The following is a 54259-nucleotide window of genomic DNA, read 5'->3' as shown; positions in this document are numbered from 1 at the left end:
TTTTCCATAACCCGTTAACTGACAGTATTCTTTGTCAAGGCAGCCTGTTAAAGCATTCAACAGGATCCAATGTGGTAAAAATCGGGCATATTTACGTATCAATAAATGACCAACATGGAGATTTTGAGAGAAAGATATTAACCGTGAGGGAATTATGAACATATTTTGAGTGATAAATCGGCGGATTTGCATGATTTACTTTCGTAGATCATATGACTTTCTACCTTTCAAATTCTTAAGAAGATAAGCGATATTACACTCCATGCATTCATGCTCCACTCTTTACTTTTGTGCTCTTCCTGTGAAGAGTTTTACAAAAACTTTTTTCTTCCTCAATTACTTGCAATATCTGGCTTTTCTGTTTCTCCTTTCATCAATACTGGCACTGTCTGGATCTGTGATTTTTGCATAAGATTTATGCGAAATTTTTAAGAGCCAAATCGGGCAAGCAGGTACGGTGTAATGATTGCTTTTGTTATTGTTCATTCCATCATGGATTCTATGCATTTTTTTATAAAATTAGCCTTTGAGGTAATTTAGCTTAAATGCTAACATTCATCTCAGGAGGAAAAAGAGTGTTTAAAGTTATTTATCATGATGAAGCAGCCAAGGAAGCCGATAGCTTACCGAAACTCACAAAAGTGAAGTATGACCGGCTGGTTAAAAAACTGGAGGAAAACCCACGTATCCTACGGGAGCCGGATACAAAACCCCTTGGTGATGGGCTTTACGAGATCCGCACAATGGGTAACGACATCGCTCGCGGCATTTGGGTTTATGAGGTGGGTAGCAAGATCTATATGCTCCGTATCTTCATTAAGAAAACCCAAAAGACACCAAAAAACGAAATCGAGCTAGCTAAGCGAAGACTGGAGGAGATCAAACGTGAAATTGAAAACGCATGACGAATTACATGCTGAATGGATGAAAGACCCGGAGTACCAGGCAGCATACGAAGCAGAAGAGCGAAAAGAAAAATTACAGGCGCTGCTAGCTGAATGGCGTCGCAATGCCGGCATCACACGCGCCCAAGTAGCAGAACGCATGGGGGTTAAGCCGCCGACTGTCTCTCGCATGGAAAGCAATATCAATAAGGCCAGCATAGATACCCTTGCACGCTATGCCCGAGCTTGTGGTGTCGAAAAACTCCAAATAACACTTTAATTTTAGCCATATCCCCCGGTATCTTTATCGTGAATTTTGATTAAGATACCGGGCATTAGGATTAACGTATTACGCGATACTAATTTTTAGGCTTACGCCACAGGCTGTTGCATAGTGCTTAAGTGTCGCAATACTGGCTTTCGTTGTTTTTTCAACCTATTCCTTCCGAACAATCACGCCCTGAATTCTAGGTGTAGACCTGCCGTAATGTCATATTTTTCAACATCATGTACTGGCAAATCTCTTAGCCATTATTTTGACATCGTTTACTTGAGATAAATAAATTCACTTTATGTGTATATGTGTGTATATTAATCTCAGGTTGGGAGGATATATGAAATCAACTGACCTGATAAAAGAGCTGACTGCCGTTGGGTGTGAACTTAAAAGGCATAACGGAGGGAGTCACCAAATTTGGTGGTCACCTATAACCGGAAAGACGTTCCCGGTCCCGCATCCTAAAAAAGATCTGCCTATCGGCACCGTCAAATCGATAAAGAAAATGGCGGGGATTTAATCCCCGCCAACTTTGGAGGTCATCATGTTTTTCTCAGTAGGTGTTGAGTTGCCTAAAGACGAAAATACAGCGTATGGTCTGGTTATTCCTGCGCTGTGTACCGAAGATTATGGCTGTTTCTCTGCTGCTGATAATAAAGAAGATATTGCGATAATGGCGCGTGAGGCTATCTTGTTAACAGTAGAAGACAGGGTCGCAAACAGCAGAGCCGTTGAACACATTCAGGATGCCGGCTATTTGGTTTATGCAAAAAACACAGAATATCAATACGTTGATAGCTGGTTTGTTATCGATGTTGATTTATCTGAGTTTTCTGGAAAACAGCAGCGTATTAATATCTCACTACCTGATACACTCATTCAGCGTATTGATAATCGCGTCAAAGAAAGTCCGGCACAATATCGAGACAGAAGTCACTTTTTGGCAGAAGCGGCAAGACATGAACTTAGTTAACACTCTGGTGCATGGATGCATCAGAGTGTTAAAACGTGTTCAATAGATCCCCTGCAATAATAAAGCTCGAATCATAAATGCCACGCCATCTTCGTGGATCAGTAAATAAGAGTTGGCAATAAAGACATTACCCGGACCATTCTTGCTTATGCCACTGGCCGACGAATTTACATACTCCGTACATTTATCAAGAAAACACTAAAAACCCCAGCGTCAGAAATAAAACTGGCATTGCAAAGATTAGAGGAGATGACAAATGAAAGTTAAAGGCATTCCTTGGTCAGAGGTCAGGGCGCAAGCCCTTTCATCCCCCGGAGCTCAGGCTGCTTATGAAGCAGCCAAGCAGGAAGAGGAACTCTACGAGCTGATACAGAGTATGAAAAACAGGGCGGGTATTAACAGTTCACAGTTAGCCGAAAGATTGGGAATTACCCCACCGGCAGTAGCTAAGGTTGAAAAAAACCCGATGAAAGCCAGTGTTGCAACACTTGAACGCTATGCGGCGGCGTGTGGCGTCAACCTCAAAATTAGTATAGTTTAACTGCTGCCCGTCTCTTGGATATTAACTAAGAGTTCGGGCATTTTACTAATCAATGAACACCCTCGTATTTCTTATTCACAGTGCGTGTTTTTCCGGCTATTGCGTTTAAATTTTCTGAATTAAAGGTGCGCCGATATTGCTGTGTGTGGCTTGCCGTCGCTTTTGCTAATTCGTCAGCCACATTAAGAATATCGATCACACATTAATGCTGTTGCTACCCAACCGAACCGACTATTCGCTGAGCTTAATACTCGGTAATGCCTGTTCGGTTTGCAATGTTTGCTTGATCATCGGTTTGTTGGGCCGGCCATTCGCGAAACCAATTTCAACCAGCGTACCTGCGTGGGATACTAATAATCAATAATCCACCCTTCGCGGCGGTGGATGATAACGGTAAAGGTACCGCTTTATATTCATGTGCCTTGATTGGCGCACAAAAAATCAACCTCGTTTGAAAGAACGAGGTTTGTCAGCAGTTTGGGGCTATGCATAGCCTCCTTTTTATAATTTCAGTAGTTTTTTCTTAAAGCTAAGTCTCACGTTTGGATCGATAAGGAAGGAGAATTTACTTATATTTTTGATTAGAGCTTTAAGAGCTGATTTCTTCTCAGAAGATAATATATCTCCGTTCTTTAAAAGATGTTCAATAGCATGAGTTGCAACAATGTTTTGATATTTATCACCAAATTTATTATTCATATATGAAATTACATCAGCCATAATATCAGCTTTCTGATTAGTAATATCATTTGATAAGCTGTCGTTACGCTTTATATAATTATAAAATACAGAATTTGTTATATAGATATTGCTGCTTTTTTGCAATAAATCAGGAAATATAAATGCATCTTCATAACATGAAATTTCAGGGATTTCTAGATTATTAAATAATTTTTTGCTGAAAAATTTACTACATAAATGCGCTTGGAACTTTTTATGAATTAAGAACTCTTGTATAGCTTTGTGCTGTGTCAACTTTGTTGATGGTGAAAAAATTGATTTTTCTATGTAGTCGGAATCTTTTTTTACATCATTAATCCTAGATATTAGAATGTCAACTTCATTTGACACTAAAAAGCCTATCACTTGGTTTATGTCAAATGTAGGCAAAGCATCATCTCCATCAATAAATGTTATATATTGACTATTGCAATTTTTTATGGCGTAGTTTCTTACCTTTCCTATATTTCCAAATTCAGTTCTAAGATACTTAGAATATTTTACTGAATTGGAAAAGTCCATCATGATATTAGATGTGTTATCGATTGACTTGTCATCTATCAATATGATTTCTATATCGTTAGGATATGTCTCAATACATTTCTGAATGCTAGTTAAACATTTAGAAATAAATGGCTCAAAGTTGTGTGCAGTAACAATAATAGATAATATAGATTTCATAGTAGTTCTCCATCGTACTTTACAATATTACAGCACTGACTTTATTTTCTTTCTATTTGCTAAATATAAAAATCTAGAATATATTTTCAGAAAAATACCTAATAAGTCATTAGTCTTAGTTCGGGAATATAGTTTGAATTTTTTTGCTATGTAAATTTTTTGAATGTGCTTTTTACACTTGACAGGTAAAAAAATGTTTATTTTATTTATCATGATTTTTAATATGTTATTTAAATAAATAACTTCATTTGATGATAGTTTTTCTGAAGAGTTTATTTTTATAATATTTTCAATGTCAATATCAATGCCTAATGCATGTGTTAATTTAAGTTGGGATTTTGCAGCATAAGACTCTTGTTCACTAAAGTATTCATTTCTGTTTCTATTTGGGTGTGTTCTATATTTCAATAATATATCAGGTAAATTAATAAACTTGTAATTATTATTAATTGAAGTTAAAAATAATTCCGTCCATAACCCATAATCTTGTGCTTTTTCATAACTTTCAGGATAGATTATACCTGACTTTAGTAAAATATCTTTTCGAATCATCACAGTAGGATGATAAAATGGGCAATCGAATACAATACTTGAAATTATCTCTTCATGGCTCAGAGGAGGAACTTTATTTCTAAGTTCTTCATATGTTCTCATTGATGTTCCACAAACAATAGTATCAGAGTGTTTACTCATATATCGATATTGTGTTAATAGCCTATCTGGATATGAATAATCATCAGCATCCATCCTGGCAATAAAGTTACCTTTTGCTTCTGATATCGCAATGTTTAGTGAGCGAGCCAGCCCCATATTTTTGACATTATTAATTATCTTTATTCTTTTGTCTTTAATAGAAAACTCTGAAAGTATATTGGAAGTTTTATCAATTGAAGCATCATTAACTATGATGAATTCATAATCTATAAATGTTTGTTCTAAAATGGAACTTATAGCTTCAAACAGGAATTCTTGTCCGTTAAAAACAGACATTATTACTGATATAGCAGGCTCTCTATGTGACATATTTTATCTTACTATGCTATGAAAAAATTAATTAAATTGGTTGTTTATCATTTAAATCAAGCTTGATAAGCTCACCAATTATTTCATCTATGTTGTCATGCTTTTCATTATTAAGTTCTTTATCCATTCCAGCTGAATGAATAAAAGTAAGTTCGCCAAAATTTATAATTCCATCATTCAAATATAAATCAACTCTTACAAATGGAAATGGGCTGGATAATATTTCAGCGTAATAAAACAATTTCTCATAATTTTGAGGTTTTTCTAGATCTATATTATTAATATTTAAATAATCTATCCCATAAGGTAAAAGCTCCCAGTTTTTATCAACGAAATAGAATTTAGGTTTATTTGACTCTCTTTCAGTACAGATCATAACAAACTCTGGTTTTCCATTAAAACAAAATACCTTGTAGTCATAAGGCAATGAACCAGTTGATGTTTCAATGAATTTTTCAATTATTATTTTCTTAGGTATATATTTATACACTAATTCTACAGCTTTTCTCCAATAATCCTCTTTTATCCATAAACTCAGTTTTTTAATTGCATCTTCGATGTTTAACTGATCTTTATTTTTACAGATTATGTTATAACCCGCACCATGATTACATTTCATTACAAATTTTTTAGGCAATTCGCTCCAATTTATTTCATAAGGACTATCCCAAATACCATAAATTGGTGTTAATATTTCTCGACAGTTTCTTTCTATGATGTAATTTCTTACAGCAAATTTATCAGCACAAATAGTAACAAGTTTACTATCTTTGTATTTATTCAGTTTCAACCATTGTAATTTCTCATTAAATGTAGTTGGGTTTTTCAAATCAAGTTTCTTCTGTAACCTGTCTTTGTAAATTGATTTGGTTACATATTTGGGGAGAATACTACATCCATGATAAAATAATTTGTTTCTCAAAATTTTTAGGTATTTATTCATATAAAAACATAGTCCTATACTATAATGATTCTTCCAGAAAAACGATATTTTGCTCCTTCATGAAATTCAAAGGTAGATAATTTAGTCGTTTTCCCACATAAGCTCCTGTATCTTAGATGCTTTCCAAGCTCTCCTTCTTATTTTTAAAATACATGAGATAAGGTGATAGGAGCTGATATGTATACAAATTCTAGTTCATTCACTACTTTGATGTCCTTTGCGTCGTCACTATGAGATTGATGGGCAAGTCGAACTGATACAGCTATCTTAAATCAAAATTGCTTTTACTCCTAATAATTAATGAATAATATCTGTTCTAACGATACTACTTCTCTACGACTTTTTATTTTACTCTAACACATTGTTATAAAATAAATTTTCCCTAAGTCAGAAATCTTACATATAAGCGTATTAAATGTTCGTTGAACATTCCCTGTAGTACCAATGATAAGTGGAATGGTAAAGTTTAACCACCTCGGGTGGGGTAATTCCCAGTCATTCAGCTAACTGAGAACTATTATACCTGCTTTCTGTTTCATTTTTGGAATTAGCTCGTAAAGCACCTCTTCTTGTTTATCCGCTTCATAAGTGGCTTAAGCTTCTGAGAGATGAGAAGGCCTCCCCCTTACTTCCGAAAATGGAATACCTTTGATTTTCATCTGTCAGTTATTCTAATCAATGTCGATAACAAACCAGCTATCAACGTATTGATATTCTGTGTTTTTTACATAAGCCAGATAGCCAACATCCTTAATGTAGCACCAATATAGCAATGTCTTCTTTATTGTCAGTGACAGAAAAACAACCATAATTTTCGGTACACAGCTCAGGAATAATCAGACCATACACGGTGTTTTCATCTTTCGGCAACTCAACACCTACTGAGAAAAACATAATGACCTCCAAAGTATTACAGATTTAGCAGTGTCGATAGGTAGATCTTTTTTAGGATACAAAACCGGGAGTATCTTTCCGGTTATGGATGACTATCTCCCCTACGCTTTCTAAGGTCACCCCCAAAGGCAGTCAGCCTTTTTATCAATTCAATCATCCTTTTAACTTAACATCAAGATACACACGCACACGCAAAGCAAATTTATTTATCTCAAGTGAACTACGTCAAACCAATGGTTAATCTATTGGCTAATGAGTGATATTGTAAAATATGGCATCTACCCTCAATTCAGAGCGTTATTGCTTGGGGGTGCATTGTGATGGAATTTCTGTGCAAATAAAGCAGGTGATGCTAATTTTTCTGCCTATTTATCACTCAGGCTGTGCTTATAATTCATTCATAGTTAGTGTATTTCTCTCTCATCATTTTGGTTATTTATTGATACACAGATCCACTCGATTTTTACCATATTGCGTCCCGTTGAATGTCCTTAAAAGCTGCTTTAACAAAGATTGCTGTCAGTTAACGGATTACAGAAAACCTTCCCTTGATGAATTCTTAATTCTGACATTCAACTCCCAACAGGTTTTGCATCTCCGAAATTACCTTCTTTCATTCTATCAATTCTTATAATGATTTTTGCTTTTGTGGTTTTGTCTTTCAAAGATTTTAACCATCTCTCTACTTCGGGCGTTCGATTTACTTTAATCATTTTACCCCTCATTTATTTCTATAATACAACCTTTTGTGTTGTCAACCACAGTTAACAGTTTTAACGGCTTTCTGGGTGTTTCATTTAAAAATTCTTCTCAAAACGTCAATAGCCCCTATAGAATATCGTCATGAGATTTGTAGCCAGAGCGCGAGACAACGGATCTGAACAGCGGCGAGGAAAGACTGATTATTTTTCGCATATCGTGTTGCTATACCACGCCAGCGTTTAAGATATTGACGAAGATAAAACCACGATAGCTGCACCAGTTAAAATTTTCGATATTGTCATGTTATAGGCTCCTTTAATGAAATTATTTGAAACCTCATCAAGTGATTTTTGTGAGCTAACTATCATCCATAAGATCGTCTTCATAGGATATACCCGTTATCTTTCAAGTTGCCTCTTTGTTGGCTGCACTCGCTCACCCCGGTCACAGAGTTAGCTATGCTCCCGGGGATTCGCTCCCTTGCCGTCGCGATGCATCTTGAAATCTATAGGGTATATTAAGTTAATAATTTCTTCTGCAAATCGTTATTTTGGTTATTACTTGACTCATGGATATGCTGATTTCTATCACATCTAATACGTATAGAGGATATTTTTATAGATATTAACAGGTGTTGCTTGATTACATAAAATATTTATTTTCTCCATTAATTAGTTGTTATCTTGAATCCTTAGTGTCGTAAGTATAATTCGTATTTTATATTTATCAGTAGAGATAAAAAAGGCCAGCAAACACTGGCCAATTTTAAAGACTTATTTCTTAACACTAAAATCACTATGATTTATTGGGCCTTTATTACCCGCCTGATCCAATCCATATACACAAAAACGTACTGGGGAGTCTTTCTTCATAAGAGAAATCGGTATTCTTCTATAGATAGAATATCCTGTGTAATCGTCACACTTCGTAGATTCCAGAGGACCTGATTTTATACGTAAGTCAACAATTTCCCATTGATTAAATATGGGATTAACAACCCATCTGTCATCCGCTTCAAAGACTAATCTTATTGCTGGCTTTATTGACGGAGGGGTGTTATCAATCTCACGTAATTTTACTGATGCGTTAGACGTATCCTGCCAGCGTTTATTTTCAGCATGTCGTCCAATGACACACATCGTGTAAACTCCTTCTTTAGAAGGTGTCAGGAGTTTATCCAGCGGTTGCTCAGTGACTGAGAAGGGTTTGCTGTAGCCTTTAGGGTTTGAACAATCAGTATGACTTGCAAGTCCTTTCTTATAGCGAATTTTGTCAAAACCATCCTCACCCAGTTGTAAATTCCATGTGGCAGCGCTGCCGTTAACGGTACTCTGAGTAATAAGAGGGCCACTGGCGCTAATGGTGATCCCTTTGCCATCGTCAAGTTTATTTAAATCCAGTTTTCCATCACTGGTAAGTGCATGTGCAATTTTATTAACAGGCATATAGTAACTGGCACCTTCACGTGAGTAACCTTTATCATCAACTAATTCACAAGGCCGGCCAAGCCCACAACCAGTGTAACCCGGTGTGACGGTGGTATTTAATACGCCAATTATCTTAGATTGATTTTTTAATATAACCGGCGAACCAGAGGTTCCCCCAGAAACACCAGCACAATCAACAGAAACACTTGGCGTCCAATTCCACACATGTTCATACAAAAGCGGTGTCTCTCCAAGTATGTGGCAGTCGGAATATCGCAGATAACGTTTATCACTCTCTACACCATTGACAGGTATATGAGCGAGTTCAACGGCCTGATCTGATGGCTTAAGTTCTTTTTGTAATGTCACCGGCAGTATTCCGCGCTTTGCCAGTTCTCCATAAGTTGCTTTCAGTCTGAAAACCGCCAAGTCACCCCCTTTCATGGTTGCGTATAAAACTTTATCAATATCAATAGGTTGATGTTTATCAATCAAGTCAATAAAGTAATTTGGTGTAAACGTCCAACCAAGACCGGCGGGTTGATCAATAATTACTTCGTTGGTGTCTAAGGTATCGTCAAGACAATGGCCTGCGGAGAGAATCAGAGCCTGTTGATTGGCATCCGGTTTTTCTGAGCCGGCAATGAGTGTGGCGGTACAGAGGCCATTCGTTCTTAACTTTCCAACATGCTTGAATCGATCTGCACCTGGATCGGTCGATTTTAATAGTGGAGCTTCGTTGTTGGTGTTGTCTTGCTGATGAGCAATATGCTCATTTTTGCCTTCAGGGAGTGTTTGTGCGAAGCAATTTGTTGATACAATCCCTGTAATAAGAGTAGCTAAAAAGATTTTTTTCATATTTTGACCTTAGGTTGTTTACATTTTTAATATTTCCATGTAAGGAAAACAGCTGATCAATAAAATAATGTCTATGGCTAAACTTTTTTTAGGATTTTAATAAATCCTCTTTTGGGGTATTTAATGATTACTAATTTATGAATTAATAAACATTTTTTTAGCGCATAAAGTCATTCTATTGGGTGCCTGTGTTCCGTACCCGATAATAAATAACATAAAAATCATCTGAACAGTTTTATATACGGCAATAGGGCTATAACGTTCAATGGAACGAAAGCTGACGATAAGCGTTTTTCTGGTATAAGTTCGTCGTGATAAATGATGAATTGATTAAATAGGGTTTAAGCTCCGGGGGAATATGAGTTTGTTAGTTTTTACTTAATTTCTCACCCGGAGCATTAATTGAGGAATGATAAAAATGTTAGCGAAATAATTCTGGTTTTGCTGGAATTAATTCCAATTCAGTTTGTAGTGTTTGCAAATAGTCAATAGTAATAGTGGCTAAAATGGGATAGAAATCATTTTCCAGTTTGGCCTCTTTAGTCAGTTCCAGATAACGATATGCCCACGGTAGCAAGTGTTGTTCCAGCAGTGTACGCGCAGCAGGTTTATGTCCTTGTTCCAAAATATAAACCAGAGCCAGCAGCATCAAGCCGAATTGATCTTCCGGTTCCCGTTGTTGACTGGACATGATCATATTTTGTTTCGCCAGAAATTCCCGGTAAGCTAATGTGCTTTCACCTAATAACAGGTTTTCTCTGTCCAGATAAACGGATCCCCAAGGCGGTGCTGGCATGGCTCCTTGTCCTTCGAACAGGATAGAATAGTCATATTGCAGGGATTCCGCCGGCGAGGCAGCGATTTTTTTCGTCAAATTTTCTATTTTTCCGTTATCTGACCAGGGAAATAATTTATCAATGTCTGTAAGCAATGGAATTAGCGGGCGGACTTGTTCTGACAGCGGTGAGTAATAAAAACAGGCGCCAAGAATGCGGGGAACAGTGGTATCTAATAACATCGGCAGTTCTCATTGTGATTCGGTTATACAGAGGGTGTAAGAAGCTATTTTATGACAAACTGCATCATAAACTTATGTGATATGAATAGATAGTTGATTATGATCAACGATTAATCTGTTGTGGTGTTGTTACTATCGCTGTTACCAGATTAGCGGTGGTTTTTGTTATAAGTCGTATAAATTTATCGCCGAAAATAATAAATCCTGCCGTCTTCTTGATATGAAGAATATATATTTAATTTGCATCTTAATTCAATGGAGTTAATAAGGTTATTATAATGTAAATGGATATATATCATTAGCGATCTAATAACTTAATAAATAGTCACGTTAAAAATAAATAAACCGCTGTCGGGTTAATACTGCACCTCAACGGTGTGGTTGGGAAGGGGGTGAAAATCCTCCGCAGCCCCCGCTGCTGTGATGCTGACAACTCCGCTGATGCCACTGGTCGGAACGACTGGGAAGGTGGCGGGGAAGGATGACGCTAAGCCAGAAGACCGACCTGACAGGTATGAGACATTCAACTCCTTCGGAGGGAAGCGGGTTGTCATCCAATGGATGTGCGCAGTGCTGATGCTGCGTCAGGCACGTCTTGTTGACACCTATTCTCGGTCGATATATCGGGAATTTTTTATGCAACAGTCAGGCAAGAAGGCGTTTGTTATTGCAGGTACGGGGAGTGGTTGCGGTAAGACCACGGTTACCCTTGGCATTTTGCGGGCGTTGATGCTGCGCGGGTTGGCTGTCCAGCCGTTTAAAGTGGGTCCGGATTATTTGGACAGCGGCTGGCACAGTTCGGTGTGTGGTGTGGCATCCCGCAATCTTGATGCGTTTATGTTGCCAACAGCAACTTTAAACGGTCTTTATAATCAGCATATGCGCCATGCTGATGTGGCGGTCATTGAAGGTGTGATGGGGTTGTATGATGGTTATGGTACGAACCCGAATTATTGCAGTAGCGCTGCAATGGCTAAGCAGTTGGGATGTCCGGTGATTTTGCTGGTAGATGGTAAGGCAGTATCCACTTCTGTTGCAGCGACTGTTCTGGGTTTTTGTCGTTTTGATCCCTCTCTGACAATTGCGGGCGTCATTGTTAACCGCGTCAATTCTGAAAATCATTTCGAACTCATCCGTCGTGCCATTGAACATTATTGTGGTGTTCCGGTGCTGGGGCGTTTGCCCGTTATGCAAGATGTGTCGTTGCCGTCCCGCCATCTTGGGCTTATTCCTGCTCAGGAGCAGGTTGCCGATGATGCTCGCTGGCAGCGGTTGGCTCAACAGGTTGAAACGTATATCAACCTTGATCGTCTGTTGGCGCTCTGTGATTGTCCTGTTTCACCGGAAGGTGAGGCACCATCATTGCCTGATCCCGCACTGGCTGACGGCCTAACGCTGGCACTGGCGGATGATGAGGCTTTTAACTTTTATTATCCGGATAATCTGGACATGCTGGAGCAGGCAGGGGTGCGTATTCACCGTTTTAGCCCACTGCATGATCGCCGTCTGCCTGATTGTCAGATGATTTATCTGGGCGGTGGCTACCCTGAAATCTATGCCGCTCAATTGGCCGCCAATAGTGCTATGCGGGAAGCGTTACAGGATGCGCATTATCGTCAGGTTCCCCTTTATGCTGAATGCGGTGGCCTGATGTACCTTGGCGAGTCATTGACCGATGGAGAAGGAGCGCGTCACCAGATGGCCGGCATTTTGCCGGGAGAAAGCCGTATGGGAACTCGGTTGATGCGTTTTGGTTACTGTCAGGCACAAGCCCGTTGTGACACTTTGCTGGCCGCAGAGGGTGAGGTTTTACGGGGTCACGAGTTCCACTATTCCGATTTTATCAGTTCGGTACCTTCGGTCTTTGACTGCACGAAATGGCGTGATGGTATGGCAATCCAGCAATGGGCGGGGGGCTATCAGGTACAGCAAACGCTGGCCAGTTATCTTCATATCCATTTTGCCCAGCGTCCTGGCCTGCTTGATCGCTGGCTGATGTATGCGAGGAGGCTATTGTGACACTTGCCGCCTGGTTTGCTGCTTTCTTGCTCGATAGTTGGTTGGGTGATCCGCCGCGTTGGCCTCATCCGGTACGTTGGATTGGTCATCTGATTTCATGGGTGCAACGGGCTGTCCGGCGCTGTTGCCACAATGAACGAGCATTGAAAGTCGGTGGAGCAGTGTTGTGGATAGTCGTTGTTGGCTTGACCTGGCTGGTGAGCTGGGGATGTTTATGGTTGATGAACTGCATTCATCCCTGGATCGGCTGGTTGGCCGAAGTATGGATGATTTATACCCTGTTGGCTGGCCGTTGTCTGAGTGATGCCGCTCTGGCGGTACATGGTGTGTTACAGCAGGGTTCTTTGGATGAAAGTCGCCGGCAATTGTCATGGATTGTCGGGCGCGATACTTCGCAACTGGATGAGCCGCAAATCACGCGTGCAGTGGTGGAGACGGTGGCGGAAAACAGCGTTGATGGCGTTATTGCGCCACTCTTTTTCCTGATGATTGGCGGTGTGCCGTTGGCAATGGCTTACAAAGCGGTCAATACCCTTGATTCAATGGTGGGATACAAAACGCCGCAATATCGCGCGATTGGCTATGTCTCCGCCCGTATGGATGATTTGGCAAATTGGTTACCGGCACGGCTGAGTTGGCTGTTGCTGAGTGCGGCGGCTTGGTTCATCCGGGTTGATTTTCGTCAGGCCCTGCGTATTGGCTGGCGCGATCGTTATCAACATGCCAGCCCTAACTGTGGCTGGCCTGAAGCGACGGTTGCCGGAGCCTTGGGTATTCGCCTTGGCGGTCCGAATTACTATTTTGGTGAACGGGTAGATAAACCTTGGATTGGTGATGAACGCCGTGAAATCGTGCTGACGGATATCCCGCTCAGTATCCACTTGATGATGATAGCTTCGCAACTGGCCTTACTGTTGTTTGCGTTGCTGCGCTTACTGTTGGTCGGAATGTCTTAGAAAAGGGCAACGAATATGAACTATCTCCAGAAACCTCAGCAAATTGAACAGAATAGCTTTGCAATCATTGGCGATATTATTGCCTGTGAACGCCCCGATTATTGTTTTGTTGATGAGATGCAGGAAGCGGTGATTAAACGGGTGATCCACACTACCGCAGATTTTGATTGGCTGGATATTTTGTGGTTTTCACCGGATGTGCTGACTCGTATTACTGAGGCATTGCGCCGGGGGTGCATTCTGTATACCGATACCACGATGGCTCAGTCCGGTATCAATAAAGCGTTGTTACAGCAAATGGGTTGTGAATGCCGTTGTTATATCAGTGATCCGCGGGTGGTAACGATGGCGAAAGCACAGGGTATTACCCGTTCTATGGCCGCGGTGGATATCGCATTGGCTGAGGAAGGCGACAAGATATTCGTGTTCGGTAATGCTCCGACAGCGCTGTTCCGCTTGCTGGAAAGGCGGGCTTCACCATTGGCGGTGATCGGGGTACCGGTTGGATTTGTCGGCGCGGCAGAATCGAAAGCGGCGTTGATGCAAAGCGAATTGCCTTATATCGCGGCCGCAGGCCGTAAAGGTGGGAGCAATATCGCTGCGGCGATTATCAATGCCATTCTGTACCGGTTGCAGGAGGCACAATGAGCGATACGATGCAATTAGACAGCATCTGGCACAACGGTAAGCAGTATCGCAAAGGTTATACCACCGGTTCTTGCGCCACTGCCGCCGCCAAGGTTGCCGCGTTGATGGTGTTGCGTCAGCAAGTTATTGACCATGTTTCTATTGTTACCCCTTCTGGTGTGACATTACGCCTTAACGTTGAACAGCCACTGATTGAAGGCCAACAGGCGACCGCCGCTATCCGTAAAGATGGTGGCGACGATGTAGATGCGACTCATGGCATGTTGATTTTTGCCCGTGTCACGCTGTGCGATCACGGTGAAATCCATCTGAGCGGCGGGGAAGGTGTTGGTACGGTTACCCGCAAAGGTGTCGGGCTGCCGGTAGGCAGTGCCGCCATTAACCGTACTCCACGCCAGACTATTGAGGCGGCGGTACGGGAGGCTATTGGCCCCATGCGGGGAGCGGAGGTGGAGATCTTTGCACCGGAAGGTGAAGAGCGGGCAAAGAAAACCTACAACGGGAAGTTGGGAATACTTGGCGGTATTTCCATTATTGGGACCACCGGGATTGTCACGCCGATGTCGGAGGAGAGTTGGAAACGTTCACTGGCGATAGAGCTGGAAATGAAACGTGCAGCGGGAGCCGAAAAGGTCATTCTGGTTCCCGGCAATCACGGCGAGCGTTTTGTGCGTGAACAATTGGGGCTTGATGGTCAACTGGTGGTGACGATGAGCAACTTTGTTGGCTACATGTTGCAGGAAGCGGTTCGGCTCGGGTTCCGCCATATCATGCTGGTAGGGCATCCCGGCAAATTAGTGAAGGTGGCTGCGGGGATTTTTCATACTCACAGTCACATTGCTGATGGCCGCATAGAAACATTGATTGCTTATCTGGCCCTGATGGGGGCGCCGCAGGCTCTTCTGTTGGAGGTTAATCGCTGCGATACCACAGAAGCGGCGATGGAACTGATTGCAGAGTATGGCTTGCAAGCGGTTTATGACCGTATCGCCGAACGTATTTGTGAACGAATGAGTGAGATGCTGCGTTTTGCCGTTAACCCACCGCGCTGTGACGCCATTATGTTCTCCTTTGATAATCAGATCCTCGGCACCAGCCGTCCGTTGAATGACATTTTGGAGGAGATGCGATGATCACTGTTGTCGGTATTGGTCCCGGTGATACGGCGTATCTGACGCCACAGGCGCAGCATTATATTACTGCTGCAGAGGTACTGGTCGGTGGCAGGCGTCATCTGGAGATATTTAGTGGCATCACCCATGAAACCCGCATATTGGATGCCGATCTTGCCAGTTTGCTTGTCTGGTTACAGAACAACAGTACACGTCATATTGTGGTGTTGGCGTCCGGCGATCCGTTGTTGTATGGCATCGGCAAATTGTTGTCTGAATATTTTACCGCAGATGATCTGCGCATCATTCCCGGTATCAGTTCAATTCAGTATCTGTGTGCTAAAGCGGCACTGGATATGAACGATATCTATCTGACCAGCAGTCACGGGCGTACCCCGGATTTCGACTGGATTTTACAACACGACAAAGTAGCGATGGTAACTGATGGGCGCGTCGGCCCGCGGGCAATTGCGGAGGCCATTATTGCGCGTGGCCTGAGCCGTACATTGATTATTGGTGAAAACCTCTCTTTGCCTAATGAGCGTATTCACCGTCTGCGGCCAGAAGCGGTGGCGACTGACTATGACATGAACGTGGTGGTGATCTTATGAGAGATGACGAATTTTTACGCGGACAGAAAGTGCCGATGACGAAAGAGCCGGTTCGTGCGCTGGCATTGGAGCGGCTGGAATTGAATCATGCCAGCCAGTTGATTGATGTGGGAGCAGGGACCGGCAGTGTGGCGTTGGAGGCAGCGCTGCGATTCCCGGCGCTGACGGTCACCGCCATTGAGCGTAACCCTGCGGCACTGGCTTTGATCGGGGAGAATCGTCAGCGGCTGGGTTGCCATAATGTGGAAATCATCGCTGGGGAGGCCCCGTTAGCATTGGATGTAATGGCAGATGCGGTATTTATTGGCGGCAGTGGGGGCCAATTGACGGCACTGATCGACTGGGCGTTGGATCACATGTACCCCGGTGGCCGTCTGGTGCTGACGTTCATTTTGCTGAATAACCTGAATGATGCGCTGGCGCATTTGCGGACGTGTCAGGTAAGTGATTTAGAGTGCATACAGCTACAGGCGTCTACTTTGGCATCACTTGGCAGCGGTCACTATTTCAAGCCGAATAATCCGACTTATCTGATTTCCTGTTACAAGGAGAAGATCGATGTCTGAACATTTTGATCCGCGGAAAGTCTGGTTTGTGGGAGCCGGGCCGGGTGATAAGGCGTTGATCACCCTGAAAGGCTATCGTTTATTGCAGCAGGCGCAGGTGGTGATTTACGCCGGTTCATTGATTAACACCGAACTGCTGGATTACTGCCCGCCAGAGGCTGAATGCCATGACAGCGCCAGTCTGACGCTGGAACAAATTGTTGCACTGATGGTGGATGGTGTACATGCGGGTAAGTTGGTGGTTCGATTGCAAACCGGTGATCTCTCGTTATACGGCTCTATCCGTGAGCAAGGGGAAGCTCTGACAGATGCCGGTATTGGTTTTGTCTCGGTGCCGGGTGTCAGTGCGTTTCTTGGTGCCGCGGCGCAGTTAGGGGTGGAGTACACCGTACCGGAAGTGTCACAAAGCTTGATTATCACCCGAATTGAAGGACGTACACCGGTGCCCCCGCTCGAACAGTTGGAATCCTTTGCTGCTCATCAGACTTCGATGGCGATTTACCTTTCTGTGCAGAAGATGAGGCATGTGGTCGCACGTCTTCAGGCCGGAGGTTACCCGGTCACAACGCCGGTCGTGGTGATATACAAAGCGACTTGGGCTGACAGTCATACCGTGCGCGGTACGCTGGCTGATATCACCGAAAAAGTACAGGCCGCGGGTATCCGTAAAACCGCTTTGATTCTGGTCGGTGCTTTCCTGGGAGAGGAGTACCACTATTCCAAGCTCTACGATGCGGGGTTTAGCCATGAATATCGCCGGGCATGAATCGATCGCTGTGTTCTGTTTGACTCCGGGCGGGGTCAGATTGGTACGAAGGTTGAGAACGCATCTACCTCTGACCTGTTTTACCAGCGAAAAGCTGCTGGAGCCGGGGTTTCTTCCTTTTAATGGCAGTTTTGGTGACACCTTGCGCGAGGCGTTTAAGCATTATTCGGCGCTGGTGGTGGTTGCGGCGCTGGGGATCACCGTAAGAATGATTGCGCCACTGATAAACGACAAAATGCATGATCCGGCGGTGGTGGTGATTGATGAGCGTGGTCGACATGTTATCAGTTTGCTATCCGGTCATGTGGGTGGCGCTAATGCATTGACTCATTATCTGGCGGAGCTGTTGGGGGCCGACCCGGTGATTACTACCGCTACGGATATCAACGGGGTGGCGGCGCTGGATACGCTTGCCACTCAGTTAAACGCAGATATGCAGGATTTTCGCCATGTGGTGAAAGTGGTCAACCAAATGCTGGTCAGTGGTCAGAAAGTCGGGCTGTGGTGGGATGAATCACTACTTAACGAACGTGAACATTTTGATACCCGTGGTTTTGTCCCGGTAGTGAGTCTGGAGGCATTGCCGGAGCTGGATGTGCTGGTGTGTGTCACGTTGCACGATTCACTGCCCGAACTGCCTCTGCCGGTTTATAAATTGGTGCCAAAACGTGTTGTGGCCGGGATTGGCTGTCGCCGGGACACCCCGTTACAAATACTGGTTGAGCTATTGCAGCAGCAGATGGCGGAAAATCATTTTGATCTGATGGCCCTGAGTGCCATCGGCAGTGTTGTCATCAAGCAGGATGAGCCAGCGTTGAATCAGCTTGCACAGCGTTGGTGTGTACCGTTTAAGTTGTTCAGTGTTAATGAGTTAAGTCGCCATGAACAACGTTTTCCCGCTTCCGATTTTGTCCGCCAGACGGTAGGGGTTGGCAGTGTTTCACAACCTGTTGCCTGGTTGATGAGCGAAGGAAAACTGGTTGGTCGGACCTTGCGTCAGCAGGGCGTCACTATCACTTTGGGGGTATCACAATTATGTTAACCGTAATCGGCATTGGGCCAGGCAATGAATCTATGATGACGCAGGATGCCATTGCAGCGATCCGCGAAGCTGAAATTATTGTCGGCTATAAAACCTACACCCATTTGGTCAAACATCTGACGATGGATAAAGAAGTGATTAAGACCGGCATGTGCAAGGAGATTGAACGCTGCCAGACAGCGATTGATCTGGCGTTATCCGGTCGTAAAGTAGCGTTGATCAGCAGCGGGGATGCGGGGATCTACGGCATGGCTGGTTTAGTGCTGGAGTTGGTTTGCCAGCAACAGTGCGATCTTGAAGTCAAACTGGTGGCCGGGATCACCGCCAGCATTGCCGCAGCTACGTTACTGGGAGCACCGTTGATGCACGATTTTTGTCATATCAGCTTAAGCGATTTGTTGACACCGTGGCCGGTGATTGAGAAACGTGTGATTGCCGCCGCGCAGGCCGACTTTGTTGTTTGTTTTTACAACCCACGCAGCCGTGGCCGTGAAGGGCACCTTGCCAAAGCGTTTGAACTTATGCGGCCGTGGAAAGATCCGCATACGCCGGTGGGGGTGGTAAAAGCTGCTGGGCGTAAAAAGCAGGATAAATGGATTACCACTTTCGGCGAGATGGACTTTTCACCGGTGGATATGACCAGCCTGGTGATCGTTGGCAATCATACGACCTATTGCCGTGATGGACTGATGATCACGCCACGGGGGTATGAGCTATGAGCCATCCGGCTATCCATGTTTTCGGCGGTACCAGTGACGCCCGGCTGATCTGCCGGGCACTGGACGCGGCAGGAGCGCGTTACCGTCTCTCTGTTGCTACCGATGCCGGGAGGCAACTGGCGGGTGATATTCAGGGAGAGGTAGTGGTGGGGCGAATGGATGCCGAGGCTATGGTGCATTATTTTGATCAGCATCAGGTAGGTTGGGTAATTGATGCGTCACATCCTTACGCAGACGCGTTAACTCACAACGTGATCGCAGCTTGCCGCCAATTGTCACTGCGGTTTACCCGTTATCAACGTCCCAGTGAGATTGACTTACTGAATCACCCATTGTTGCACAAAGTCGATAGTGTGGAGGCGGCTTGCGACGTTGCCCGGACTCTGGGACCGCGGGTATTGCTGACCACCGGCAGTAAACAACTGGCGCTGTATCAGCGTTTACTGCCGGGAAAAACCTTACTGGTACGGGTATTGCCGACGGCTGAGGTACTGGTTCAGTGTGAGGCGCTGGGGTTGGGGGTCGATCATATTATTGCGTTGCGTGGACCATTCACGGCTGAATTCAATCATGCGTTGTATGAGTTTTGCCACCCTGATGTTGTGATGACTAAAGAGTCTGGTGCTGAGGGGGGATATCAACAGAAAGTGGCTCCCTGCCTGGCACTCAATATTCCCTGTATTGTTGTGTGCCGTCCTGCACAGACTTTACAGGCAGATGAAGGAGAGCAGATTAGTTCGCTGGATGAGTTTGTCCAACACCTGACCCAGTGGCAGGAACAACGAGGGCAATAAGAGGGCAATAAAATGAAAAAAGCACTGTTAATCATCAGCTTTGGTACCAGCTATCCGCAGACCCGGCAAAAGAATATCGATGCCTGTGAGCGGCAATTGGCGGCAGCTTACCCTGATCGTGATCTGTATCGGGCATTTACCTCAGGAATGATCATTCGTAAATTGCAAAAACGTGATGGCCTACAAATGGATAACCCACGTCAGGCATTGGAGCGTTTGGTTAAAGAAGGCTATCAGGATGTGGCTATTCAATCCCTGCATGTTATCAACGGTGACGAATATGAAAAGATCGTCAGTGAAGTGAGTGCCTTTAGTAAACGTTTTCAACGTTTGGTTGTGGGTACACCGTTGCTTAACAGTTTTGCCGATTATCAACAACTGCTTATTGCCTTGGAAAATCAGATGCCGCCATTGGCTGCGGATGAACGCGTGGTGTTTATGGGACACGGCACCAGTCATCATGCATTTTCTGTCTACGCGTGCCTTGATCACCTGATGAGTTCACTTAATTTTCCGGCGTTGGTGGGGGCGGTGGAAAGTTACCCGGAAATCGGCCATCTCATCATCCGCTTGCGGCGGCAGGCGGTGCGTAAGGTACATTTGATGCCGTTAATGCTGGTGGCGGGTGATCATGCAATCAACGACATGGCATCAGACGAGCCGGACTCATGGCGTTCTCAGTTGGAAGCCGTTGGGATCAGCACCCAATCTTGGTTACAGGGGTTAGGTGAAAATCCACTGATCCGCCAAATGTTCGTTCAACATCTGGCTGTCGCATTACAGCCAGATCAACAGGAGGTGGCATGATGAAGGGAAGACTTTATGCGATGGGCGTTGGTCCCGGTGCCGGTGATTTGATTACCGTAAGGGCCACCCGGATACTTGCCCGCCTTGATGTACTTTATGCACCCGCCGGGCGTAAAGGCGGAGATAGTCTGGCGCTCTCTATCGTGCGTGAATACCTCTTACCACACACTGAAATTCGCACCTGTCATTTCCCGATGAGCAGTAACGGCGAAGAAAAACAGGTGGTATGGGATGAAGTGGCGCAACAACTGCAAAATGAAGTGATGGAAGGGCGGCAAGTCGGGTTTATCACATTGGGTGACGCCATGCTGTTCAGTACCTGGGTCTTTTTGCTGGCGCGCATTGGCCGGCAGGAATGGCTGGAAATTGTGCCGGGTATCACCTCTTTTGCCGCTATTGCTGCACGAACCGTACTGCCGCTTGCCATGGAGCAGCAATCAATGGCGGTCATGTCCTGTACTGCTCCGGAAGCTGAGTTGGAACAGGCATTGAAAGCCCATGATTGTGTGGTGCTGATGAAAGTTTATAACCGTTTTGCCACCGTGCGTGCGTTGTTGGCACGTTTGAATTTGTTTGAACATGCTTTGCTGATGGCAGACGCTTCATTGCCGGGTGAGCAGTGTTGGCGTTGTCTGGATCAGGTAGCGGCTGATCAGCCGCTACCCTATTTCTCCACCATTTTGGTGAATAAACAATGGCATACCAAGGAGTAGATTATGGAACAACAGCTAAAGAAACTCTCGTTGACCGGGTTGGCAATGGCAGTCTTGTTGATGTTGGTGCCGGAGCAAGCTTTTGCCATGCACGTTATGGAAGGTTTTTTGCCGCCGATGTGGGCATTGGCTTGGTGGGTTCTGTTTTTGCCTTGTCTGTTTATGGGGTTGGTACGATTGCGGCAGATTGTCAGTGATGACAGTAACCAGAAAGTGCTGCTGGCGTTGTGTGGGGCATTTATTTTCGTGCTGTCCGCATTGAAAATTCCATCAGTCACCGGTAGTTGCTCTCATCCGACTGGGGTAGGTCTGGCGGTGATTTTATTTGGTCCTTCGGTCGTTGCAGTACTTGGGGTCATTGTACTGTTATTTCAGGCACTGCTATTGGCGCATGGCGGTCTGACAACCCTTGGCGCTAACGGTATGTCAATGGCTGTGTTTGGTCCGATTGTCGGTTATTGGGTCTGGCGTCTGGCCAATAAAATCGGATTCCGGCGTGATGTTGCCGTATTCCTCTGTGCCATGATCGCGGATTTGGTGACCTATTTCGTGACGTCAGTACAGTTGGGAGTGGCTTTCCCTGAGCCTGAATTCGGTATTAGCGGTTCTATCGTCAAATTTATGAGCGTGTTCTGTCTGACTCAGATCCCGATTGCAATTGCTGAGGGTTTGCTCACTGTATTGATTTACGACCAATTAACTAAACGTCATCTTATCCACGTCAGGAGTCATTAACATGAAAAAGACCATTACCTTGCTGTTGGTGTTAATCGCGTTGGTTATTCTGCCGTTCTTTATTAACCACGGAGGCGAATATGGCGGAGCCGATGGAGAAGCAGAAGCGCTGATTCAGGTCACTGCTCCAGATTATGAACCCTGGTTCCAGCCGCTGTATGAGCCGGCCAGCGGAGAGATTGAAAGTTTGCTGTTCACCTTGCAAGGCTCATTAGGAGCAGCGGTGATCTTCTATATTCTGGGTTACTACCGGAGTAAGCGCAGTGAGCATGTTGGGAATTGATCGACTAAGTTATCAAAGCCGCTGGCGGCGGGTTGATCCGATGGCAAAATTGGCGCTCTATGGCTTGTTTCTGCTACTGGCGATGATCAGCCCGCCGCGCTACCAGGCATTGCTATTGCTGGTGATTGCGGCGCTGACCTGCTATCTGTTACGGATCGGGCCACGTCGCTATCTGCTTTGGTTATCTGTACCGTTATCATTCTTACTGGTGGGACTGATAGCCATTGTGCTATCGGTTTCCCGGCAGCCGGACGCCCTGTGGTGGGGCGTTCAGGCAGGCCAGTTTTGGTTCGGTATTGATAAAGCAGGGCTGACCACCGCCAATCAGACAATGTGGCGCAGCCTGGCAGCATTGGCGGCTACCTTCTGGTTTGTGCTTAATACCCCGTTTCCACAATTGATCCAACTGTTGAAACGTTGTCATGTCCCGGATCTATTAACGGAACAGATCCTGCTGACTTGGCGTTTTATCTTTATTTTTATTGATGAAGCGGCGGCGATCCATCGTGCGCAATCCCTGCGGTTTGGTTACACGTCGTTGGGAAGTGGCTACCGTTCACTGGCAATATTAGTTAGTATGCTATTTACACGCGTCATGATCCGCTATCAGCAAATGATTGTTTCGCTGGATATTAAACTTTATCAGGGGAATTTTCACCTGTAAGGACAGGATCCCGATGTTAGCTACCCGACAGTTAAGTTTCAGTTATCAGGATGAACCGGTCTTACAGAATTTAACCATGGATTTTAGCCACCATGCCGTTACTGGCCTGTTAGGCGCTAATGGCTGTGGCAAATCCACATTGTTTATGAATCTGAGCGGCATCTTGCGTCCACAACAGGGTGAGGTTTTATGGCAAGACCAGCCTATCGGTTATGGTAAAGCCCAATTGCGGGCTTTGCGCCAGCGGGTGACGACAGTATTTCAAGATCCGGAACAGCAAATTTTCTATACCGATATCGACAGTGATATTGCTTTCAGTTTACGTAATCTTGGCATTGATGAGGTGCTGATTGCGCAGCGTGTTGAACGGGCGTTGGCGCTGGTGGATGCTCATGAATTTCGTCATAAGCCAATCCAACATCTGAGTCATGGACAGAAAAAGCGTGTCGCGATAGCGGGGGCATTGGTGATGGAGGCGGAATATCTGCTGTTGGATGAACCGACCGCCGGGTTGGACCCTTCTGGCCGACAACATATGATCGCTATCATTGAACGTATTGTGGCAGAAGGAAAACGGGTGATTATTTCCAGCCATGATATCGATTTAATCTACAACGTCTGTGATTATCTGTACGTACTCTCCCACGGTAAATTGGTCTGTGCAGGTGAAACTGCTGAGGTCTTTCTGCAACATGAGCAGTTGCAGGCTGCTGGTCTGGTGCAGCCTTGGTTGGTTAAGATCCACAGCGAACTGGGGTTGCCATTGTGTAAAACTGAGGAGCAACTTTTTGCTCTGCTACGTCAGCGTAATAATTAAGGAAATGACATATGAGTCTGTCTTTAATGTTGCAAGGTACAGCATCCGATGTTGGGAAAAGCATATTGGTTGCGGGATTGTGCCGTATCTTTGTTCAGGATGGTTATCGCTGCGCGCCGTTTAAGTCACAGAATATGGCACTGAATTCTGGTATCACTGCTAACGGTGAAGAGATGGGGCGGGCGCAGATTTTTCAGGCGGAAGCGGCGGGTATAGAACCTGATGTACGAATGAACCCGATATTGCTAAAACCCACCAGCGATTGTAAGGCTCAGGTTGTGTTGATGGGAAAAGTGGCCTGTAGCATGAATGCGGTGGAGTATCACCAGTACAAGCCCCGTTTGCAGCAGCAAATCTGCGAAGTTTTTCACAGTCTGGCCCGTGAATATGACGTGATAGTGCTGGAAGGCGCTGGCAGCCCGGCGGAGATCAATCTGCGTGATCGGGATATTGTCAACATGGGAATGGCGGAGATGGTTGATGCGCCTGTGCTGCTGGTGGCGGATATCGATCGTGGCGGCGTATTTGCTGCCATTTACGGTACGCTGGCACTGTTACTGCCGGAAGAGAAAGCGCGGATCAAAGGGGTGATCATCAATAAATTCCGCGGTGATATCAGCCTGCTCCAGCCGGGTATTGAACAGATTGAAGCCTTAACCGGGGTGCCTGTGCTGGGAGTGATGCCTTGGCTGAACATTGACCTGGAAGATGAAGACGGCGTAGCGCTGCAAACCGGTAAATATGATGGTGCAGCTGAAAAGGCGCTGGATATTGCCGTGGTTCGTTTGCCTTATATTGCCAATTTTACCGACTTTAACGCACTGGCGATGCAACCGGATGTTCGCTTGCGCTATGTGACTCAGCCATCAGAGTTGCAGTCGTCGGATCTGATTATTTTACCTGGCAGCAAAAACACGCTGGGCGATCTGCGATGGCTGCGACAAAACGGCTTGGCGGATGCTCTGTTGACGGCACATCAGTCTGGTATCCCGGTTATCGGCATCTGTGGCGGTTATCAAATGCTGGGTAAGCGGATTATCGATGGCGTGGAATCGGGTATTGACCAGATGGACGGTCTTGGATTGCTGGATGTGGAAACCCAATTTGCCCATGAAAAAGTGACAACCAAGGTAAATGGTAGCTGCTTGGTGGCGTTGCCGGGCTTGTTATCAGATTGTGTTGAGCAACCGGTCCGTGGTTATGAGATTCATATGGGAAGCTCGTTATTGGGGGCGGATGTAACACCGTTTGCCTGTATTACCTATCGTAACGGTCAATCTGGTAGCTGGTTTGATGGTGCGGTCAATCGGGAGGGCAATGTGATGGGCAGTTATATTCATGGCCTGTTCGATAGTACTCATTTTACCCGTGCTCTGCTTAATGCTTTGCGTCAGCGCAAAGGATTGATGGCTTATCAGGGAGATACATTGGATTATACCGACTACAAACAGACACAGTTTGATCTTTTGGCGGAAGCAATGCGCGAACATCTGGATATAGAACGGATTTATCAGTGTATGAAAAACCATCAACAAGGCTTGGCACCGTGATTTTGATTACTGGCGGCGCTCGCAGTGGTAAAAGTGTGCTGGCGGAGAAACTGGCGGCACAAGCCAGTGAGCAGGTGTTGTATATTGCGACTGCCGTGGTGACAGACAGCGAAATGGCTGAACGTATACGACTGCACCGTGAAAACCGGCCGGCTCATTGGCGCACATGGGAAGGTTACCGTGATCTCGGTGCGGTCATTACCACGCAAACCCGGCCGGGAGACGCGGTCATTCTTGAATGTATTACGACATTGATTACCAATCTATTATTTGATCAAGCCGGAGAGACTTCACCCGAACAGATGGACTTTGCTGTATTGGAGGTGAGGATTCAGCAGCAAATTAGCGATCTATTAGCGGCTTGTACCGGCGTGACTTCACCGATATATCTGGTTACTAACGAACTGGGCATGGGCATCGTGCCGGAAAACAGACTGGCCCGCCATTTCCGTGACATTGCCGGAAGGGTTAACCAGCGGCTGGCGGCGGCGGCCAGTGAGGTATTTCTGATGGTCTCGGGGATTGAGGTAAAAATTAAATGAATCTGCGTCTGTTTCTTGCCACCTTGCAATTTATGACTCGCATCCCGGTACCGTCGCGTTGGACACAGGGAGTGGAAATGGATCAATACGTGCGTGGTATTGCCGGTTTTCCATTTGTCGGATTGATCGTCGGTATATTTGCCGCCGCTATTTTTACCCTGCTTGCGCCTTGGTGTGGTGCGCCGCTGGCGGCATTAAGTTACGTATTAGTGCTGGCATTGCTAACGGGGGCGCTTCACCTTGATGGTTTGGCGGATACCTGTGATGGTGTGTTTTCTGCACGTAACCGGGAAAGAATGCTGGAGATTATGCGTGACAGCCGTTTGGGAACTCACGGCGGTCTGGCGTTGATCTTCCTTATTCTGGCGAAAGTGCTGGTCGTGAGCGAATTGGCTCTGCGTGACGTCCCGATGTTGGTGACCTTAATAGCTGCGTCAGTGGCGGGCAGGAGTGCGATTGTGTTGTTAATGTATCGCCAACGTTGTGCCCGTGAAGGGAGCGGGTTGGGGAATCTTTATATTGGCCGGATTAATGGTCATCAGACCTTGTTGACGTTGTTGAGTGGGATGGTATTGATTGCTCTGCTGATTGGCGTGCCGGGTGTATTGGCATGGGTGATCACGCTGCTGGTTATCGGATTACTGGCGGTTTATCTGCGTCGTCGTTTAGGTGGACAAACAGGCGATACCTTGGGCGCGTCTGTAGAAATTGGGGAATTGGTGTTTTTACTGGTGCTATTGTGAGTCAAGTTGATGCGATTATTTTTGGTTCGGCATGGTCAGACGGAAGCGAATGTGGGCGGCGTTTTTTGTGGTATGACAGATGTGGAACTGACCGAAACGGGAATACATCAAGCCCGGCAAGTTGCCCACTATCTATCGGCAGTGACATTTTCGCAAGCGATAAGCAGCGTGTTACGACGGGCCTGTCATACTGCGGAAATTATTTTGGCAGATCGTCGGTTATCAGCCAGCATTAATGCGCAACTCAATGAAATGCATTTTGGTGCATGGGAAATGCGCCACCATCACGATTTGCAATATGAAGACGCTGAAGCTTGGGCTGCTTGGTTAAAAGATTGGCAACAAGCATCTCCTACCGGTGGTGAAGCCTTTCCTACATTTGCTGCCCGTATAGAAAACGTAGCGCAACAATTGTTGACACAGGAAAGTCAGGGCAATGTGTTGTTGGTTGCTCATCAGGGGGTTTTGGGCCTGTTATTGGCGCGTTTGCTGGCTATGCCGCCTTCTGCCATGTGGCACTTTCATTTTGAACAGGGTGCATACAGCGTAATAGAAATCCGCCATGGATTGACTACGTTGCGTACGTTTAATAGCCGGGCTTGCTGGCAACCTGAGACGCAGGAATAACCCCATGCAAACATTTTCATCAATTATTAGTGCGATTGTGCCATTGGATAGCGAGGCTATGGCGCGTACGGCTACCCGATTGGATGGATTGCTTAAACCAACGGGTAGCCTTGGGCGTTTGGAACATCTGGCGATTCAACTTGCCGGAATGCGCGGATTATCGGGCCATCATATTGATCGTAAACAAATCATTGTGATGGTGGCTGATCATGGGGTTTATGACGAAGGTGTGACCATATCGCCCAAATCAGCAACGGCTATTCATGCCCAGAATATGATGAAAGGGATCACCGGTGTTTGCGTGCTAGCGGTGAATGCGGGCGCAGAGGTTAAAGTTGTGGACGTAGGGATTGACAGTGATCCGCTGCCGGGATTGGTGGATATGAGGGCAGGGAGTGGTAGTGGCAATATTGCTCATGAACCGGCCATGAGCCGTCAGCAAGCGGAAGATCTGTTGCTGGCAAGCGCCCGCCTGACATTGGAACAAGCCGCAGATGGCGTGAAACTGTTTGGTGTAGGTGAATTGGGCATGGCGAATACCACACCGGCGGCGGCTGTGGTCAGCGTTTTTACGGACAGCGATCCACAACAGATCGTAGGCATTGGGGCTAACTTTCCCTGTGATCGTTTGCATCATAAAGTGGCGATTGTGCAACGGGCGATTGAAATTAATCGGCCTGATGCCAGCGATGGCATTGACGTGTTGGCGAAAGTCGGCGGTTATGATTTGGTGGGGATGGCGGGTGTGATGCTTGGCGCGGCTTCTGCCGGGTTGCCGGTGATACTGGATGGTTTTCCCTCTTACGCTGCGGCGTTGGCAGCCTGCCGTATTGCTCCCGATGTGCGTCATTACCTTATCCCGTCACATTTATCGGCTGAGAAAGGCTCAATCATTGCATTGCAACATCTGCAACTGGAGCCTTATTTGCATCTGGACATGCGTTTGGGAGAGGGCAGCGGTGCTGCGCTGGCTATGCATTTGGTGGATGCGGCTTGCGCTACGTATAACAATATGGGATTGCTGTCCGAAAGTAATATTGTGCTGCCGTTTTAATTGTTTGGCAGATATACCCTTCATCTTTCAAGTTGTTGCTTTGTTGGCTGCTTTCACTCACCCTTGTCACAGAGTTATCTATGCTCCTGGGGATTCGTTCACTTGCCGCCGCGCTGCAACTCGAAATCTATTAGGTATATAGAAAAATTATCCATTCTTTTAATAAATTAAATTTGTAGATATATAATAACGAATCCTATTTTAATTATTCAAGTTTTTGATGATTAATATAAATTAATTTTTTTCGAAAGAAATAAAATGTGAATTTTTTGATGATTGAATTGTAAAATTTATTTTAAAGAGAATATATAATATTAATAGCTTTAAATATGTGAACCCACCAGATAAAAGTATTTGTGGAATAAATATATTATTGTGGAAGTTAAATAAATGAACTACATAAGTGGAACTCTATATCATTCAGTCTGTGAATGAATACAATGTGGTTTACCTACATAATCCATCCTATCGCGTTTTTAGCGAAGAGTTCGAACTATCAAGCCAATTTAGAAAACACCCTGCATTATGCCAGCATTTTACTGAGTGCTGATCTCTGGCCTCTCATTGGCGTGGGTCACACCAATAAGAGACTGCATAAAGCTTTATACTGTTGCCTTCGTTACCTATCAGCGTGAAGTCACGGATACCTCAAGATTTTTACCCATTGCCCCGATAGCACGCTGAACAGTGTCGATTTTTGTTGAATGTCGTAAATTAAAAATACGTTGTACTTCCTGTTTTTTAACCGTAATACGCTCGGCCAGCTCCACCTGAGTTAAGCCGGAATCAATAAACGTATTCAACATCATAATTTTTGCTGCAACACTTATCGGCACATCGACAAAATCACCTGTTATTGAACCAGGTAAAGGCACTTTCTCACTATCTTCAAAATAAAACTCAAAAGCGGTAATAAGTGCATCAAGCGCCATCTCTAGTGCTTCTTCGCGTGTATCACCTTGTGTAAGGGCCTCTGGTATATCGGGAAACGATACAACAAAGCCGCCCTCATCGGCTGACTGTAAGTTTACTGGATATCGCATATTTTTTTATGGTGAAAGTCCGCAAGTACCAGCCACGAAGGGCTGGATTTGTTAAAGACCTAACTGCTTGATAATGGCTCTTCTTAGTGCTTCTTTTATCTCATTGCCGGGGTGCCTCGGCATTACGCTTCGTTTCCCCTTATATCGTAGTTTTAAATGGTTTGTACCGTCCCAAACTTCGACGCCTTGAGATTCGAGCCACTTTCTAAACTCGCGTTGTTTCACCATCCCTCCTTTTTGTTGAACATAGAGTTATGGTAAACATTTTTGATTACCTTGGTCAACATTTATATTTGCTATTTTCATGTTTGAAACAGAAAAGGATAATTTATCTGTTTCAGGGACTTTTTGTTCTGCTCTGCTATAACTATCCTTGGGCAAAAACTTTAAGTGTTTTAGGTAAATAGATCTTGTACAATTTGATTACCAATGTCTCTCATCTATTCTGAGTTTGCTTGGATTAGTAAATTAATTAAATTGCTAACGCAAAAGTATTAATTGAATCTATCTTGTCATGAAATATATCACATTTTTTGGAATAAAACTTATAACTAATTATCATTCTTATTAATTTGATATATATTCACGTTTTTGAAAATTGACTAACTGATGGTTATTTATGGCGAATATAATCTATTTAGAAATTAAGGGTGATAAGCAAGGATGAATATCACAAGGATGTTCAACGGTTGATTCTATTGGCAACACATGTCAGATTGGTCGTGAAGACCATATATTTGTTTATGAATTGACATCGAATATAACCCGAGGTCAACATGTCAACCATCAGCCGGTTGAGATAAGAAAGCCAATTGATAAATCTTCTCCTCTTTTGGGTTTAGCTATAACCAATAAAGAATCACTGCAATGTATTTTTTATTTTTACAGAACATCAACGAAAGGTGGCTTGGAACTCTATTATAAGATAAAACTCACCGGCGCATATCTATGTGGATTGAATGGGTTTTATCCAAATTCATCTACACATAATGAGTGCCAGCCACAGGAAAGTTTATCTTTAATGTACCAGTCAATCACGTGGGAACATGTTATGTCTGGCACCAGTGCATATAGCATATGGGAAGACAACGTTTATTGAGGTTTTTATGAAAGGGATATCTCATCTTTCTTATGACTTAAATAATTACGCTTCGTCATTGAAGCGTAAAGCACACTTGGCTGCCAGTTTTTTTATAGAAGATAGTCAATTGAGAATGTCATATTTAAAAGAAGTTGATGACTTTGTTAATATGAAAACATATGAGTTTAAAAATACATTTGATATAAGTGAAAAAAAGAGATTAATTTATGAAGTAAGAGATGAATATGAAACGACTGAAAAAGAATATCAGATATTAAGGCGTAAGGATTATACTAAATATATTATAACCGATATATTTGAAGATCAGGGAGTAGTTAAATACGCAAAAATAGGCGGTGGGGTTGTTGCTGGTATTGTTCAAGCAGTTGCTGGTTTTGCTGTAATTAATTCAGGGAGGCTTGTAAAGTCTAAAACAGTTCAGTCAATAGGTGTTGTATTAGCTGCTCATGGAGCTAATAACTTTTATGAGTCTATTAGTCCGATTCTTTATGAGAATCAAGATATAGGCTGGGTCAGGGCAGGATATCGGCATATCTCTCATGCTTTAGGTTATGATGATGGTGTAGCTGATGTTGCTTATAGTTCAGTTGATTTAGTGGCAAGTTTATATGGAACTTATGGGATGCTTAAGCTTAAACCTATTAAATCCAAGAATAATATATCGGGGGGCTATACTGTTAAGCCGGAGACAGGAAAATTATTTAGGTATATTAATGAGGATCTTGCCAGAAAATGGCGGTTAACACCAAATCCTATGTTAACCATTCAAATATCTGGTAGTATATATAAAGTCAAACTTTTGATGGATGACATATATAAACTTCATGATGATTGAAATTTAGTTTTTATTTTAAGATGAATATAAAATGTTGCTAATTTTAATCCTATTATGAAATTACAATTAACAGAGTAGCTGAAATAAAATAAAGCTGATGTTGTTATTGATAAGTAAACAAAAGTCATCAATGGAATTCCATATGCTTGCCCACTGAAAAACATTCCTGATATTATAAATAAGTTAATTAGTGTTGAATATATTAATGGTATGGCGATTTCTTCACCTATAAGTAACAGATAATGACAAAAACAATCTGTTTTACTTTTATATTTATCATAAATGTAGGGGTCGTCTTTATGAAGAATCAGAAAATTTCTCTTTATCTTAAGCAATTCTTTTAAGGTGAATCCACTATTTAATATTAACTTTCTTAAGTCAGTTAAGTTCATTTATTTAGATCCGATTTTATTTAGTTTTATAATTGGTTATTTCTATCATGTTTTATTAATAAACTCAAGGATTAAATTTTTTTATTTTAAAACGAATATAGAATATTGCTAATTTTAATCCTGTGATTAAATTACAGCTAACGGAAAGAGTATAATAAATAAAAGCAGAAATGGAAAAGAATAAGTAAATAGAGGACATTAATGGGATCCCATATGCTTTCCCACTGAAAAACATTCCTGTCATCATAAATGAATAAACTGAGGTTAATAGTATTATTGGTAATGCTATCTCGTCAGCTATAAATAGTAGATAATGACAAAAATAATCCGTTTTACTTTGGTATTTATCATAAACATCAGGGTCATCTTTATGCAGGACAAGAAAGCTTCTCTTTATCTTAAGTAATTCTTTTAAGGTGAATCCACTATTTAATATTAACTTTCTTAAGTCAGCTAAATTCATTTTTTTAAACTCGTTTTTATAACTATATAAATGGCTTGTCGTAACATATTTAATTTTTTATAGCTGCTTTAAATGTTCTTTTATTCTGAAACGAATATAGAAAATGACTAATTTTATGCATGTGAAAAGATTATAACGATAGCGATGATAAAAAGATTTATAGCATATGCATATTATTGTTGAAATGATATAAAGAATCGATACTAATGATAAATAGGATATTGAATTCTCGTCATAGAGGAAAATCTCCATTATTATGCAGCCTGCATACATGAGAGCAAAAAATAACACTGGATCGCCGGCATCTTCAGCAAGCACTATTATAACGTTGTAAATATTATAGCTTTTTGTATAATACTTTATTACATATCTTCTTTCATCATCGTCAAGATTTTTAAAGATCCTTTGCATCATAAGAAGCTCTTTAAACGTAAATCCGCTACTGAGTGTTAATTTTCTTAATTTTTCCAAATCCATTTATTTAACCTCATATTTATGATTGATATAATGATTTATCATAACATATTTATTCTTTTATTATACCTAATAAATGCGTTCTTTAGATCTGTTTTTCGCAGGTTTGTTGGGCTTGTAAATTTTCGAATTATGCTAACCGTTTTGCCGATAAACTAAAACCAATAAAAAATGAATGAATTTTCAATAAAATCACATAAAATTTTTCTCCTCTATGGAATTAAAGTTTACGTAATGCCGTTATATGGGGTGATTTTATTCTTAATTATGTAAAAGTGATTTATCCCTTAAGTGAAATGTTATTAGAATAGGATAACGCGGAAAAAACGGTATCTAATTTCGGTGGTTGCTTATTATAATGTTGAATAATGACTTATATACGATGAATTCGTTAACGATATCTTTTACTGTACTGATAAATTTCAATATTTAACTGCTTTTGAAAAGTGTTAAGTTAAATTTTACAGGTTAAATCACCTGTTATATATGTATCTAACTAACAGAAATAATAAGGAAAAATATAATGACATTAAAAAAGACTATTATATCTATCCGCCCTCTTGAATCCGTTGAGATTTATAGTGAAAACCATTTTCCAATGCCCTCTGTTGTCAAAGGGATAACGCTAAGAAACAATAAAGTAGTGCCAGTTAGGGTTATAAATTATTGGGCTCCTCCGATTGGAGATTATAAGCAGTATAGCTATGCTGATGTTTATGGCGGCGAAATTAAAATATTCCCATCACTTATGAATACTCTTTATCGTTATAAAATTGTAGTCTTCAATCTGGACGATAAACTAGATGCAGAAGTTGAATTTGTAACGAGTTCTTTACAGGAAGAATTTGACGTTAAATTAAGAAAGGTATATATGTATTCTAATGAACCTTTTGAAATTTTTAATAGTGGTAATGTCATCATTCCCCAAGATTTCGATGACGCACTGATAAAAAACCATGGCACGGCACATAAAATAGGAGGCAGGTTTTGGCCTGCCATCCTCTTACATCACTGTACGTATGCAGTTCCATATTAATATTAATTTTCTTAAGTAAGTTTGGTTCATCTATTAAAATTATATTTATTTGGTGGTTATATAATTCGTTATTTTTATCATGTTTCATTGTCAGTCTTAATGATTGAAGTCTATTTTTAATTTTAAAACGAATGTAGATAATTAACAGTTTTGACCCTGTAAATAATTCTGTTTAATTTTTCCTTATCATATTTTCATTAATAAAACTATATGTGTTTTTACTTAATTATAAATAGAATTTTAAAAGTTTCTTGAGGTTATATGCATAAATCCGTAATGTATTTCAAATTCGTGCAATTCATATATTTTAACGGAAACTTTACTATGTCTGACAAGCACTCAATTTGGCGATACACCATGCCGATAGCACTTTTGCTGATGGCGCCTTTTGATTTACTTGCTTCTCTGGCCATGGATATTTACCTTCCCGTGGTGCCAGCTATGCCCGACGTATTCAATACGAGTCCGTCAGTTATCCAGCTCACCTTAAGCCTTTATCTATTGGCCCTGGGATTGGGGCAGGTGCTCTTTGGACCACTTTCTGACCGCATCGGCCGACGTCCTGTTTTGCTCGGTGGTGCCACTTTCTTCGTTATTGCCTCAGTAGGGATCGCGACATCAACTTCTTCTTCTGTCTTCGTTGCCTTCCGACTTATCCAAGCCCTCGGCGCGTCAGCAGCGCTCGTCACGACTTTTGCAACGGTACGTGATGTATACTCTGACCGTCCAGAGAGCGCTGTAATCTACAGCCTGTTTAGTTCAATGCTAGCCTGCGTGCCTGCTCTGGCACCGATATTAGGCGCTTTTTTGGCGGATGGGTTCGGCTGGCGAGCGATCTTCTGGTTCTTGGCTCTGGTGGCGGTTCTGCCGTTACTACACGCAGCATTTCGTTGGCATGAAACTCGTATGTCGGATGTTTCCGGAGGTTTGTCAGTCATTCCTATTTTGGTAAGCGGTAAGTTCTGGCTTTACACATTCGCCTTTGGAACCGCGATGGGGACATTTTTCGTATTTTTCTCCACTGCACCAAGAGTGTTGATCGGAAAAGCTGGCTATTCTGAATTACAGTTTAGTTTTGCTTTCTCGACTGTTGCACTTGTCATGATAGTGACAACAGGTTTCGCAAAGCGATTTGTCGGCAAGTGGGGCATCGCTGGTAGCGTATGGCGTGGCATGGCGCTGCTGGTCTTTGGTGCTGCAATCTTAGCTGTAACATGGACGATAGGTGAACCATCCTTTGCCACGTTTGTATTGCCTATGTGGGTGATGGCTGTCGGGATGATCTTCATTGCATCTGTTACAGCCAACGGTGCACTCGCTGATTTTAATGACCGGGCAGGCTCGGCCGTGGCTATCTACTTCTGTGGTCAAAGCCTTATTGTTTCTCTTTTCGGCACAGCAGCTGTCGTAGGCATGGGTGGTGATACAGCTTGGCCGCTTGTCACTTTTCCATTCATATTTGCAGGTACGGTTCTCATAGCTATGAGAGTTTTCCCTGCTTGGAGTCGTTGAGATATTTCAATAATCTTATGAAATAATTTTCGGAATGCTGGGGCGACTATTTCCTTAAGAGACGGTAACAGTCGCCTTCTGAATTTGAACTCATGATTTATTATCGATCTTGTAAATATTTCTGATTTATCAGAACATATTTATTCCTTTATTTATTATGCCTAATAAATTTTCAAATAAAGAAAGTTTTTTCTTTGCGTGCAGCTAATAGTTCATCAAGTAATGTATATTCTTCTTCCAGTTTGTCGTATTCAGCTTTGAATTTTGGATCTTTCATCCAGTTAGCAACCATTTCATCGTGTGTTATGGTTGGAGGGATACGTTTACCAGTCATTCTTTTTGATCTCCTTTAATCTGGCTTCTGCAATGGTTCTCTTTTTGGATGGTGTTTTTTACGTCTTTTTAATGAAGCTGACGTAACATTCTTGTTATGTTTTCACAAGGTCTTGCAAGGCAAAGAAGACTCATCTGGATTCTCTCTATTTCAATTCATTATTTTTTAATTACCTGTTTATGATGCTGGAATAATCAGTTTCCATCAACGGCTAAGAGCAATGCCGGAGGCTTGTTGTGCCAGCATATTTTTAGCTAAATCGACAATAATTGCGGCGGCTTCGATCGGTGGTGTGCCGCCACGATGAATATTAGAGATACAAGTGCGGTCCGCCTCAACAGTTTTTTCTACAGTCGGCTTGTAGACCGCGTAGCAGGAGAGGCTTTCCGATTGCCCCAATCCGGGACGTTCCCCGATAAGTAAGATAACCACTTTCGCTTTCAGCAATTCGCCAATCTGATCTTCAATTTTAACGCGGCCATAGCGCACAAAGAACGGCGTGCCGATGCACAATCCTGCTTGTTCCAGCCCTTTTAGCAGAGGTGGCAGAATATCTTCATAGTTGGAAATAATAGCATCAGTAGAGAGACCATCGGAGACAACAACCTGTACGTCAGGATCAGTTTTACACTGTGTCAGCAGAGTTTCTACAGCATTGGCACTGAGTTTTCTCCCCAGATCAGGGCGAGTCAGATAGCGGTTTTTGTCGCTGATTTGAGATTGCACTTCCAGCAACCCCTGTTTTTCTATCCATTCAACCGGGACTTCTTTCAGCACCGTATCCTTGGAACGGGAGTGGTCAGCCAGAAAACGCAGTAATGCTTGGGTTCGCGGACGTGGACCACTGCGGCCGGTACAGACTCTTGATACGGTGCTGCGACGTAATTCTTGTAGGACTTCCATTCGGTTCGGGTTTTGTACACCAATCCACTGTTTGGCTTCCAGGGAACCTAAGTCCAGCGTACAGCTTTCAGCTTCGTCAGTAATTTCAGGAGAGGCATGTGGTTCCTGACCAGATACCACATTGCTTACATTTTCTTCAATTTGTTTTTGGTTCATGTGATTTATCTCAACAAAGCATCAGAAAAAGAACGACGCATCACCTGCGCGTGATGTTAAGCGCCCGTTTGCCATGATCCCCATGTTTTCCAGCCAGCGTTCAAACTCGGGTGATGGACGCAAATTGAGCAGATGGCGGATAGTGGCGGTATCGTGGAAAGCGGATGTTTGGTAATTGAGCATAATATCATCACCGAGCGGCATGCCCATGATGAAGTTACACCCTGCGGTTGCCAGCAGGATCATCAGGTTTTCATTCTGGTTCTGATCGGAATCTGCATGATTGGTATAGCAGCAGTCACATCCCATTGAGACACCGCTGAGTTTTCCCATAAAGTGATCTTCCAGTCCGGCGCGGATAATTTGGCGATCATTGTAGAGGTATTCCGGCCCGATGAAGCCGACGACAGTGTTAACCAGGAATGGATCATAATGGCGTGCCAGACCGTAGTTCCGTGCTTCCATTGTCACTTGATCCGCGCCAAAATGAGCGCCGGCAGAGAGGGCGGAGCCTTGACCGGTTTCAAGATACAGGCAGTTATTGCCGGCAAGACGGCAATATTCCGCGCCGACAGCTTGTGCTTCATCCAGCATCGCCAGCTCTACCCCAAACTCTTTCAGCCCTTTTTCACTGCCACAGATACTTTGGAAGATTAAACCGCCCGGTGCCCCACGCTTAATGGCTTCTATCTGGGTGGTGACATGGGCTAAGACACAGCCCTGTGTTGGGATGGCGAATTTGTCGATCACCTCATAGATGGTATCCAACACGCGAGTCAGGTTTTCCACATCGTCCGTTACCGGGTTAACGCCGATGACGGCATCACCAATGCCAAACGCCAGTCCTTCGTAAATCTGGGCCAGAATGCTTTGTACTTCGTCGCGGGTATCGTTGGGTTGAAGGCGGGCGCTGAATGTTCCCGGCGTGCCGATGGTGGTATTGGCTTTTTTGATCACCGGCATTTTTTTCGCGCCATAAATCAGATCGGCGTTGGAGCTGATTTTTGCCACGGCTGCGACAACCTCAGAACTTATTCCTTTACGCAGAAAGGCAATATCATCCACGCTGGTGTCATCGCTCAATATATATTCACGCAGTTCGCCAATGCGCCAGTTTTTTATGCGAGTGTAGGCAATTTCGTTAATGTCATCCTGAATAATGCGGGTAACACAATCTTCTTCATAGGGAATAACCGGATTCATACGGATATCCGCTATCGTCATTTCCGAGAGAACATGTTTAGCCGCTACACGTTGTTGAGAACTTTCGGCAGCTACTCCGGCTAATATATCCCCTGAACGCGATTCGTTCGCCATTGCCAACACTTGTTTGACATCCTTAAACTGATACGTTTTACCAAAAAGCTGTGTTTTTAATTTCATGTTTACGCTCTCTCAGGAAGGAAAAGCCAGTGATTTGATGGTAACGGGAACGACGGCGCCACCAAATAATGGAACCCCAATATCGATATAATCTCCGGTGTGGGTAATCACTTCGTCAATTACCGCCAGTGGCCGTTCTCCCATCAGAGGATGCAGCAGCATACCCAGTGCTTTACCAAAGTCTTGACCGGCAACGATCAGCAGCGGATGGGAAGAGGGATAGCGTTCGGTAAAATCCTGTAAAGCGGTGATGCATGTTTGTACTGCGGCATAATTGACTGGCAGGGCATCGGGCAGAGCCAGGGCATACAGATCTTGTTGTGGGTCGAGGTCCATTTGTGTTAGTGCTCGCAGCCAGGCTTCTGTCAGTGATTCAGTGACCTCTGTTCCAGGATGAACCACAGGGATGTTGCACAGAGGCAGCGACAGCGTATCAAGCCAGATAGTGCTGCCGGATAGTGATAATGTATGAGCGCCGGCGCCAATCACGGTGGCGCGGACGGTTTGTTTTGGGACTTGCAGCGGTAGCTTGGTGAAATTAGGATCATGATGAATCGCGTTCGCCAGTAGTGGCCCTAGATCGTGAAAACGGAATAGGTCACTGTCTGACGCTTGACGATAACATTCACCTACACCGCCGGAGAGGGTGACAGCATAGAGTTCGTTACAGTTTGGTAGTGGTTCAGTCATCAGCAATTGCCGTGCCAGTGGGGTGAGATGCCCGACGGCGACTTCCCATAGCAACTGTGACATTCGGGCGGCAATCTGTTGTATTTGTGTGGCTGTCAGATGTTGAACATCTGTGTTTTCACCAAACAGAGAATGAACGATGAGCGTTCCGGGCGGATGTGCCCGTAAGACTTTTCCTTGAGGATCGGTTTCCAATAAGCGACCGCCGACATTTAGGCAAGCGGAGGCGACCAGTCGTCCGGCATCGAACAGCGCGTAGTTTGCTGTGCCGCCGCCAATGTCAATGTTGAGCACTCTGGCCATCTTCTGTTGTGATAGTGCCTGAGCGCCGGAACCAAAACCCGCGATCACTGATTCCAGATGTGGCCCGGCTGTTGCCACAACAAAATCCCCCAGTTTCTGGGCCAGTGTCATGACCGCAGGACGTGCGTTACAGGTTTTAGCGGTTTCACCGGTAATGATCACCGCTCCGGAATCGATGTTTTCCGGATCGATGCCTGCTGCCTGATATTGCGCCTGAATTAAGTTGAGCAGTTCGTCTTCACGCAGTTGTCCAGCGAAATCCACGGGAGTAAATAACACCGGGCTTTGCCAGATAATCTCGCGCCGAACAAACTCATAGCGTGGTACTTGTGATACGGCTGCCCGGTTCACCAGTGACAGACACGAAAAGATCACTTGTGTGGTGGTGGTACCAATATCAATACCGACACTGAATAATTCCTTGACCTCCATAGCTACGCCTCTTGTCTGTAATAAGGCGTATGTTGGCATTTTTTTCTATAAATCAGTATTAAATATCGGCAATTTGGTCGAAAATTCAACGGTAATCACAAAAACATCAGGGGTTGTAATAAAAATGGCGTAGGTCAAGGCGAAGGGCTAAGTTCCCAGGAGAAACAAACAGATAAGTCAAAATGTGCCAGGACAGATTGTTATCATCAATACATCAGCAAAAGTGAAGAATTATTGATCTCACACCATATCGTGTTGCTGGCTATCGGTAATATATCTTCTAACAGACTTTCGTTACAGGGTGAGAAAAATGATGAATAGCGGAAAAGTTTGGTTGGTAGGTGCCGGTCCTGGCGATGCGGCACTGATTACTGTCAGAGGATTACATTGTATTCGTCAGGCTGATGCGCTGGTATATGATCGGTTAGTCAGCCCGGATCTGTTATCTGAAGCCCCTGATAGCTGCAACATGATCAACGTCGGCAAAACGCCGAATTACCACCCAGTGCCGCAACGGCAAATCAATCAGATCCTGGTAGAGTGCGCGCAACAGGGGTTAAATGTTGTCCGGTTGAAAGGGGGCGATCCTTATGTGTTTGGCCGTGGTGGTGAAGAGGCTGAAGCGTTGGCACTGGCGAAGATCCCTTTTGAAGTTGTACCGGGTATCAGTTCATCAATTGGTGGTTTGGCTTGTGCTGGGATCCCTGTGACTCATCGTGATTATGCTTCAGGTTTTCATGTTATTACCGGCCATCTGCGTCAGGGAAATGAGCCGCAGGATTGGGCGACATTGGCAAAGCTGGAAGGGACGCTGGTGATCCTGATGGGAATGACGCAACTGGCGAGCATTTGTGAGCAACTTATTGCAGGTGGTAAAGCACCGACGACACCGGCGGCAGTGGTGATGTATGCCAGCCACCAGCAACAGCAAGTAGCCAGTGCAACTTTGCTAACGCTGGCACAGCAAGTGGCCGCTCAGGGATTGACGGCTCCGGCATTGATTGTGATTGGTGATGTGGTGCGTCTGCGGGAAACATTGGTTTGTCACCGGGAGCGTTTGTTGCTAGCTTCCGTTTCATCATTGATGGCACTTTGATTCTCTATTTAACATGTGGATTTGACATTTGATGAGCGAACATGGTGGCAATGTGCTGGAAATGGCGCAGAAAATCGGTGTTACAGCAGAGGAAATAACGGATTTCAGCGCTAATATTAATCCGCTGGGGATGCCGATATCCCTGAAAGCGGCCATTATCGATCAGTTGCAACGTGCTGAATGTTACCCTGATACCGAATATCGCCGATTACATGCAGCGCTGGCGCATGTTCATCATTGCACCGCTGAAAACCTGATAGCGGGTAACGGCGCTACTGAACTGATTTATGCGGTAGTGAATTATCTTAAGCCGCGCCGTGCCATGCTATTGATGCCGGGATTCGCTGAATATCGGCGTGCTTTACTGCGGGTTGGTTGCCAGATTGATGATTATGTGATGAGTGAAACAGAGGGTTATCAGCCTGATGAGTGTTTGCTGGCGGCATTGGATCGTTGTCGCCCTGATTGCCTGTTTCTTGCCACCCCGAATAACCCAACCGGCCTGATGCCGGATGCTGAACTGTTACAGGCGGTGCTTGAACGTTGCCACCAACATAATATCGCGCTGATTGTCGATGAAGCGTTTATCGATTTTCTCCCGGATGCTGCCGGATTTATTCCCAAGATAGCCCATTATCCTCACCTCTATATTTTGCGCTCATTAACCAAGTTTTTTGCTATTCCGGGATTACGTCTTGGCTATCTGGTCAGCGGTGATGTAGCCGGTATTCGGGAGATGAAATGCAGGCGGGAACCGTGGACCATTAATGCTTTTGCGGCATTGGCCGGTGAAATCGTTTTCAATGATAAAGCTTACATTCAGGCAACACACCGTTGGCTGGCACAGCAGCAACGTTGGCTCTATCAGGCATTAGTTGCGTTGCCGGAATTATGTGTCTGGCCTCCCGCGGCGAATTATATTTTCTTACGTTGTCTGCGCCCGGAAATCGATCTCCAGCAAGCGTTGTTGAAACACCGAATACTTATCCGCCATTGCGCTAACTATCCAGGTTTGAGTGCTGATCATTACCGGGTTGCCATAAAGGGCAAGCATGATAATCATCGGTTGGTATTGGCGTTACGTCAGGTATTGGGTTATGGCTGAAACTTGCTGTCCCGCATCGTGCGGTGAACTTATTCAAGGGTGGATTCTTGATGGGTGAGAATCAGCATTTGCTGATCATGATACCGGGTGGCGTGCGCTAGCTGAGGAGAGGGGATCATGTTGGATTATTTGCCGATGTTTTGTCAGATTCGGGATAAAACCTGTCTGTTGGTTGGGGGAGGTAAGGTGGCCGAACGCAAAGCGCATCTATTATTGGATGCCGGTGCGCGTCTGCTGGTTAATGCAAGGGAATTCACTGCGCAATTCCAGATTTGGGAAGATGCGGGTCAAGTGACACTGATCCGTGGTGAATTTGAGCCTCATTGGCTTGATTTCTGCTGGTTGGTGATTGCTGCGACCAATGATGCAGCCGTTAATGGTTATGTCAGTGATTGTGCGACGGATCGCCGTATTTTCTGCAATGTAGTGGATGAACCACAACAGGCAAGTTTTATTACACCGTCGGTCATTGATCGCTCGCCGGTGGTAATTGCTATCTCCTCTGGGGGTAATGCGCCGGTATTGGTCAGGTTATTGCGTGAAAAACTGGAACGGTTGTTACCGATGCATCTTGGCCGTCTGGCTGCTTACGGCGGGACACTTCGCCAGCGGGTAAAACAGCATTTTCATCATCTGGCGGCACGTCGTCACTTTTGGGAACAGTTTTTTACCAGTGAGTCGTTGACGGAATCGTTGATCAGTCAAGATCGTCAACAAGTTGATCGTGTGACAGAAACACTATTCTCTGAGTTATCTCAAGCAGATACGAACAAAACAGATAGTCGCTCTTTGACTGACTAACATACTGGAGTGATAAAAATGAGTGAGGAGCGGTATAGACAGAGGAAACAGCGGCAAAAAGAGAGATTTATGGCACAAGTTGCGGCGGCTCAGGAGAACCGTGGGATCGTAATCATCTATACCGGCAATGGTAAAGGGAAAACAACTGCTGCTATGGGAACGGTTACACGGGCGTTGGGGCATGGATTAAAGGCCGGGGTTATCCAGTTTGTTAAAGGAAGATGGTCAGCCGGTGAAGGTGCTTTGCTGGAACAACATGGATTAGAGTGTCAACTCATGCCGATAGAATTGACTGGGGAAATGCAAAATCATGCTAAGGAAATAGCTGCTTGCACGGGTGTTTGGCAACATGCGCTGCGAATGATGCGTGACCCTGCGTTATCATTGGTAGTGCTTAGTGAATTGGCTTGTATGATAAATAGTGGTTATCTGTTGCTTGATAAAATTATCAAAGCACTAAACGAGCGGCCCATTAATCAGACCGTAATTATTACCGGACAAGATTACCCTGCTGAATTAATTGAACTGGCTGATACTGTTAGTGAAATGCGCCTTGTAAAACATGTTTTCACTGAGTAGGTTAATTATATGAAAATCAATTAATCACTTTCATATTAATTGACTGGTTGTAATGAGCTTTATTGAATATATAATCAATAAAGCTTGATAATACATTAAATAAATTCCATGCAATGTATTACACCATCCAATAATTTTAGTTTATTTACAAGTTGGGATTTATATCTAATATTGTCGGTGGAAAAAATATAACGTTAATTTAAGTTTTAATATGTGAAATGAGATCACGTAATTTATATTGCATTCTGTTGAATATTTTATTAAGTTTCAAACAACGCATGATTATTTAATTTATAAATTAAGAGGTTCAATATGTCTATTGAAAATACCAATATAGCTGAACAAACAACAGGTAAAGATTCAGTTGTACTTGGACATGCAGAAGCACCGGCAGTACATTCTATCGCAATTGGTGCTTCCCCCCGAAATTCTAAAACAATCAGTGAAGCGGCTATTGCCATTGGGCAAAATCAAATTGCGGGTAAACAAGGTGATACGAAAGTCGTTTGGCCCATTGCGATTGGTGCTGATTCTGTATCCAATGGCCTGGCTTCTATCGCTTTGGGACAAAAGGTGATTGCCAGTGCGGCTCAGGCAGTGGCGATTGGTCAACACTCCTCTGCAACAGAACAAGGGAGCGTTGCATTAGGTGCAGATTCTATTGCTAATAAACCGAATGTTGTTTCTGTAGGAAAAACGGGCCATGAACGTAAGATTATACATGTTGCAGCTGGGGATATTTCAAATCACAGTACTGAGGCGGTTAATGGTCAGCAGGTATATGCTGAATCGGCAAGGATTGATATATTATTGGATGCAAAGAATAAGGAATTGGAAGAGAAGATTCAATCTCTGGAAAGTGATATAGCTAATCTTACTCTGCTGGTTCAGAATAGTGTGGATGATGTCGCATTATTGAAGAAACGACTTCTTGATGCATTAAGTTATTAATATCATCTAACTATTGTTTTATATATTCTTGGTCGTCAGGCCAAGAATATAGGGTAGATAATTTGACCCGTTCCGCAGCATAAAAGCCAGTTCGAAACTGGCCTTCCACTCATCGGATAAAAACTTAAAGAAAACGAGGTGTTGACAGATAAATAACAACACTGTGAACACTCGATATAAAAGATTTGACAGATTTCATGATAGGTTCTCTTTATGGGTAAAATGTGATTTGTCTCACGAAAATCTAAATTCTGACTGTAATTTTAATCAGAAAAACTTCAGAGTCAAGTTGTTTTTAAAAATTATTTTAAATATTAAAATAATTTTGCATGGTGCTTTGAGTAACAGGAGGCTCGCATCTTACGGAGATGGAATGCCGAGCGGTGGTGTAGACGCGGTAAGGTAAAGGAGAGGAAATACCGACGCGAAGTTAACGAAAGTCGTCGTTAGGTCTGCTTGCTGGTGTTTGGAGAATCGCTTATAAATTCGTTAAGACCTTGCCAAGTCAAGGTAGTACGGGACTGGAAATTACTATAGAACTAATATGATAAATCTCAACGGATTGAGTAGGGTTTATATATAATTTATTTTGATGAATTATATATTGATATTTGTCAGAGGCGTGAAAATAATAAAACAATCTCGTTGTTATATCAGTATTAAATGATAAATAAACGAAATGCTTTCATAGAAATATAGAATATTAATAATTAGGTCAGTGAATTATGAACTATACACTGATATACTTGAGTAAATAGAATAATGACGAATAGTGTTTAGAAGTTTAGTTTTAATACAATAGGTATGTTTTATTTTTGGTATGTTTTTAATTTCAATATGTTGGGTTATTTATTGTCGCTAATCATATAAAAATAATTGATCATTTAATTTATAAAGATATTTCATTATTATTCATTCAAACTAGACTATGGTTGACATGAATTACTGGGGACTTTTTTCGGTAATTAAATATATTACTTATGAAATAATATTATTTGATTTAAGGAGTATATATGAGCCCTAAGAATGATTTCAAAGCTTTTTCTATTAGTAATAATGCTAATGTAGTAAGTCAGCAATTATATGAAGTAAGTTCAGAATTGCCGACTGGATTCCCACCATATACTGTTACCACTCATGTGTTAAATAAAGTATTGCGTCAAGCGTCAACAATATCGTCTGTTGTAGCTGATTTTATTGCGACACAATCTGGTGAGAATGTTTTGGATGACGGTGATATACCCAAACTCACTCTACAATTAAATAAAGCCTTAGAGCAAAAATTCATAACAGGAGTTCCCAATGCTTCATTAACACAAAAAGGTATTGTTCAACTTACCAATGTGGTTGGTGATAGCGATACATTGGCTGTTACGCAAAAGCTTGTTAAAGAAATAGTAAATTCGTTGCTTGGAAATATTAATGGCAGAGTACCTAATAATCGGAAAGTCAACGGGAAGGCATTGTCTGAAGATATTACTATTTCTGCGATTGATGTCGGAGCGAAACGCCCAGGAGATATCTATTTATCTGCACATCCAGCATCAGATTTGGCTAAAGGAGAGTATATTGCGAATGGTGATATTTATGCGATTGATTCAATTATTGGTAGATCATTGAATAATTTATCAGATGCATATAAGGCAGCATGGGGAATTAAGCAGAATGGCGATAAAATCAATCTTCCTAATCTGTTTGTTGATGGGAGAGGGGTATTCATGCGTGCGGGTTTGAATCCTGGTGTGATACAAGGCGATACGATTAGAAATATTACAGGTGATGTGGGGTTGTGGCATGATGGGCTTATTGCTCGTACTAGCGGAGCATTTTATGGTGTTAATGCGACCTCCCAAGCAAGTATTATGAAAAAGAATGCTCCTGATGAATATGCCAAATTCGCATATGCCACTTTTGATGCTTCAAGAGTAGTGCCAACGGCAAATGAAAATCGCCCGCTCAATGTCAGTATGATACCCATAATTTATTTGGGAGCATGAAACAAAGCAATGATAAATTATTATTTTGATAATACTAAGCCACATCGACCATTTATTGGATCGGCTGATGCTAATCCGGACAGTGAACCCCCGGTGAATGCTTTACGAATACAACCGCCATTTAAAGATGGATTTTGGCCATGTGAAAAATCAGGGCAATGGGAGCTTGTTGAGAATAAAAGGGGAGTCACAATTTACGATATTGTATCAGGGCAATCACAGGAGAATAGAGAAGTCATTATTCCTGATGGTTTTACTGAACAGTCAAGACCTTCGCAATATCATAAGTGGGATGGAGAATGGTTAATTTCGAAAGATAATGAAAAAAAATGGAAAAGTGATATTCAGCAAACCAGCATTAACGATGCGGAAAATAAGAAGCAGCAACTTCTACTTATTGTAAGTAAACAGATAGCTCCGTTACAAGATGCTATTGATCTAGGTATGGCAAGTGATGATGAAAAATCGCTGTTAACAGTTTTGAAAAAATATAGGGTATTACTGAATCGGGTAGATATTTCACAGGCGCCTGATATTGAATGGCCGGAGCAGGTAAAATAACTAAAATAGCCTGAATAAACAGGCCTTTTTTACCGTGGTTTTGTTGATAAGAGTGTTAAGATACTGAAAAATTAAACTTAGATAAAAATTGTAGAGAGAAATGAAAGAGATCGATAAGAATAATTTCGGATGTTGAATATAATTAATTTTAGGGTGTTTGTGTTTGTAATGTGTTGGGTTGTTTATTGCTATCAGTTATACAAAAATAGTTAATCCTTTTAGTCATAAAAAATCTCATTATTATTTTTATGAACTAGACTATTATCAATGAAAATTTAGAGGGATCATCTTTGCAATAATTTAGTCTGTTTCTTATGCAATAATATTACTTAATTTAAGAGGTATATATGAGTCCTAAGAATGATTTTAAAGCTTTCTCTGTTAGTAATAACGCTAATGTAATAAATCAAGAAAGATATGAAGAAAGTCAGAGTTTGCAGACTGGGTTTCCACCAGAGAATATTCCCATTCATGTATTAAATAAGGCGTTACGTCAGTCGTCAACGATATCGTCTGTAGTTGCTAATTTTATTGCGACACAATCTGGTGATAATGTTCTTGATGATGGTGATATAACCAAACTTACCGCACAATTAAATAAAGCTTTGGGACAAAAAATCAAAACAGAATTTGATAGGAGTAAAGCGCTGCTCTCAATAAATGGATGGTGGAAATGCGGTGATACTGGAATAATTATTCAGTGGGGTCAAGCAAATGGCTCAATGAGTGAAAATGATTACAGAAATTTTACGATTCCATTTCCTAATGCTTGCGGCCAGATTGTTGCAACATATTCCAGTTTCGGTAATTACGGGCTTGGTGTTGCTGCTTTTGCCGTCTCTGCGAGCCAATTTATTCTAACGTGCAGAGATGGTACAGGATCTTTAGCAAATTGTTTAGTGAGATATTTAGCGATAGGATATTAATTATGTATTACTATAGTGCAAAAACAAATGCATTCTACCCTATAGAATTGAAACAAAATTATATTGCTTCTGGTTCGTTGCCCGATGATATTATAGAAGTTAGTGATGATATTTATCAAGAATATGCCGCGAATAATGCACCAGAAGGAAAATATCGTATAGCAGGTGAAAATGGTTTACTGGAATGGGCGGATATTCCTCCAGCAACAAAAGAAGAGTTGCAGCAATATGCTAAAAATAAAAAACAACAACTTATTCTAGGGGCTAGTGAACAAATAGCGCCACTACAAGATGCAGTTGATTTAGGTATTGCAACAGAAGCTGAAAAAGAGGTTTTATTATCATGGAAGAAATATAGAGTGATGTTGAATAGGACCGATATTAAGCAGGCGCCTGATATTGAATGGCCTGAAGAGCCAAAATAATGAAAATGGCCTGAATAAACAGGCCATTCATACAATACTTTATTGCTGTTGTAATTATGATACCGAAAAATTCAGTCTGATATATGAAATGGAGGGAATAATTTCATGTGATTAATATAAATGGCTTGGATATATTTCTGGTTGCGATTTGTTTGGTTGTTTATTTATTCTAATTATACAAAAATAATTATTCTTCTAAGTTATAAGAACATTTTATTATTGTTTTTATGAACTAAACTATGATTGCCGTAAATTATGAAGGATTGCTTTAATAATTATTAAACATATTGGTTGTGAATAATGCTATTTAATTTAAGGAGTATATATGAGTGCCAAGAATGATTTTAAGGCTTTTTCTATTGGTAATAATGCTAATGTAGTGAGTCAGGGAAATTATGAGGGAAACCAGAGCTTGCAGACTGGATTTACGCTAAATGATATTCCTGCTGATCTGTTAAACAAGGTATTACGTCAATCGTCGACAATAGCATCTATGATAGCTAATTTTATCGCGACGCAATCTGGAGATGATGTTTTAGATAATGGTGATATCGCTAAACTCACCGAGCAATTAAACAGGGCTTTAGAAAAAGAAATCACAACAAAAGTTCCAAATGCCTCATTAACACAAAAAGGCGTTGTTCAGCTTACCGATGTGTTGGGTAATAGTGACACATTAGCTGTTACGCAAAAGCTTATTCAGGAAATAATAAATTCATTACGCGACAATATTAATGCTAAGGTACACAGCACACGAAAAGTGAACGGGAAAGTGTTAGCTGAGGATATCAATATTACTTCTCAGGATATCTTTGCTGGGCAGGCGATTAATTTAGGTAATAATGCGGATTTGGATAATTACAAAACACCAGGAATTTATTATCAAGAGTATAATTCTAGTGCTCAAAGTGGCAATAATTATCCTGAGCTGTTCGCGGGTTCGCTTATTGTATTGAAAGCGGCTGGGGTCGTTCAACGTTATTTCGTCTATAACAGCAGTCGGGTATATACACGCAGCCAATTTCATGATAATCCATGGACCCCTTGGGTTAGAGAATATAACGCAGTGAATAAACCTACTGCTGAAGATGTTGGCGCATATACAAAAGCAGATTCTGATGCTCGATATATTACAGGGATCCGCAAAGTAAATGGAAAGGCTTTAGCTGAGGATATCAATATTACTTCTCAGGATATCTTGGCTGACCAGGCGATTAATTTAGGTGGTAGTGCGAATTTGGATAGCTACAAAACACCGGGGATTTATTATCAAGAATCTAATGCTCATGCTAAAAATGGCAGTAATTACCCTGAGCCGTTCGCGGGTTCGCTCGTCGTGTTGAAAGCAGCCGGGGTTATTCAACGTTATTTCGTCTATAACAGCAGCCGGATATATACACGTAGCCAGTTTCATGATAATCCATGGACCCCTTGGATTAGAGAATATAACGCGGTAAATAAACCTACCGCTGAGGATGTGGGAGCGTATGCAAAAGCAGACTCTGATGCTCGATATATTACGGGGATCCGCAAAGTAAATGGAAAAGCTTTAGCTGCGGATATCAATATTACTTCTCAGGATCTCTTGGCTGACCAGGCGATTAATTTAGGTGGTAGTGCGAATTTAGATAGCTACAAAACACCGGGAATTTACTATCAAGAGTCTAATGCTCATGCTAAAAATGGCAGTAATTACCCTGAACCGTTTGCGGGTTCACTTATTGTATTGAAAGCGGCCGGGGTCATTCAACGCTATTTCGTCTATAATAGCAGCCGGGTATACACACGCAGCCAGTTTCATAACAATCCATGGACACCTTGGGCTCAAGAATATAATACCTTAAATAAACCTTCTGCTAATAATATTGAAGAGTATACGAAAGTAGAATCGGAGAATCATTATATTACTGGCGTCCGTCTTGGTGCTGAAATTTATAGCAGAGATGGAGATGATTCTGCCGAGATGCTTTATTCTAGCCCTATGCAGTTCTCTAGTAACGGTCAATGGTTCACTATCGTACGAGGATAATGATAATGAGTTTAATAAATGTTGGTCCATTTGAACAATATATACCTGACAATGAAAACGCTATTCAATTTGCACTTTATCTTCAAGATAAGCAGGGCAATGATTGGTATAGATCTCAAAGTCAATTTTCAATAGATACATTAAAAATTATGTATGATACGAGGGGTCTCATTCGTGCAATAACGACTGATGTATCTAAACTTGCGCCACTTGGTTTTTCCGTCGCAGAAATTAATAAGAATAATGTGCCCATAGGATTTGATGAAAAAACCAAAGAGAAATGGATATTTGACGGTCAGAAAATATTACTTTATGTTGCGACTAAAGAAGAATTAATACAGAAAGCAGAATATGAGAAATCTCAGTTACTAACTAAAGTTAATAATATCGTCACGCCACTACAAGATGCTGTTGATTTAGATATTGCTACAGAAGCTGAAAAAGAGGCTTTATTAGCATGGAAGAAATATAGAGTGATGTTGAACAGAGTTGATATTTCATTGGTCCCTGATGTTAAGTGGCCGGAGCAGCCGAAATAATGAAAATGGTCTGAATAGACAGGCTGTTTATATAATGATTTTGTTGATGTTCAGATACTGAAAAATTCAGATTTGAATTTGAAATGGAAAATTTGTGGTAAGAAATAATAGAGGGGAGAGGAGAATAATTTCTTGATATTGAGTTGCTTATTGTAATCAATCATAAGAAATTTTTAACATTATAAGTTATAAGAATATTTAATTAATCTGATAGAGTACCTAAGGCACGATCAGAGTCTTTGCAAAGATTCTGATCGTGGAAATCTTCAGGTATGGTTAATTTAGAAAAGCGTTACTGTAAAGCCGATGATTTTTGTCAGCAATTTATATCTCACTGTTCTTAAACAGAACTAGAATTAATTATAAAATAATATTATTTAATTTAAGGATTTTATATGAGTTCCAAGAATGATTTTAAGGCTTTTTCTATTGGTAATAATGCTAATGTAGCTAGTCAGGGAAGATATGAAGAAAGTAAGGATTTACTGACTGGGTTTCCAACAAATGATGTTCCTACTCATTTGTTAAATAAAGTATTGCGTCAATCGTCAATTATATCATCTGTCGTAGCTAATTTCATTGCGACACAATCTGGTAATGATGTTTTGGATGATGGGGATATAGCTAAACTCACCGCACAATTAAATAGGGCTTTAGAACAAAAAACCACAATAAAAGTTCCAGATGCCTCGTTAACCCAAAAAGGCATTGTTCAGCTTACAAATGTGATTGGCAATAGCGACACATTGGCGGTTACACAAAAGCTTGTTCAGGAAATAATAAATTCATTGCGTGAAAATATTGATAGTAGAGTACCTAATACCCGAAAAGTGAATGGGAAGGTGTTAAGCTCGGATATCAGTCTGAATGCCGTGGATATAGGATCATATGCTAAAGCAGAAATAGATCACCAAATTAATACCCGAGGAGCTAAAAATACAATCTTAAAATCGGAGAATGGTTGGTGGAAATGTGGTGATACTGGGATTATATTTCAGTGGGGAATGTCTGATGTTACTACATATGCTAATCCTAATGCTCAGGTTAATTTCCCAATTCCTTTTCCACAAAAGGTTATTATAGTTGGCCAGCAAGATAGCGCTGGTGGAATTACTACAGCAATTTGGCAAATAAATAATATTCAACTATCAGGCTTCTCTGCGGCAAATCTTGGCACCCTGAGTCGCAACTCTAAAGAGTTTGGACCGGTAGTTGGGTCAAGATGTGTCTGGTACGCTTGGGGCTTTTAATACCGGTATATTTCTTAACAATGTGATAAAGGTTAAAGAATTGGTTTTTTTATAGATTTTTTAGGTAATATTCCTCCAAAGGGTAAACAATATAGCAGGAGAAGATAGTTTACCCAATGGAACAGCTTTTTAATAAATAGAGTAATCTATTGATAATTTTCCATGGCTATTTATATATGGATAATAAAAATTCGGAAAATTCAATTTTGAATCCCTCGGCTGGATCTGGCTCATCAGCACTTTCCCATACTTCCCGCAAAATATCTATGTTAGTCTTAATGCTCAAATTAAAAGTCAGGAGTTTTTAAATGAAGGATATAATGATTCGCCATATTGAAGAAGGCGATTGTGAACAAGTTCATCAGTTATACGCTAACCTGCAAGTTTACTGTGATACTTTGCAGTTACCCTATCCTTCTCTGGAAACATGGGCGAAGCGTATTACGAATATTGCTGAGGGGTGTTTCTGTTTAGTTGCTTGTATTGATGGGAAAATTGTGGGTCAGATGAGTATAGAAATATGCCAGCTCTTGCGGCGTCGCCATATTGCTACTTTTGGTATGGGGGTACATGCTGATTATCAGGGGCGCGGTATTGGCAGTGAATTGATGAAAGCTATGCTCAATATGTGTGATAATTGGTTGAATATTGAACGTATAGAGATGGAGGTGTATACAGACAATCATGCTGCAATTGCATTATATAAGAAATTTGGGTTTGAGATTGAAGGAACAGCTAAACGTTACGCTTTTCGCAATGGTCAATATGCTGATGCTTATTATATGAGTAGGATTTTAGATATTAGTAAGCGATCTCACTCTCTGTTAGAAAACTAGTTTTTATAGATATAGTTTATAATGTAAATTATAATCTTAACTTTTGTAGTCAATAGGCTTAAATTGGTGTCGAATAAAGGGAGAATAAGTAAATTCTCCCAATTGTCTTTTACTTTAACAAAATTACAGGAATAAAAAATCAGCCATAAATGCTTGGTGAAAATTAACGAAAAATAGTTTTCAGATATTAAATATAAATTTGTGGTATGTTTTCGACTTCAAAATATTGAATTACTTATTGCTGCCAATTATATAAAAACAGTTAACCTTATAAGCAATAAGGATACCGTATTATTCTTTTTCTGGACTAGACTTTGATTGGTATGAATTGCAGGGAGGTTATTTTGCAATAATTCAATATATTGATTATAACATCATTTAATTTAAGGAAGGTATATGAGTCACAAGAATGATTTTAAGGCTTTTTCTATTAGTAATAATGCTAATAGAATTAGCCAAGAAAGATATGAAGAAAGTCAAAGTTTGCAGTCAGGGTTTCCACCAGAGAATATTTCTATTCCTGTATTAAATAAAGCATTACGTCAATCATCGACAATAACCTCGGTGGTGGCTAATTTTATTGCGGAACAATCTAGTGATGATGTTTTGGATGATGGCGATATAGCTAAACTCACTGCACAATTAAATAGAGCGTTAGAGCAGAAAATTTCAAATATCTCTAACCTTCCTGTAGGTGTTCCTGTTCCCTGGCCGACTGTGATACCACCAGCTGGGTGGTTGCAGTGTAATGGTGCGCTCTTTGATAAATCGAAATTTCCGAAATTAGCAGAAGCTTATCCTGATGGTAAGTTACCTGATTTAAGAGGGGAATTTATTCGAGGTTGGGATGATAGCCGAGGTGTTGATAGTGGCCGTAGAATTCTAACTCCTCAGGGCGATGCTATCAGAAATATTGAGGGTTCGTTCGCTGGCACGATAGCATCAAACTATCATTTGGCAATAAGAGGCGCTTTTTATGCTAGTCAAGTTCTTGGAATAGCTACAGATGGCAGTTTCAAATCGGTAAATAATTCTAACACGGATACTCCATACGGCTTTGGATTCAACGCGGCAAGGGTTGTTCCTGTAGCCTCAGAGAATCGCCCCCGCAACATCGCATTTAACTACATTGTGAGAGCAGCATAATGACAGAACAAAAGTACTCTTTAGAGACAGAAGTTTCATAGGCTCCTGATATTGAGTGGCGAAACAGCCGAAGTGACAGACAGTAATAATTAGATAATTTTATGTTTTTAGGTAATAAAGGTGGGTTTGTAAGTAGTTATAAATGCCAGATATGGAGTTGGGGGGGGCCCTAATTTTTCCCCAAGTAAATCCCGTAAATAAAAGAACGGACCAGTTGCGGTTGGTATTTAGGGGATAGGCGGGTTGTTCGA

Annotated in this window: 58 protein-coding genes, 3 pseudogenes and 1 riboswitch; of the genes and pseudogenes, 45 read left to right on the top strand and 16 right to left on the bottom strand. The window is 42.5% G+C overall.

Features of this window, described 5'->3' with window-relative positions:
* Window positions 1-575 precede the first annotated feature (575 nt).
* From PTE_RS15280 to PTE_RS15260, 6 genes and pseudogenes are all read left to right on the top strand, one after another.
* Window positions 576-905, top strand: a complete 330-nt coding sequence (locus PTE_RS15280) for a type II toxin-antitoxin system RelE/ParE family toxin (protein ID WP_036848120.1) — start codon at window positions 576-578, stop codon at window positions 903-905.
* A gap of 19 nt (window positions 906-924) precedes the next feature.
* Window positions 925-1164, top strand: coding sequence for a helix-turn-helix domain-containing protein (locus tag PTE_RS15275; protein ID WP_036848469.1), 240 nt, complete (start codon window positions 925-927; stop codon window positions 1162-1164).
* Window positions 1165-1498: 334 nt separating this feature from the next.
* Window positions 1499-1681 (top strand): type II toxin-antitoxin system HicA family toxin, encoded by a 183-nt coding sequence (locus PTE_RS15270; protein ID WP_036848117.1) that lies wholly within the window; start codon window positions 1499-1501, stop codon window positions 1679-1681.
* A 24-nt stretch (window positions 1682-1705) separates the two neighbouring features.
* Window positions 1706-2134, top strand: coding sequence for a type II toxin-antitoxin system HicB family antitoxin (locus PTE_RS15265; RefSeq protein WP_036848114.1), 429 nt, complete (start codon window positions 1706-1708; stop codon window positions 2132-2134).
* 105 nt (window positions 2135-2239) lie between these two features.
* Window positions 2240-2401: pseudogene (locus tag PTE_RS23915) on the top strand (type II toxin-antitoxin system RelE/ParE family toxin); the annotation flags it as partial.
* On the top strand, window positions 2391-2675 hold the full coding sequence (locus PTE_RS15260; RefSeq protein WP_036848111.1) for a helix-turn-helix domain-containing protein: 285 nt from the start codon (window positions 2391-2393) through the stop codon (window positions 2673-2675). The pseudogene PTE_RS23915 and the gene PTE_RS15260, both read left to right, overlap by 11 nt.
* A gap of 501 nt (window positions 2676-3176) precedes the next feature.
* Here the strand turns inward: PTE_RS15260 and PTE_RS15255 are convergent.
* From PTE_RS15255 to dmsD, 8 genes and pseudogenes are all read right to left on the bottom strand, one after another.
* The gene (locus PTE_RS15255) at window positions 3177-4076 is read right to left on the bottom strand and encodes a glycosyltransferase family 2 protein (RefSeq protein WP_036848108.1); all 900 of its coding nucleotides are present in this window, start codon (window positions 4074-4076) and stop codon (window positions 3177-3179) included.
* 27 nt (window positions 4077-4103) lie between these two features.
* Window positions 4104-5099: a glycosyltransferase gene (locus tag PTE_RS15250; protein ID WP_036848105.1), complete on the bottom strand. Its 996-nt coding sequence runs from the start codon at window positions 5097-5099 to the stop codon at window positions 4104-4106.
* Between the two features lie 31 nt (window positions 5100-5130).
* Window positions 5131-6042 carry an ATP-grasp fold amidoligase family protein gene (locus PTE_RS15245; RefSeq protein ID WP_036848101.1) on the bottom strand — a complete coding sequence of 304 codons (912 nt, stop codon included), beginning with the start codon at window positions 6040-6042 and terminating at the stop codon, window positions 5131-5133.
* 750 nt (window positions 6043-6792) lie between these two features.
* The gene (locus PTE_RS26600; RefSeq protein ID WP_241826078.1) at window positions 6793-6936 is read right to left on the bottom strand and encodes a type II toxin-antitoxin system HicB family antitoxin; all 144 of its coding nucleotides are present in this window, start codon (window positions 6934-6936) and stop codon (window positions 6793-6795) included.
* 572 nt (window positions 6937-7508) lie between these two features.
* Window positions 7509-7649: a type II toxin-antitoxin system RelE/ParE family toxin gene (locus tag PTE_RS25810; RefSeq protein ID WP_157890149.1), complete on the bottom strand. Its 141-nt coding sequence runs from the start codon at window positions 7647-7649 to the stop codon at window positions 7509-7511.
* A gap of 128 nt (window positions 7650-7777) precedes the next feature.
* Window positions 7778-7885 (bottom strand): annotated as a pseudogene (locus tag PTE_RS25160) (IS5/IS1182 family transposase); the annotation flags it as partial.
* Between the two features lie 526 nt (window positions 7886-8411).
* A complete protein-coding gene (locus PTE_RS15230; RefSeq protein WP_036848098.1) occupies window positions 8412-9923 on the bottom strand; it encodes a trypsin-like serine peptidase in 1512 nt (503 codons plus the stop codon).
* A gap of 421 nt (window positions 9924-10344) precedes the next feature.
* On the bottom strand, window positions 10345-10941 hold the full coding sequence (gene dmsD, locus PTE_RS15225; protein WP_036848095.1) for a Tat proofreading chaperone DmsD: 597 nt from the start codon (window positions 10939-10941) through the stop codon (window positions 10345-10347).
* Between the two features lie 336 nt (window positions 10942-11277).
* Window positions 11278-11464: riboswitch (cobalamin riboswitch) on the top strand.
* A gap of 113 nt (window positions 11465-11577) precedes the next feature.
* Here dmsD and PTE_RS15220 point away from each other — a divergent pair.
* The 21 genes from PTE_RS15220 to cobT are packed head-to-tail and all read left to right on the top strand — an operon-like array spanning window position 11578 to window position 28709.
* Window positions 11578-12960, top strand: coding sequence for a cobyrinic acid a,c-diamide synthase CobB (locus PTE_RS15220; protein WP_036848466.1), 1383 nt, complete (start codon window positions 11578-11580; stop codon window positions 12958-12960).
* Window positions 12957-13916, top strand: a complete 960-nt coding sequence (cbiB, locus tag PTE_RS15215; RefSeq protein ID WP_036848092.1) for an adenosylcobinamide-phosphate synthase CbiB — start codon at window positions 12957-12959, stop codon at window positions 13914-13916. The genes PTE_RS15220 and cbiB overlap by 4 nt, the downstream gene beginning before the upstream one ends.
* A 15-nt stretch (window positions 13917-13931) precedes the next feature.
* Complete coding sequence (locus PTE_RS15210; protein WP_036848089.1) at window positions 13932-14564, top strand: cobalt-precorrin-8 methylmutase; 633 nt, start codon at window positions 13932-13934, stop codon at window positions 14562-14564.
* Window positions 14561-15697 (top strand): cobalt-precorrin-5B (C(1))-methyltransferase CbiD, encoded by a 1137-nt coding sequence (gene cbiD, locus PTE_RS15205; RefSeq protein WP_023044078.1) that lies wholly within the window; start codon window positions 14561-14563, stop codon window positions 15695-15697. The genes PTE_RS15210 and cbiD overlap by 4 nt, the downstream gene beginning before the upstream one ends.
* Complete coding sequence (locus tag PTE_RS15200; protein ID WP_036848086.1) at window positions 15694-16287, top strand: cobalt-precorrin-7 (C(5))-methyltransferase; 594 nt, start codon at window positions 15694-15696, stop codon at window positions 16285-16287. The genes cbiD and PTE_RS15200 overlap by 4 nt, the downstream gene beginning before the upstream one ends.
* On the top strand, window positions 16284-16853 hold the full coding sequence (locus PTE_RS15195) for a decarboxylating cobalt-precorrin-6B (C(15))-methyltransferase (protein WP_036848083.1): 570 nt from the start codon (window positions 16284-16286) through the stop codon (window positions 16851-16853). The genes PTE_RS15200 and PTE_RS15195 overlap by 4 nt, the downstream gene beginning before the upstream one ends.
* Window positions 16846-17619 (top strand): cobalt-precorrin-4 methyltransferase, encoded by a 774-nt coding sequence (locus PTE_RS15190; protein WP_036848080.1) that lies wholly within the window; start codon window positions 16846-16848, stop codon window positions 17617-17619. The genes PTE_RS15195 and PTE_RS15190 overlap by 8 nt, the downstream gene beginning before the upstream one ends.
* On the top strand, window positions 17600-18661 hold the full coding sequence (cbiG, locus tag PTE_RS15185) for a cobalt-precorrin 5A hydrolase (RefSeq protein ID WP_036848076.1): 1062 nt from the start codon (window positions 17600-17602) through the stop codon (window positions 18659-18661). Before PTE_RS15190 ends, cbiG begins: the two co-directional genes overlap by 20 nt.
* Window positions 18655-19380 (top strand): precorrin-3B C(17)-methyltransferase, encoded by a 726-nt coding sequence (locus PTE_RS15180; protein WP_036848073.1) that lies wholly within the window; start codon window positions 18655-18657, stop codon window positions 19378-19380. Before cbiG ends, PTE_RS15180 begins: the two co-directional genes overlap by 7 nt.
* The gene (locus PTE_RS15175) at window positions 19377-20174 is read left to right on the top strand and encodes a cobalt-precorrin-6A reductase (protein WP_036848070.1); all 798 of its coding nucleotides are present in this window, start codon (window positions 19377-19379) and stop codon (window positions 20172-20174) included. The genes PTE_RS15180 and PTE_RS15175 overlap by 4 nt, the downstream gene beginning before the upstream one ends.
* Window positions 20175-20186: 12 nt before the next feature.
* The gene (gene cbiK, locus PTE_RS15170; protein WP_036848067.1) at window positions 20187-20981 is read left to right on the top strand and encodes a sirohydrochlorin cobaltochelatase; all 795 of its coding nucleotides are present in this window, start codon (window positions 20187-20189) and stop codon (window positions 20979-20981) included.
* Window positions 20981-21694, top strand: coding sequence for a cobalt-factor II C(20)-methyltransferase (locus tag PTE_RS15165; protein ID WP_036848463.1), 714 nt, complete (start codon window positions 20981-20983; stop codon window positions 21692-21694). Before cbiK ends, PTE_RS15165 begins: the two co-directional genes overlap by 1 nt.
* Before the next feature lie 3 nt (window positions 21695-21697).
* Window positions 21698-22429 carry a cobalt ECF transporter S component CbiM gene (gene cbiM, locus PTE_RS15160; RefSeq protein ID WP_036848064.1) on the top strand — a complete coding sequence of 244 codons (732 nt, stop codon included), beginning with the start codon at window positions 21698-21700 and terminating at the stop codon, window positions 22427-22429.
* Window position 22430: 1 nt separating this feature from the next.
* On the top strand, window positions 22431-22712 hold the full coding sequence (locus PTE_RS15155) for an energy-coupling factor ABC transporter substrate-binding protein (RefSeq protein WP_036848061.1): 282 nt from the start codon (window positions 22431-22433) through the stop codon (window positions 22710-22712).
* Entirely contained in the window at window positions 22699-23376 is a 678-nt protein-coding gene (locus PTE_RS15150; RefSeq protein ID WP_036848058.1) for an energy-coupling factor ABC transporter transmembrane protein, read from the top strand. Before PTE_RS15155 ends, PTE_RS15150 begins: the two co-directional genes overlap by 14 nt.
* A gap of 13 nt (window positions 23377-23389) precedes the next feature.
* Complete coding sequence (locus PTE_RS15145; protein WP_036848056.1) at window positions 23390-24193, top strand: ATP-binding cassette domain-containing protein; 804 nt, start codon at window positions 23390-23392, stop codon at window positions 24191-24193.
* 11 nt (window positions 24194-24204) lie between these two features.
* Entirely contained in the window at window positions 24205-25743 is a 1539-nt protein-coding gene (locus PTE_RS15140) for a cobyric acid synthase (RefSeq protein WP_036848053.1), read from the top strand.
* Window positions 25740-26285 carry a bifunctional adenosylcobinamide kinase/adenosylcobinamide-phosphate guanylyltransferase gene (gene cobU / locus PTE_RS15135; RefSeq protein ID WP_036848048.1) on the top strand — a complete coding sequence of 182 codons (546 nt, stop codon included), beginning with the start codon at window positions 25740-25742 and terminating at the stop codon, window positions 26283-26285. Before PTE_RS15140 ends, cobU begins: the two co-directional genes overlap by 4 nt.
* Window positions 26282-27028, top strand: a complete 747-nt coding sequence (gene cobS, locus PTE_RS15130) for an adenosylcobinamide-GDP ribazoletransferase (protein WP_036848045.1) — start codon at window positions 26282-26284, stop codon at window positions 27026-27028. Before cobU ends, cobS begins: the two co-directional genes overlap by 4 nt.
* 9 nt (window positions 27029-27037) lie before the next feature.
* A complete protein-coding gene (locus tag PTE_RS15125; RefSeq protein ID WP_036848042.1) occupies window positions 27038-27655 on the top strand; it encodes an adenosylcobalamin/alpha-ribazole phosphatase in 618 nt (205 codons plus the stop codon).
* A gap of 4 nt (window positions 27656-27659) precedes the next feature.
* Window positions 27660-28709, top strand: coding sequence for a nicotinate-nucleotide--dimethylbenzimidazole phosphoribosyltransferase (gene cobT, locus PTE_RS15120; RefSeq protein WP_036848040.1), 1050 nt, complete (start codon window positions 27660-27662; stop codon window positions 28707-28709).
* A 626-nt stretch (window positions 28710-29335) separates the two neighbouring features.
* Here cobT and PTE_RS15115 read toward each other — a convergent pair.
* Entirely contained in the window at window positions 29336-29752 is a 417-nt protein-coding gene (locus tag PTE_RS15115; protein WP_036848038.1) for a type II toxin-antitoxin system HicB family antitoxin, read from the bottom strand.
* Between the two features lie 51 nt (window positions 29753-29803).
* Entirely contained in the window at window positions 29804-29977 is a 174-nt protein-coding gene (locus PTE_RS15110; RefSeq protein WP_036848460.1) for a type II toxin-antitoxin system HicA family toxin, read from the bottom strand.
* 442 nt (window positions 29978-30419) lie between these two features.
* On the opposite strand from PTE_RS15110, the gene PTE_RS23910 reads away from it, so the two are divergent.
* Both PTE_RS23910 and PTE_RS15105 read left to right on the top strand, forming a co-directional pair.
* Window positions 30420-30851, top strand: coding sequence for an Hcp family type VI secretion system effector (locus tag PTE_RS23910; protein ID WP_241826080.1), 432 nt, complete (start codon window positions 30420-30422; stop codon window positions 30849-30851).
* Window positions 30852-30858: 7 nt separating this feature from the next.
* The gene (locus PTE_RS15105; RefSeq protein WP_036848458.1) at window positions 30859-31689 is read left to right on the top strand and encodes a DUF4225 domain-containing protein; all 831 of its coding nucleotides are present in this window, start codon (window positions 30859-30861) and stop codon (window positions 31687-31689) included.
* On the opposite strand, the gene PTE_RS26035 is transcribed toward PTE_RS15105, so the two are convergent.
* Both PTE_RS26035 and PTE_RS15095 read right to left on the bottom strand, forming a co-directional pair.
* Window positions 31677-32081 carry a hypothetical protein gene (locus PTE_RS26035; protein WP_036848035.1) on the bottom strand — a complete coding sequence of 135 codons (405 nt, stop codon included), beginning with the start codon at window positions 32079-32081 and terminating at the stop codon, window positions 31677-31679. The genes PTE_RS15105 and PTE_RS26035 overlap by 13 nt on opposite strands.
* Before the next feature lie 64 nt (window positions 32082-32145).
* The gene (locus PTE_RS15095; protein ID WP_036848032.1) at window positions 32146-32544 is read right to left on the bottom strand and encodes a hypothetical protein; all 399 of its coding nucleotides are present in this window, start codon (window positions 32542-32544) and stop codon (window positions 32146-32148) included.
* Between the two features lie 997 nt (window positions 32545-33541).
* Between PTE_RS15095 and PTE_RS15085 the strand changes: the two genes are divergently transcribed.
* Window positions 33542-34054 carry a hypothetical protein gene (locus PTE_RS15085; RefSeq protein ID WP_051477420.1) on the top strand — a complete coding sequence of 171 codons (513 nt, stop codon included), beginning with the start codon at window positions 33542-33544 and terminating at the stop codon, window positions 34052-34054.
* Window positions 34055-34378: 324 nt separating this feature from the next.
* Window positions 34379-35566, top strand: a complete 1188-nt coding sequence (cml, locus tag PTE_RS15080) for a CmlA/FloR family chloramphenicol efflux MFS transporter (protein ID WP_036848028.1) — start codon at window positions 34379-34381, stop codon at window positions 35564-35566.
* Between the two features lie 172 nt (window positions 35567-35738).
* On the opposite strand, the gene PTE_RS15075 is transcribed toward cml, so the two are convergent.
* The 4 genes from PTE_RS15075 to eutA all read right to left on the bottom strand — a co-directional run bounded on the left by PTE_RS15075 (window position 35739) and on the right by eutA (window position 39767).
* Entirely contained in the window at window positions 35739-35900 is a 162-nt protein-coding gene (locus tag PTE_RS15075) for a hypothetical protein (RefSeq protein ID WP_021324520.1), read from the bottom strand.
* A gap of 204 nt (window positions 35901-36104) precedes the next feature.
* Entirely contained in the window at window positions 36105-36959 is an 855-nt protein-coding gene (eutC, locus tag PTE_RS15070; protein WP_036848026.1) for an ethanolamine ammonia-lyase subunit EutC, read from the bottom strand.
* Window positions 36960-36980: 21 nt separating this feature from the next.
* Window positions 36981-38342, bottom strand: a complete 1362-nt coding sequence (locus PTE_RS15065; RefSeq protein ID WP_036848024.1) for an ethanolamine ammonia-lyase subunit EutB — start codon at window positions 38340-38342, stop codon at window positions 36981-36983.
* A gap of 12 nt (window positions 38343-38354) precedes the next feature.
* Window positions 38355-39767: an ethanolamine ammonia-lyase reactivating factor EutA gene (eutA, locus tag PTE_RS15060; protein ID WP_036848022.1), complete on the bottom strand. Its 1413-nt coding sequence runs from the start codon at window positions 39765-39767 to the stop codon at window positions 38355-38357.
* Window positions 39768-40080: 313 nt separating this feature from the next.
* On the opposite strand from eutA, the gene cobA reads away from it, so the two are divergent.
* The 14 genes and pseudogenes from cobA to PTE_RS14990 all read left to right on the top strand — a co-directional run bounded on the left by cobA (window position 40081) and on the right by PTE_RS14990 (window position 54008).
* Window positions 40081-40863 carry a uroporphyrinogen-III C-methyltransferase gene (cobA, locus tag PTE_RS15055; protein WP_036848452.1) on the top strand — a complete coding sequence of 261 codons (783 nt, stop codon included), beginning with the start codon at window positions 40081-40083 and terminating at the stop codon, window positions 40861-40863.
* Between the two features lie 31 nt (window positions 40864-40894).
* Window positions 40895-41968 (top strand): threonine-phosphate decarboxylase CobD, encoded by a 1074-nt coding sequence (gene cobD / locus PTE_RS15050; RefSeq protein ID WP_036848020.1) that lies wholly within the window; start codon window positions 40895-40897, stop codon window positions 41966-41968.
* 120 nt (window positions 41969-42088) lie between these two features.
* A pseudogene (locus PTE_RS15045) lies at window positions 42089-42718 on the top strand (NAD(P)-dependent oxidoreductase); the annotation flags it as partial.
* Window positions 42719-42787: 69 nt separating this feature from the next.
* Window positions 42788-43348 carry a cob(I)yrinic acid a,c-diamide adenosyltransferase gene (gene cobO / locus PTE_RS15040; RefSeq protein WP_036848017.1) on the top strand — a complete coding sequence of 187 codons (561 nt, stop codon included), beginning with the start codon at window positions 42788-42790 and terminating at the stop codon, window positions 43346-43348.
* A gap of 312 nt (window positions 43349-43660) precedes the next feature.
* Window positions 43661-44299: a hypothetical protein gene (locus PTE_RS15035; protein WP_036848014.1), complete on the top strand. Its 639-nt coding sequence runs from the start codon at window positions 43661-43663 to the stop codon at window positions 44297-44299.
* Between the two features lie 1013 nt (window positions 44300-45312).
* Window positions 45313-46296: a phage tail protein gene (locus PTE_RS15030; RefSeq protein ID WP_036848011.1), complete on the top strand. Its 984-nt coding sequence runs from the start codon at window positions 45313-45315 to the stop codon at window positions 46294-46296.
* A 9-nt stretch (window positions 46297-46305) separates the two neighbouring features.
* Window positions 46306-46857, top strand: coding sequence for a tail fiber assembly protein (locus tag PTE_RS15025; protein WP_036848008.1), 552 nt, complete (start codon window positions 46306-46308; stop codon window positions 46855-46857).
* Window positions 46858-47204: 347 nt separating this feature from the next.
* Window positions 47205-47783, top strand: coding sequence for a gp53-like domain-containing protein (locus PTE_RS15020; RefSeq protein WP_036848006.1), 579 nt, complete (start codon window positions 47205-47207; stop codon window positions 47781-47783).
* Between the two features lie 2 nt (window positions 47784-47785).
* A complete protein-coding gene (locus PTE_RS15015) occupies window positions 47786-48208 on the top strand; it encodes a tail fiber assembly protein (protein ID WP_036848004.1) in 423 nt (140 codons plus the stop codon).
* Window positions 48209-48533: 325 nt separating this feature from the next.
* Window positions 48534-50237 carry a pyocin knob domain-containing protein gene (locus PTE_RS25150; RefSeq protein ID WP_239002267.1) on the top strand — a complete coding sequence of 568 codons (1704 nt, stop codon included), beginning with the start codon at window positions 48534-48536 and terminating at the stop codon, window positions 50235-50237.
* A gap of 5 nt (window positions 50238-50242) precedes the next feature.
* Window positions 50243-50776, top strand: coding sequence for a tail fiber assembly protein (locus PTE_RS15005; RefSeq protein ID WP_036848001.1), 534 nt, complete (start codon window positions 50243-50245; stop codon window positions 50774-50776).
* Between the two features lie 395 nt (window positions 50777-51171).
* Window positions 51172-52026, top strand: coding sequence for a gp53-like domain-containing protein (locus tag PTE_RS26595; protein WP_081738237.1), 855 nt, complete (start codon window positions 51172-51174; stop codon window positions 52024-52026).
* 308 nt (window positions 52027-52334) lie between these two features.
* Window positions 52335-52862: a GNAT family N-acetyltransferase gene (locus PTE_RS14995; RefSeq protein ID WP_036847998.1), complete on the top strand. Its 528-nt coding sequence runs from the start codon at window positions 52335-52337 to the stop codon at window positions 52860-52862.
* Window positions 52863-53258: 396 nt separating this feature from the next.
* On the top strand, window positions 53259-54008 hold the full coding sequence (locus PTE_RS14990) for a phage tail protein (RefSeq protein WP_036847994.1): 750 nt from the start codon (window positions 53259-53261) through the stop codon (window positions 54006-54008).
* Window positions 54009-54259 lie beyond the last annotated feature (251 nt).

This window comes from Photorhabdus khanii NC19, assembly GCF_000517265.1.
Taxonomy (GTDB): Bacteria; Pseudomonadota; Gammaproteobacteria; order Enterobacterales; family Enterobacteriaceae; genus Photorhabdus; species Photorhabdus khanii.
Note: the sequence above shows the minus strand (reverse complement) of the source record. Positions and strands in the feature narration are given on the sequence as shown.

Excerpts from the sequence above, each read along its gene's own strand:
- PTE_RS15275 (WP_036848469.1), top strand. The coding sequence starts at position 925 with ATGAAAGACCCGGAGTACCAGGCAGCATACGAAGCAGAAGAGCGAAAA.
- PTE_RS15270 (WP_036848117.1), top strand. The coding sequence starts at position 1,499 with ATGAAATCAACTGACCTGATAAAAGAGCTGACTGCCGTTGGGTGTGAA.
- PTE_RS15265 (WP_036848114.1), top strand. The coding sequence starts at position 1,706 with ATGTTTTTCTCAGTAGGTGTTGAGTTGCCTAAAGACGAAAATACAGCG.
- PTE_RS15260 (WP_036848111.1), top strand. The coding sequence starts at position 2,391 with ATGAAAGTTAAAGGCATTCCTTGGTCAGAGGTCAGGGCGCAAGCCCTT.
- PTE_RS15255 (WP_036848108.1), bottom strand. The coding sequence starts at position 4,076 with ATGAAATCTATATTATCTATTATTGTTACTGCACACAACTTTGAGCCA.
- PTE_RS15250 (WP_036848105.1), bottom strand. The coding sequence starts at position 5,099 with ATGTCACATAGAGAGCCTGCTATATCAGTAATAATGTCTGTTTTTAAC.
- PTE_RS15245 (WP_036848101.1), bottom strand. The coding sequence starts at position 6,042 with ATGAATAAATACCTAAAAATTTTGAGAAACAAATTATTTTATCATGGA.
- PTE_RS26600 (WP_241826078.1), bottom strand. The coding sequence starts at position 6,936 with ATGTTTTTCTCAGTAGGTGTTGAGTTGCCGAAAGATGAAAACACCGTG.
- PTE_RS25810 (WP_157890149.1), bottom strand. The coding sequence starts at position 7,649 with ATGATTAAAGTAAATCGAACGCCCGAAGTAGAGAGATGGTTAAAATCT.
- PTE_RS15230 (WP_036848098.1), bottom strand. The coding sequence starts at position 9,923 with ATGAAAAAAATCTTTTTAGCTACTCTTATTACAGGGATTGTATCAACA.
- dmsD (WP_036848095.1), bottom strand. The coding sequence starts at position 10,941 with ATGTTATTAGATACCACTGTTCCCCGCATTCTTGGCGCCTGTTTTTAT.
- PTE_RS15220 (WP_036848466.1), top strand. The coding sequence starts at position 11,578 with ATGCAACAGTCAGGCAAGAAGGCGTTTGTTATTGCAGGTACGGGGAGT.
- PTE_RS15210 (WP_036848089.1), top strand. The coding sequence starts at position 13,932 with ATGAACTATCTCCAGAAACCTCAGCAAATTGAACAGAATAGCTTTGCA.
- cbiD (WP_023044078.1), top strand. The coding sequence starts at position 14,561 with ATGAGCGATACGATGCAATTAGACAGCATCTGGCACAACGGTAAGCAG.
- PTE_RS15200 (WP_036848086.1), top strand. The coding sequence starts at position 15,694 with ATGATCACTGTTGTCGGTATTGGTCCCGGTGATACGGCGTATCTGACG.
- PTE_RS15195 (WP_036848083.1), top strand. The coding sequence starts at position 16,284 with ATGAGAGATGACGAATTTTTACGCGGACAGAAAGTGCCGATGACGAAA.
- PTE_RS15190 (WP_036848080.1), top strand. The coding sequence starts at position 16,846 with ATGTCTGAACATTTTGATCCGCGGAAAGTCTGGTTTGTGGGAGCCGGG.
- cbiG (WP_036848076.1), top strand. The coding sequence starts at position 17,600 with ATGAATATCGCCGGGCATGAATCGATCGCTGTGTTCTGTTTGACTCCG.
- PTE_RS15180 (WP_036848073.1), top strand. The coding sequence starts at position 18,655 with ATGTTAACCGTAATCGGCATTGGGCCAGGCAATGAATCTATGATGACG.
- PTE_RS15175 (WP_036848070.1), top strand. The coding sequence starts at position 19,377 with ATGAGCCATCCGGCTATCCATGTTTTCGGCGGTACCAGTGACGCCCGG.
- cbiK (WP_036848067.1), top strand. The coding sequence starts at position 20,187 with ATGAAAAAAGCACTGTTAATCATCAGCTTTGGTACCAGCTATCCGCAG.
- PTE_RS15165 (WP_036848463.1), top strand. The coding sequence starts at position 20,981 with ATGAAGGGAAGACTTTATGCGATGGGCGTTGGTCCCGGTGCCGGTGAT.
- cbiM (WP_036848064.1), top strand. The coding sequence starts at position 21,698 with ATGGAACAACAGCTAAAGAAACTCTCGTTGACCGGGTTGGCAATGGCA.
- PTE_RS15155 (WP_036848061.1), top strand. The coding sequence starts at position 22,431 with ATGAAAAAGACCATTACCTTGCTGTTGGTGTTAATCGCGTTGGTTATT.
- PTE_RS15150 (WP_036848058.1), top strand. The coding sequence starts at position 22,699 with ATGTTGGGAATTGATCGACTAAGTTATCAAAGCCGCTGGCGGCGGGTT.
- PTE_RS15145 (WP_036848056.1), top strand. The coding sequence starts at position 23,390 with ATGTTAGCTACCCGACAGTTAAGTTTCAGTTATCAGGATGAACCGGTC.
- PTE_RS15140 (WP_036848053.1), top strand. The coding sequence starts at position 24,205 with ATGAGTCTGTCTTTAATGTTGCAAGGTACAGCATCCGATGTTGGGAAA.
- cobS (WP_036848045.1), top strand. The coding sequence starts at position 26,282 with ATGAATCTGCGTCTGTTTCTTGCCACCTTGCAATTTATGACTCGCATC.
- PTE_RS15125 (WP_036848042.1), top strand. The coding sequence starts at position 27,038 with ATGCGATTATTTTTGGTTCGGCATGGTCAGACGGAAGCGAATGTGGGC.
- cobT (WP_036848040.1), top strand. The coding sequence starts at position 27,660 with ATGCAAACATTTTCATCAATTATTAGTGCGATTGTGCCATTGGATAGC.
- PTE_RS15115 (WP_036848038.1), bottom strand. The coding sequence starts at position 29,752 with ATGCGATATCCAGTAAACTTACAGTCAGCCGATGAGGGCGGCTTTGTT.
- PTE_RS15105 (WP_036848458.1), top strand. The coding sequence starts at position 30,859 with ATGAAAGGGATATCTCATCTTTCTTATGACTTAAATAATTACGCTTCG.
- PTE_RS26035 (WP_036848035.1), bottom strand. The coding sequence starts at position 32,081 with ATGAACTTAACTGACTTAAGAAAGTTAATATTAAATAGTGGATTCACC.
- PTE_RS15095 (WP_036848032.1), bottom strand. The coding sequence starts at position 32,544 with ATGAATTTAGCTGACTTAAGAAAGTTAATATTAAATAGTGGATTCACC.
- PTE_RS15085 (WP_051477420.1), top strand. The coding sequence starts at position 33,542 with ATGACATTAAAAAAGACTATTATATCTATCCGCCCTCTTGAATCCGTT.
- cml (WP_036848028.1), top strand. The coding sequence starts at position 34,379 with ATGTCTGACAAGCACTCAATTTGGCGATACACCATGCCGATAGCACTT.
- PTE_RS15075 (WP_021324520.1), bottom strand. The coding sequence starts at position 35,900 with ATGACTGGTAAACGTATCCCTCCAACCATAACACACGATGAAATGGTT.
- eutC (WP_036848026.1), bottom strand. The coding sequence starts at position 36,959 with ATGAACCAAAAACAAATTGAAGAAAATGTAAGCAATGTGGTATCTGGT.
- PTE_RS15065 (WP_036848024.1), bottom strand. The coding sequence starts at position 38,342 with ATGAAATTAAAAACACAGCTTTTTGGTAAAACGTATCAGTTTAAGGAT.
- eutA (WP_036848022.1), bottom strand. The coding sequence starts at position 39,767 with ATGGAGGTCAAGGAATTATTCAGTGTCGGTATTGATATTGGTACCACC.
- cobA (WP_036848452.1), top strand. The coding sequence starts at position 40,081 with ATGAATAGCGGAAAAGTTTGGTTGGTAGGTGCCGGTCCTGGCGATGCG.
- cobD (WP_036848020.1), top strand. The coding sequence starts at position 40,895 with ATGAGCGAACATGGTGGCAATGTGCTGGAAATGGCGCAGAAAATCGGT.
- cobO (WP_036848017.1), top strand. The coding sequence starts at position 42,788 with ATGAGTGAGGAGCGGTATAGACAGAGGAAACAGCGGCAAAAAGAGAGA.
- PTE_RS15035 (WP_036848014.1), top strand. The coding sequence starts at position 43,661 with ATGTCTATTGAAAATACCAATATAGCTGAACAAACAACAGGTAAAGAT.
- PTE_RS15030 (WP_036848011.1), top strand. The coding sequence starts at position 45,313 with ATGAGCCCTAAGAATGATTTCAAAGCTTTTTCTATTAGTAATAATGCT.
- PTE_RS15025 (WP_036848008.1), top strand. The coding sequence starts at position 46,306 with ATGATAAATTATTATTTTGATAATACTAAGCCACATCGACCATTTATT.
- PTE_RS15020 (WP_036848006.1), top strand. The coding sequence starts at position 47,205 with ATGAGTCCTAAGAATGATTTTAAAGCTTTCTCTGTTAGTAATAACGCT.
- PTE_RS15015 (WP_036848004.1), top strand. The coding sequence starts at position 47,786 with ATGTATTACTATAGTGCAAAAACAAATGCATTCTACCCTATAGAATTG.
- PTE_RS25150 (WP_239002267.1), top strand. The coding sequence starts at position 48,534 with ATGAGTGCCAAGAATGATTTTAAGGCTTTTTCTATTGGTAATAATGCT.
- PTE_RS15005 (WP_036848001.1), top strand. The coding sequence starts at position 50,243 with ATGAGTTTAATAAATGTTGGTCCATTTGAACAATATATACCTGACAAT.
- PTE_RS26595 (WP_081738237.1), top strand. The coding sequence starts at position 51,172 with ATGAGTTCCAAGAATGATTTTAAGGCTTTTTCTATTGGTAATAATGCT.
- PTE_RS14995 (WP_036847998.1), top strand. The coding sequence starts at position 52,335 with ATGAAGGATATAATGATTCGCCATATTGAAGAAGGCGATTGTGAACAA.
- PTE_RS14990 (WP_036847994.1), top strand. The coding sequence starts at position 53,259 with ATGAGTCACAAGAATGATTTTAAGGCTTTTTCTATTAGTAATAATGCT.